Annotated in this window: 41 protein-coding genes and 3 pseudogenes; 11 read left to right on the plus strand and 33 right to left on the minus strand. The window is 59.5% G+C overall.

The genetic code is table 11. The features are described from left to right. Positions 1–202: 202 nt before the first annotated feature. On the minus strand, positions 203–703 hold the full coding sequence (locus IFT67_RS16800) for an RES family NAD+ phosphorylase (protein WP_192239367.1): 501 nt from the start codon (positions 701–703) through the stop codon (positions 203–205). Between the two features lie 84 nt (positions 704–787). Beyond that, on the minus strand, positions 788–1,465 hold the full coding sequence (locus tag IFT67_RS16805; RefSeq protein WP_244647458.1) for an antitoxin Xre/MbcA/ParS-like domain-containing protein: 678 nt from the start codon (positions 1,463–1,465) through the stop codon (positions 788–790). A 647-nt stretch (positions 1,466–2,112) separates the two neighbouring features. On the opposite strand from IFT67_RS16805, the gene IFT67_RS16810 reads away from it, so the two are divergent. The 5 genes from IFT67_RS16810 (at position 2,113) to IFT67_RS16830 (ending at position 6,697) form a co-directional block, all read left to right on the plus strand. Further along, positions 2,113–3,831, plus strand: coding sequence for a pilus assembly protein (locus tag IFT67_RS16810; RefSeq protein WP_274599212.1), 1,719 nt, complete (start codon positions 2,113–2,115; stop codon positions 3,829–3,831). A gap of 57 nt (positions 3,832–3,888) precedes the next feature. After that, positions 3,889–4,227 (plus strand): helix-turn-helix domain-containing protein, encoded by a 339-nt coding sequence (locus IFT67_RS16815; protein WP_206757939.1) that lies wholly within the window; start codon positions 3,889–3,891, stop codon positions 4,225–4,227. Between the two features lie 249 nt (positions 4,228–4,476). Beyond that, on the plus strand, positions 4,477–5,100 hold the full coding sequence (locus IFT67_RS16820; protein WP_192239313.1) for a TadE/TadG family type IV pilus assembly protein: 624 nt from the start codon (positions 4,477–4,479) through the stop codon (positions 5,098–5,100). Further along, positions 5,100–5,855: a TadE/TadG family type IV pilus assembly protein gene (locus IFT67_RS16825; protein ID WP_192239369.1), complete on the plus strand. Its 756-nt coding sequence runs from the start codon at positions 5,100–5,102 to the stop codon at positions 5,853–5,855. Before IFT67_RS16820 ends, IFT67_RS16825 begins: the two co-directional genes overlap by 1 nt. A 398-nt stretch (positions 5,856–6,253) precedes the next feature. Then, a complete protein-coding gene (locus tag IFT67_RS16830) occupies positions 6,254–6,697 on the plus strand; it encodes a hypothetical protein (RefSeq protein ID WP_192239314.1) in 444 nt (147 codons plus the stop codon). 87 nt (positions 6,698–6,784) lie between these two features. On the opposite strand, the gene IFT67_RS16835 is transcribed toward IFT67_RS16830, so the two are convergent. From IFT67_RS16835 to IFT67_RS16845, 3 genes are all read right to left on the minus strand, one after another. After that, positions 6,785–7,276 carry a Ros/MucR family transcriptional regulator gene (locus IFT67_RS16835; protein ID WP_192239315.1) on the minus strand — a complete coding sequence of 164 codons (492 nt, stop codon included), beginning with the start codon at positions 7,274–7,276 and terminating at the stop codon, positions 6,785–6,787. 623 nt (positions 7,277–7,899) lie between these two features. Beyond that, complete coding sequence (locus IFT67_RS16840; RefSeq protein WP_192239316.1) at positions 7,900–8,832, minus strand: GGDEF domain-containing protein; 933 nt, start codon at positions 8,830–8,832, stop codon at positions 7,900–7,902. 72 nt (positions 8,833–8,904) lie between these two features. Further along, positions 8,905–9,669, minus strand: coding sequence for a Crp/Fnr family transcriptional regulator (locus IFT67_RS16845; RefSeq protein ID WP_192239317.1), 765 nt, complete (start codon positions 9,667–9,669; stop codon positions 8,905–8,907). A gap of 619 nt (positions 9,670–10,288) precedes the next feature. Here IFT67_RS16845 and IFT67_RS16850 point away from each other — a divergent pair. Continuing rightward, the gene (locus IFT67_RS16850; protein ID WP_192239318.1) at positions 10,289–10,525 is read left to right on the plus strand and encodes a hypothetical protein; all 237 of its coding nucleotides are present in this window, start codon (positions 10,289–10,291) and stop codon (positions 10,523–10,525) included. Between the two features lie 336 nt (positions 10,526–10,861). Here the strand turns inward: IFT67_RS16850 and IFT67_RS16855 are convergent, their stop codons facing one another. The 6 genes and pseudogenes from IFT67_RS16855 to IFT67_RS16880 all read right to left on the minus strand — a co-directional run bounded on the left by IFT67_RS16855 (position 10,862) and on the right by IFT67_RS16880 (position 16,281). Further along, entirely contained in the window at positions 10,862–11,254 is a 393-nt protein-coding gene (locus IFT67_RS16855) for a hypothetical protein (RefSeq protein WP_192239319.1), read from the minus strand. Positions 11,255–11,647: 393 nt separating this feature from the next. Further along, positions 11,648–11,983, minus strand: a complete 336-nt coding sequence (locus tag IFT67_RS16860; RefSeq protein WP_192239320.1) for a hypothetical protein — start codon at positions 11,981–11,983, stop codon at positions 11,648–11,650. Positions 11,984–12,194: 211 nt separating this feature from the next. Next, positions 12,195–12,272: pseudogene (locus IFT67_RS16865) on the minus strand (IS5 family transposase); the annotation flags it as partial. Positions 12,273–12,552: 280 nt separating this feature from the next. Further along, positions 12,553–13,588, minus strand: a pseudogene (locus IFT67_RS16870) (IS110 family RNA-guided transposase). Between the two features lie 377 nt (positions 13,589–13,965). Next, on the minus strand, positions 13,966–14,802 hold the full coding sequence (locus IFT67_RS16875) for a helix-turn-helix domain-containing protein (RefSeq protein ID WP_192239321.1): 837 nt from the start codon (positions 14,800–14,802) through the stop codon (positions 13,966–13,968). Positions 14,803–15,249: 447 nt separating this feature from the next. Continuing rightward, positions 15,250–16,281 carry a replication initiator protein A gene (locus IFT67_RS16880; protein WP_192239322.1) on the minus strand — a complete coding sequence of 344 codons (1,032 nt, stop codon included), beginning with the start codon at positions 16,279–16,281 and terminating at the stop codon, positions 15,250–15,252. 1,686 nt (positions 16,282–17,967) lie between these two features. Here IFT67_RS16880 and IFT67_RS16885 point away from each other — a divergent pair. From IFT67_RS16885 to IFT67_RS21005, 3 genes and pseudogenes are all read left to right on the plus strand, one after another. Further along, complete coding sequence (locus tag IFT67_RS16885) at positions 17,968–19,878, plus strand: S9 family peptidase (protein WP_192239323.1); 1,911 nt, start codon at positions 17,968–17,970, stop codon at positions 19,876–19,878. 61 nt (positions 19,879–19,939) lie between these two features. After that, positions 19,940–20,703 (plus strand): annotated as a pseudogene (locus IFT67_RS16890) (IS3 family transposase); the annotation flags it as partial. Positions 20,704–20,758: 55 nt separating this feature from the next. After that, on the plus strand, positions 20,759–20,968 hold the full coding sequence (locus IFT67_RS21005) for a DUF4019 domain-containing protein (RefSeq protein WP_192239370.1): 210 nt from the start codon (positions 20,759–20,761) through the stop codon (positions 20,966–20,968). A 184-nt stretch (positions 20,969–21,152) separates the two neighbouring features. Here IFT67_RS21005 and IFT67_RS16900 read toward each other — a convergent pair whose 3' ends face one another. Then, the gene (locus tag IFT67_RS16900; RefSeq protein WP_197983128.1) at positions 21,153–23,123 is read right to left on the minus strand and encodes a polysaccharide biosynthesis protein; all 1,971 of its coding nucleotides are present in this window, start codon (positions 23,121–23,123) and stop codon (positions 21,153–21,155) included. Positions 23,124–23,137: 14 nt separating this feature from the next. Next, positions 23,138–23,776: a sugar transferase gene (locus IFT67_RS16905; protein WP_206757940.1), complete on the minus strand. Its 639-nt coding sequence runs from the start codon at positions 23,774–23,776 to the stop codon at positions 23,138–23,140. Between the two features lie 78 nt (positions 23,777–23,854). Between IFT67_RS16905 and IFT67_RS16910 the strand changes: the two genes are divergently transcribed. After that, positions 23,855–24,748, plus strand: a complete 894-nt coding sequence (locus IFT67_RS16910) for an NAD-dependent epimerase/dehydratase family protein (RefSeq protein WP_192239325.1) — start codon at positions 23,855–23,857, stop codon at positions 24,746–24,748. Positions 24,749–24,767: 19 nt separating this feature from the next. Here the strand turns inward: IFT67_RS16910 and IFT67_RS16915 are convergent, their stop codons facing one another. The 18 genes from IFT67_RS16915 to IFT67_RS17000 form a co-directional block, all read right to left on the minus strand. Beyond that, positions 24,768–25,793: a WaaS/CpsH family glycosyltransferase gene (locus IFT67_RS16915; RefSeq protein ID WP_524539094.1), complete on the minus strand. Its 1,026-nt coding sequence runs from the start codon at positions 25,791–25,793 to the stop codon at positions 24,768–24,770. Next, positions 25,793–26,905: an NAD-dependent epimerase/dehydratase family protein gene (locus tag IFT67_RS16920; protein ID WP_192239327.1), complete on the minus strand. Its 1,113-nt coding sequence runs from the start codon at positions 26,903–26,905 to the stop codon at positions 25,793–25,795. Before IFT67_RS16920 ends, IFT67_RS16915 begins: the two co-directional genes overlap by 1 nt. A gap of 20 nt (positions 26,906–26,925) precedes the next feature. Continuing rightward, positions 26,926–28,065 (minus strand): glycosyltransferase family 4 protein, encoded by a 1,140-nt coding sequence (locus IFT67_RS16925; RefSeq protein ID WP_192239328.1) that lies wholly within the window; start codon positions 28,063–28,065, stop codon positions 26,926–26,928. Further along, entirely contained in the window at positions 28,062–29,147 is a 1,086-nt protein-coding gene (locus IFT67_RS16930; RefSeq protein WP_192239329.1) for an acyltransferase family protein, read from the minus strand. The genes IFT67_RS16925 and IFT67_RS16930 overlap by 4 nt, the downstream gene beginning before the upstream one ends. Before the next feature lie 13 nt (positions 29,148–29,160). Beyond that, on the minus strand, positions 29,161–30,450 hold the full coding sequence (locus tag IFT67_RS16935) for a hypothetical protein (RefSeq protein WP_192239330.1): 1,290 nt from the start codon (positions 30,448–30,450) through the stop codon (positions 29,161–29,163). Beyond that, complete coding sequence (locus IFT67_RS16940) at positions 30,447–31,496, minus strand: glycosyltransferase family protein (RefSeq protein WP_192239331.1); 1,050 nt, start codon at positions 31,494–31,496, stop codon at positions 30,447–30,449. Before IFT67_RS16940 ends, IFT67_RS16935 begins: the two co-directional genes overlap by 4 nt. After that, on the minus strand, positions 31,493–32,275 hold the full coding sequence (locus tag IFT67_RS16945) for a class I SAM-dependent methyltransferase (RefSeq protein ID WP_192239332.1): 783 nt from the start codon (positions 32,273–32,275) through the stop codon (positions 31,493–31,495). Before IFT67_RS16945 ends, IFT67_RS16940 begins: the two co-directional genes overlap by 4 nt. Further along, positions 32,268–33,629, minus strand: a complete 1,362-nt coding sequence (locus IFT67_RS16950; protein ID WP_192239333.1) for a CDP-glycerol glycerophosphotransferase family protein — start codon at positions 33,627–33,629, stop codon at positions 32,268–32,270. The genes IFT67_RS16945 and IFT67_RS16950 overlap by 8 nt, the downstream gene beginning before the upstream one ends. A 52-nt stretch (positions 33,630–33,681) precedes the next feature. Next, positions 33,682–34,929: a hypothetical protein gene (locus IFT67_RS16955; protein ID WP_192239334.1), complete on the minus strand. Its 1,248-nt coding sequence runs from the start codon at positions 34,927–34,929 to the stop codon at positions 33,682–33,684. Next, positions 34,913–35,830, minus strand: a complete 918-nt coding sequence (locus tag IFT67_RS16960) for an NAD(P)-dependent oxidoreductase (protein ID WP_192239335.1) — start codon at positions 35,828–35,830, stop codon at positions 34,913–34,915. Before IFT67_RS16960 ends, IFT67_RS16955 begins: the two co-directional genes overlap by 17 nt. Further along, the gene (locus IFT67_RS16965) at positions 35,827–36,525 is read right to left on the minus strand and encodes an acylneuraminate cytidylyltransferase family protein (RefSeq protein WP_192239336.1); all 699 of its coding nucleotides are present in this window, start codon (positions 36,523–36,525) and stop codon (positions 35,827–35,829) included. Before IFT67_RS16965 ends, IFT67_RS16960 begins: the two co-directional genes overlap by 4 nt. Further along, on the minus strand, positions 36,518–37,681 hold the full coding sequence (gene neuC, locus IFT67_RS16970) for a UDP-N-acetylglucosamine 2-epimerase (protein ID WP_192239337.1): 1,164 nt from the start codon (positions 37,679–37,681) through the stop codon (positions 36,518–36,520). Before neuC ends, IFT67_RS16965 begins: the two co-directional genes overlap by 8 nt. Continuing rightward, positions 37,671–38,708, minus strand: coding sequence for an N-acetylneuraminate synthase family protein (locus tag IFT67_RS16975; RefSeq protein ID WP_192239338.1), 1,038 nt, complete (start codon positions 38,706–38,708; stop codon positions 37,671–37,673). Before IFT67_RS16975 ends, neuC begins: the two co-directional genes overlap by 11 nt. Next, positions 38,708–40,009, minus strand: a complete 1,302-nt coding sequence (gene tviB, locus IFT67_RS16980) for a Vi polysaccharide biosynthesis UDP-N-acetylglucosamine C-6 dehydrogenase TviB (protein ID WP_342450642.1) — start codon at positions 40,007–40,009, stop codon at positions 38,708–38,710. Before tviB ends, IFT67_RS16975 begins: the two co-directional genes overlap by 1 nt. Then, complete coding sequence (locus tag IFT67_RS16985) at positions 40,006–41,019, minus strand: NAD-dependent epimerase/dehydratase family protein (protein WP_192239339.1); 1,014 nt, start codon at positions 41,017–41,019, stop codon at positions 40,006–40,008. The genes tviB and IFT67_RS16985 overlap by 4 nt, the downstream gene beginning before the upstream one ends. 52 nt (positions 41,020–41,071) lie before the next feature. Further along, complete coding sequence (locus tag IFT67_RS16990; protein WP_192239340.1) at positions 41,072–42,304, minus strand: hypothetical protein; 1,233 nt, start codon at positions 42,302–42,304, stop codon at positions 41,072–41,074. After that, entirely contained in the window at positions 42,291–44,408 is a 2,118-nt protein-coding gene (locus IFT67_RS16995) for a GumC family protein (protein WP_192239341.1), read from the minus strand. Before IFT67_RS16995 ends, IFT67_RS16990 begins: the two co-directional genes overlap by 14 nt. A gap of 142 nt (positions 44,409–44,550) precedes the next feature. Continuing rightward, positions 44,551–45,258: a polysaccharide biosynthesis/export family protein gene (locus tag IFT67_RS17000; RefSeq protein ID WP_192239342.1), complete on the minus strand. Its 708-nt coding sequence runs from the start codon at positions 45,256–45,258 to the stop codon at positions 44,551–44,553. A gap of 271 nt (positions 45,259–45,529) precedes the next feature. Here IFT67_RS17000 and IFT67_RS17005 point away from each other — a divergent pair, with 271 nt between their 5' ends. After that, positions 45,530–47,158, plus strand: coding sequence for a glycoside hydrolase family protein (locus IFT67_RS17005; RefSeq protein ID WP_192239343.1), 1,629 nt, complete (start codon positions 45,530–45,532; stop codon positions 47,156–47,158). A gap of 18 nt (positions 47,159–47,176) precedes the next feature. Here the strand turns inward: IFT67_RS17005 and IFT67_RS17010 are convergent, their stop codons facing one another. Both IFT67_RS17010 and IFT67_RS17015 read right to left on the minus strand, forming a co-directional pair. After that, positions 47,177–48,520, minus strand: a complete 1,344-nt coding sequence (locus tag IFT67_RS17010) for an O-antigen ligase family protein (RefSeq protein WP_192239344.1) — start codon at positions 48,518–48,520, stop codon at positions 47,177–47,179. Positions 48,521–49,409: 889 nt separating this feature from the next. Further along, positions 49,410–49,652, minus strand: coding sequence for a hypothetical protein (locus tag IFT67_RS17015; RefSeq protein WP_192239345.1), 243 nt, complete (start codon positions 49,650–49,652; stop codon positions 49,410–49,412). Positions 49,653–50,608: the final 956 nt, after the last annotated feature.

A 50,608-nucleotide genomic window follows, 5' to 3' on the forward strand; every position in this document is an offset into this window, starting at 1 on the left:
GTGGCAACCGCTACCTAAACTGGAAGAGATCGGCGTGGTTGGCTCGATAAGGGGAATATTGCGGCCTATCCCGGTGGCTGCGTGAGACAGGACGAAAGTGGAGCGGCAGCGCCGCCCCGTCGGTGACGCACAGTGAAATAGAGCGATGGTCCCGGCGCAGCCGGGAGACGCTCGGAGGTCCTCAGCCGGAACCTTCAATATGTCAGATCAGGGTGGTCCTCAGGGTCTTGAGGGCAGGGACCAAAGCGGCGAGCCGCTCAAGCTGGACCACAGCCTGCGCACTCAGTCCAGGCGTCACCGCACGGTCGTAGATCGCCATGCAGGTCTTCTTGCGGAGCCGGGAGTGGTAGACGATCCCATCGAGATCGGTCGTTTCATACAGCGCCTGGCTAAGGGCACGCGCCTCATCGTGGCGCTTGGCGCCGACGATGTCGGTCGAGATGCCAAGCTTAAAACAGGCGTCGCCGCGCAGCGTCAGCAGCCGGAGCGGCCGAGTCGCCGAAACCGCACACACGCCCCAATCGGCGATGTCCGACTGCGCCAGCTCGCGGAAGGCCTTTCCCTCGAAACGGTCACGGATGATCGCTTCGGCGAGGCAAGTCGCGAGATCCTCGGCAATATAGAGGATCCTGAAAGCCTTGGTGGGACTGGCAAAGCGGGCTCGCCAAAGCCCATGCCGAGCGGCGTGCTGCGCAGCGACCAGGGCGTGACCCGCAGATAGTCAGCTGGCTCGATCCGGCGGGTCAGCGATGTGAGGATTTTCGGATCGAGCACCACCGCTGCCCTATTAGTCGATGTCTCGGTGGAAGTCCCGCAAGGCGATGACACTGACCTTATCCTGCTGCGTGGCGTGCAAGGCCGCCAGCGGTGTTTCTCCGTCTAGCGCGCTATGCGGCTGCCGCATCCAGAGCCATGCTGATCGCGCGTCCGGCGCGACCGCCAGGACGTCGGCGATGCCCTGGAGGGGACGGCCGTCGATGAACTGCTCGAGTGGATAGGCCAGCTTGCGCTGTCCGCGAAGCAGACCGATGATCGCGCCTTGCTTGTACCAGGTGTTGAGCGTCGTTCGCTTGACGCCGATCTGCGCCTCGATGTCGCTCGCACCACCCACTGGTCCCGCCCAGTCCTCGATCGCTTTTGGGGCCGCATAAGCGGCGACACGGGCGCGCCCTTCGCTAAGGCTGATCACCTCACCAAGACCGCTGCCTCGCGTCTGCTCGACAGGCTCGCCTTTCACCGTAGCAGCCGGCGTGAACTGGAGAGCGACCTGTTCTAGCGCAGCGCGCAGCTTATGCTCGCGCGCGACACCGCGCAGATCGACTGCAGGAAAGCCCGACATGACGTCCACTGCGATCGAGACGATCCGGGCCATGGTCTTGATCTCGGCGGCCGGGGCTTGCGGATTGCGTCCACGTAGGACTGCCTGCATCTCGACCACATCCAACGTCAACGCTGCTTCATTCATGATCGCCTCCCAATTAATTGAATAGATAGTGCAGATTGACCGGATTGTCCAGCCCCCACCGGACTTGAGCAACTAACCTGTACGAGCCCTAAAACGGTACCCATCCTCCGCTCGCACGACGAGCGCTGCGGCTGGCCGCCCTGTTCAACGGGAAGCGCCAGCAATGGCCACGGCCTGAACGGATTGAGCCGGACCAGCCGCTCCGTGAGGAGGTCGGTAGCCTCCTGCGGCAAAGCCGCGCGGGGCGAAGGCCGCTGACGCGACACCAAGCGAAATGCGGTTGCCGGTCGACGGCATCCAGGAACGGCCGGTCTCGCGAATGTAATGCGCCGCTGCAGTGTCACGCATATGTTCGTGGCAGGTGGCGGCTTCCTCTGAAATCGCTCAACTCAATTTTCGGTCGGGCTCTTAGGCTTTTCAATGAAAAATCCCGGGAGTTTTACCGCCTTTGGCTGATGCAACCGGGCGGGTTTCGTATCGTGACGGCTTGAAATTGCGATTTACCGTAGGCTGGTTCAATCAAGTTCCCGCGTGCCGAAACCAACGTCTATCGCTTTTTATCGCGCCTTGCCGTTTACCTAGCTGCAACCATCTTCGCTTATCTGCTCGGGGCGCTGCATTCGTCGGCAAGGGTCTCCTGCTAAGCCATGATCAATCTCCCGCATCTGAACCCGCGCTTATATGCGCTCCGAGTGCTTCGAAGGCTTCACCAGGACGTACGGGGTAACGTCCTCACGCTGACAGCCTTCTATATCATGATCCTGTTGGCCGTTATCGGCTCGGGTGTCGATATGGGGCGTGCATACGCGGCCAGAACGACGCTTCAGAACGCGTGTGATGCAGCAGTTCTTGCAGGCCGTCGTGCTATGACCAGCGGTTCGATCGACAGTGCCGTAACTGCCGAGACGCAGAAGTTCTTTAACTTCAACTTTCCGCAGGGAACATTTGGGACGACCCCCTTCACCCCGGTGATCACCAGTACCAGCGGATCAAGTCAGACCGTTGTGCTGAATGCTGAATCGACTACCCCAGTTACCATCATGAGGATTTTTGGCTTCAACTCCATCCCGATCCGCGTCACATGCAACGCAAAGCAGGACTTCGTGAGTACCGACGTTGTGCTGGTTTTGGACACGACGGGATCGATGCGTGACAAGGCGACATCGACCGATGCGGACACGAAGATCGTCGCGCTTCGGAAGGCCGTTCTGGCACTTTACGATCAACTCGCGACCGTGCAGACAAACCTTCAGGCAGCCGGCATGCGACTTCGCTACGGCGTCGTCCCCTATGCCAGTACAGTAAACGTAGGTGGTGCGATCCGGGCTGCGAACACGTCCTACATGGTTTCGCAGGCAACTTATCAGACCCGCACGCAGACCTATGCCTACACGAGTCAGCAGACGTGCAACGCGCGATACGGAACGTGGGATTATGGCAGCGGCCTCTGCGAATACTTTAGCTACGGCGCCCGCAAGATGGACGTTGGCCCTTACCTGAACGGCCAGATCGTTCGTATTGCGGGACGTGACGGGGACGCCAATGCGAAGGTGGGCACATCCGATGCCAGTAGGTCGAACAGTGGCAGAACGCCCATTGCCGACTACTATACCCCCAGCCGCTACTCCACGGCTTGGGCCGGCTGCACAGAGGAGCGGCAAACATCAGAAATGGCCGCAAATGCGACGAGCATTGATCCGGGTGCGTACGACCTCGACATAGATCTCATACCGAATTCTGACGAGACGCGTTGGCGCCCCTACTGGCCGGAAGTCGAGTATCTTCCCTACGATTGGGGCGGGAGTTCGGAAATTCGCAAGCCTCAGGTTGCTTGTCCCGCTCCCGCGGCCCCGATGACTGCGTGGACGCGAGAAGCGCTTTCAAGCTATCTGAACACGCTGACCCCCGACGGGGGGACGTATCATGACTTCGGTATGATGTGGGGCGCGCGCTGGGCTTCTTCACGAGGTATATTCGGAAGCAACAATCCGGACACATACAATAATATGCCAGTTAAGAAGTACATCATTTTCATGACTGATGGCCTCTTCGATACCGGATATTCAAGCCTCTATTCCGGATACGGTATCGAGCAACTCGATGCACGGGTCACGCCGGGCGGGAGCAGCTCCAACGAGGACGATCAGCTTGCGCGTCACAAGCAGCGGTTCGGTCTGCTGTGCTCCAAGGCGAAGACGATGGGCTACTCGGTCTGGGTGGTAGGCTTTGCGCAGCAACTCGATACGAGTCTAAAAAATTGCGCGAGCAACGTCGGCCAGGCATCGACCTCCGCCAACTCCGATGCGTTGCTGGCTAAGTTCGTCGAGATCGGCAAAAACATTGGCGCCCTTCGATTGACACAATGAAGACGTCGGTACGCGACATGTTTGAGCAAGAGAAAAAAACATCCGTGGGATGAGACGGTGATGAAGATCGTTCACGATGGATCAGAGCCCAGGGCCTCAGGCAACCTCACCCTAGACGCCTCAGGACACTTCCTCCGCTCAAAGACTGCAACAGTAAACTTCACATTGGCGGAGGCCAAGATCGTCATTGCTTTGGTTGATGCCGATGCATCCGGCCTAAGTATTCTAGATATGGTTATATTGCTTAATCACGACGTATCAGAAAGATCTATCCATGTATGTAGAATGCACATATCAAAGATTCGTCAGAAAATACATTTGATAGGTGAGGAGCAGATCTCATTGAGTCTGGACAAAGCTCGACAGCGCTACGCTTTTGTCGCCCCGAAACCTTAGCGGCGTCACCGACCTCGCATCCAGGACCGGCGCAATTTCGGCGGCCTCGTTCCAATGCTATCGTTCGCCGCTGAGCAATCGCTTTGGCTGTTGCAGCAGGCGCTCCACGACGTTCGATGACGAGTTATTAAGGCCTGATTGTTAGGGAGCTAGGATGTCTCTGGTTCTAACCTCATCTTGCCCCCTCCGGCCATGCATTGGTACCAAGACTATCCGCGGCCATGGCGTGATACGCGTACCGTCCATGGCATGGGCCTGGACGTCGGAACGTGCACAGTGATGACGTTCAGAATACGCGGTTTCAAGAATCTACGCCAGGATGAGCGTGGCGCGACCTTGGTGGAATTTGCCATCGTAGCGATGCCGCTCATCATCATGATGATGGCAATGCTTGGTCTCGGCTTTCGCCAATACATCAGCATTCAGCTCGCCGGCGCGATAGATCAGTCTGCGAGGCAAGTTACCGTAGGAACGACGACGACTGTCGCAACGATCAAGGCGTCGATAACATCGCAAATCAGAGCTATTCTACCCGGTGCAACGGTCAACGTCGTACCATCCAGCTATGACGCATTCTCCAAAGTCGGTAAGCCGGAACCAATAACGACCGATACAGCGCCTATCGGCGTTTACAACAAGGGCGACTGCTTCGAAGATGAGAATGGCAACGGTGTTTGGGACGCCGACTCAGGCCTGAACGGAACCGGCGGGTCTGACGACATCGTCTACTACACCGCTACCGTCACATATCCGGAAATTGTTCCGATGCGGAAATTGCTAGGCTGGTCGGCGACCGAGACGGTCACCGCTACCGCTATGATGAAGAACCAGCCTTACGCATCCCAGGCCGATCCTGCAGTGATATGTTCTTAATGTCCGAACTGCCGAGAAACTTAGCTCGTGTCGTTCACGATAATCGCGGGCTTGCGCTCATTGAGTTTGCCATCGTTACCCCGGTCCTGCTTCTCCTAGGGTTGGGCGGACTTGAACTCGCAAACTACGTTAGCGCTAATCTGCGGATTTCACAGATCGCGATGACGGTCGCTGACAACGCTGGGAGAGTCCGAACCTCGATTGACGAGGCCGACATCAACGAACTTATGGTCGGTGCCAAGAAGATCGGCGAGCCTATTGGCTTTGCAGCAAACGGACGGATAATCCTGTCGGACCTTGAGCAGAGAACCAATGTTACCGGTGGAGCAGGAAGCACCTCCTCTACTAACCCGAATGGCTACCGGCAGTGGGTTCGTTGGCAGAGATGCGCAGGCGCACTAAAAGTTGTATCAAGCTACGGATTTCCGCTCGACGTTAATGGGGCGGCGGTTACCGATATTGGCAGCACCGTGAATGACGATCATGGGGCCGTAGAGACTAAGTCACTCATATCGGGCATGGGTCCATCAACAAACTTGATCTCTGCTTCGACCGGTACCGCTGTCATGGTCGCCGAAGTAGTGTACGTATATCAACCGATTGTGCCGATAAATTATCTGGGCAACCTTACGATTAAACGGCTCCAAGCATTCAATGTCCGACAAAGGACTTCATACTCGCTGCGTAACGACGGCGCGCGAAGCGGAACGTCCCGCTCGGACTGTCGGCTAAACCTGACCTCCATTCCAGCCTAACGGGGAAGACCGGACGTTGAAACGCCTTTAACCAAGGTCTGCTGACGGTTCATTGATCGAGCGGGTTTGACTACCTTAGGCCCATCGACGCCAACACCAAGATCCATGCAGAGGCTTCTGCCGGTATCACGCCTGTTGAATACTGTCGCCTGAGCAAGCTCGCACGCCAGTGCGTCCGACAAGCTTAGGTATTCGCGGATGACCGTTTCAACGTTTCAACCGCGGCACCTTCAATTGCAAATAGGCAGCTTGTCATTCCCCAAATCGGCGAATGAACCCATGCTCGCACATGGGAAGATGCCGCGAAGCCGGAGCGTCCGCAACTGATGCCGTGGACGGCACTCCACCCACGGCGGATTCGGAGTTAATCTGCTCAGTTCGAATGGAGGAGAAGTACCATGTCGGATATTCGGATTATCGGGTTGGATATCCTCGACGTTCCGTTCGGCCTGCTTGTGGGCGATCGGCTCGACAACGGCGATTTCGTGCGCCGCGTCCCGTACCGACATGCGTCGATCGAATGGCTCCTGGTCGCGGCCCCGTTCAAGGGAGCGCCGGACGATCTCCTCAAGAGGGTCGGCATACTTGTAGCGCTCGACCTGACTGGCGAGCTTGTACTTGAGTTCCTAATCCTCGCGTGTCGTCGCGGTCATCGCGTCGGCCATGCTGAGGCCGGGGTTGCGGAGCTGGATCACGCCCATGTCGCGCGCGATATAAAGTTCTACCCAAGGCGGGAGAGATGCCCGAAAAGGCCCCGTTTGTTGCCAAGCCGTTTAACAAGCAGGTGGTGCATGGCCATTTGCGCGAAATGCTGCCTGACAGCAAATTACCGGAACCGCTGAAAAGGCGGTTTAGTGCCACCATTGCTTTAAACTGTAATAGCGATCGAGATAGTGAGGGGAGGCGATCGCGCCTCCCCTGGTTTGGGTTCAAGCCTCTTCGGCAACCTTGGGGGCACGCGGCTTCCGCGCAGCCGTGGCCTCGTCAGCGGGCATTTGCACGGTCTGGCCAGGCTTGCGACCAAGGCCGATGGATTTTGCCATGGTCCGACGCGCCTCCGAATAAGACGGCGCTACCATCGGATAATCTGATTTGAGGTTATAGCGCGCGCGGTATTCCTCGGGGGTCAGTCCATTGGTCGAGAGATGGCGACGGAGTGTCTTGTACGGCTTGCCATCGATCATCGATATGATGTGATCTGGCGACGAGAGCGATTTGCGCGCTGTGACGGCAGGCTCGAAGGTTTGCGTCGGCTCTTCGGCTGTTGCCGGAGCCGCTGTACCCGACAATTGCGCTACAGCTGCATGCATCGAAATCAGAAACGCAGGGACGTCATCCGCGCTGGTTCGGGTGTTTGGATTTGCCAGCCACGCGGCGGTCAGTTCGGCAGCCAGCTCAACTGCGCTGATGTCATCGCTCATCAAAATCTCATTTTTTGTCCGGGGAGGGGGCAAGTAGATTCGATCCGGATCATTTTCAATGGTCCAGGCACTGTTGCTGCTTAGCTGATAGCGAATCCAGATGCCCTCAAGGCATTCAGGTGAAGTGGTGACTTTTGATATATACGCGGGCCCCCTTGGCGGTAGGTTTTGGTCGAACGTGATCACCTATTGATCGGATGCGTTCATCGTTCTCGACGACCCAAGCATGAAACTCCAGATCATCGAGAATTCTACCGGCCGCTGTCTCGACGGCCTGCCGCGTCACGACAAGAATGTACCGAACGCCATCCGCGAGAGCAGGTACTGTACAGGTCTCTGATGTGAACATTGGGGTGTACCGATCTGTTGCTGCAACAGATACGCTGATCGATGCAGCAGAGATGCAGACGGTGTTGAGCCTATGCAACGGCGCTGCCAGTATATTGGCCATGCTTTTTGAACCTTCAGGCCATGACATTTGAGGTCTTAGCTGTCCGTCAGAATCCGGGGCAGGACAAGTCTAATTTTTCTGCCGTTAAAAGTCGGTCTGTCGCAGCGATAAGAAGTCTATCTGCAGGGCGTTGCGTTCTGGGCGCGTTCTGACGACGCGCTGGCGCCCGAGTTCACATCTCTCTTAGTGGGCCCACTTCAAAAGCCCATTTGCTCTTTCCGGCGTCTTTGGCGCGGTACATGGTTTGATCGGCTACGCGCAGTGTCTCCGCCACGTCTACGCCTGTCGCCGCTCCCAAACTGCAGGTAGCGCCATAATCTGCCTGACTGAGCGCAGCCATGACGGCGTCGTGGATTTTACGGCTTTTCCTTTCTGCGGATACCGTGTCGCGAACGGCAAGGCAGAATGCAAATTCGTCGCCGCCCAGGCGGGCGGTCACGTCATAGGGCCGGACGGCCGAGAGAAGGGCATCTGCCACGATACTCAGAACATCGTCTCCTGCGGCGTGGCCATAGCGGTCGTTGATCGACTTGAAATCGTCCACATCGATCAGCCCACACAGGAGTATCCGATTATCCCGTGCACTAGCCAGTTCCAGGCTGCTGCACTCCCTTTTGAACGCCCGACGATTACCTAGCCCGGTCAGGGGGTCGATCTGGGCGTTTGCCCGCTCCTGATCGAAGGTTCGGCGGAAAGCTCCGACGAACAGAATGATAAACATCACGCCGAAGACCCTTACGCCAACATTCCAGGCGGCGGTCGACGTTGAAACGGTCGAGGCCTGCGCGGTTAGGCCATCACCAAAGCCGTTGAGCTGCAGGGTTATGGCGACCACGATGAGGCCGAATACGAGACCGGCAATCCTGCCAAGGCACCATACGGTAAAACACAGGGGCACCAGATATACAGCGTTCAGAGAGAGATGTGGTCCTGTCGCATCATCCACGACCAGGACTGCGCTCCACATCAAGGTCAGCCAGACTGCAGCTACAGCCTTGTTCAGATCGGTTGATCTGCGCAGCGCCGCTTCGAGTGGCGACCATTTCGCCGGCGCGTTGCGGCGATCAGGACCGGGAGATGTGCTGAGCTCCGGCGCGGTCTTCAAGGACACCGTGACCTACCCGATGGTACCAGCACGTTTGCTAGAAGCCTTCGTCGACAAGAAACCCTCGATCTCCTACGCATGGTCAGGTGGCCGCACTGTCGCATCCGATGGGTTCATGTGTAGATATCGGCTGTTGAAGCCCCCTTCCGCTACCAACACTTCCCAATCCGGAATAGTCACGCCGCGTCTGCTGTGAACAATCAGGCTATCGTTCACAAGACCTTTCAAGATCCTGTTGACATGTACGGCGGTCAAACCAAGGGTATCGGCGAGTTGCTCCTGCGTCATCGGCAGTTCGTATGCCTGACCGGGCGGCAGGCCGTGTTTGTCGAGCCTGAAAGCGAATTCGCACAGCAAATGGGCCAGGCGCGTGCGCGCGTCGCGACGTCCGATACCAAGCAACCATTCCCGCGACATCGATAACTCCACGATCGTTGTCACAATGAGCGCGTGTGCGACCGAGGGGCGTTCCGCCGCGAGCTGGCGCAGCGCCTTGTGGGGTATTGTCACGACCTCACACCGTGTCAGGGCCTGCACATTATTGTCTGCAGTGGCGAGGTGCAGCTGTTGCAGATCGTAGATCTCGCCGGGGATATGGATCGAGACGATCTGGCGTAGGCCTTCCACGCTGATTTTATGGCGGAAGGCGAGACCCGAAACCAACATGCCGCAATGGTCAGGCGTATCGCCGTCTCGAAGCAAATAACTGCCGGCTTCGAAAAAGCGTGACGCGTACGGTAGTTCGAGCAGGCTGCCCCGATCTTCCACCGAGATAGGTGCGTGGAGCGCAAGTTTGTCGACCATGCAAACGAGCGGACTGATGTTGGCTATGCTCATGATCGATCCCACCAAATGCAAGGCGGGATCGCGTGCACTCTATATGATGATAACGGTATTAAACTTTGCCTTGAATTAATCTACCATAATGCAACAAATTTAAATATTGATTAATAAGCTTCAAACAGTTAATTCAAGCCTCTGTAAACAAGTCGTTCTGATAACATAATTCGATGCAAAAACCTATGTTCTCGATATCAAATTAACATCTGTTGGTAATAATTACGGGTGTTGTTGCCGGCCCCTCTCTTTGACTGACCGTTCTCAGAACTTGAATTCCTGCTTGAGTCGACCGCAGAGTTCCTGTCGCTCGAAGCGCTTGACGGGATTGCTGACCTACGTGCTAAACAGCACCGGATCAGTAGTCTTGCGTACGCCTCCGGTAGACCCGGGGTGGTTCAATATCGCTATGTCTCGGCTTCAGAACCGGAGGATGGCTCAGCACCAACCGACTGCTTAGGGTGTCATTTCGCCCTTAGCCGGAACAGAGTCCAATTATTGCACAATAAGCTTACTTATGCCATAGCAATTAGACCGTCGGCCTGGCCTCACCGACCCTCGTCGATGCGGTGATGATCAAGAGTGAGGCTCAAAGCGGTTCAGGGAAATTAGTCGGCTGATGGATATCGCCAAATTTGATGCACGATATCCGACACCGGGGCACGCTGCCGCAGCGGAACGACGGGAACGATTGCCTGCCTGCGATCGGGCGCGCTTCGACTATCTTCGAGGGTGCCGAGAACGGGCACTGCGGGCCCTGAAAATTGCCGAAAACGATGACGACCGATCTTACAATCGCGAATCCATAGAAATGGTCGATCGCGGAATTGCGAAGCTTGAACGCCGCTGGAGATGAAGCGAACCAATGCTTCTGCTGTGGAGCCATAAGGTCGTTTGATGTTAAAATCGGTAGCCCGCAGGCCTGCAGTGTCGGGCGTAAGCGACGTCCTGAACGACGATCAGGCAGTTGAAACCTGCCGCCAAATTAACCGGGCAGTTAAGGCCATAAAACAAATTGGGTCGTAATAACGATTGGCCACCAACACCCGAACTGGCTGTGGACGGCTTACATGCTTGGCCAAAACGATTTTCTTGCGACAAAATCAACAGTTACGCGTTAATGGAATCAGTCGCGACGGATGGTCCTTTAACGTGCTCATCACACGCATTCGTCGCGACATTGCATATCGTTTTAGTTTAATTTATCGCTTAGTTGTCGCGGCAGGTTGAGCTTTCCCAGGGCGCCTCCCTGCCGCGACGCATCCCAGATCAGCTCCCGGACGTCGCCTTGATTGTGGCTGTTACGGCCTCTGCCTGCTTCAACGCCGCCAGTTGCTCCGCTGCCGTTGCTGCATACCGCGCTGCCAGTAGACCGCGTTCCGCCAGCGACGTCGCCAAGCGCACGCGCGCTGCGTTCCGGAGACAGGAACGGAAGCACGAGTTCGGCCGTCGACGCGATCCGGTCATAAGCGGCCTGAGCTCGATCGATCGCGGATCCGATATGCGCAGCTTGCCCGGTCGAGATCGTCGCGCAGCTAGCGAGCATCGACGGCGCGCATAGCGCCGTGGACAGCAATTTGTTCATAGCGATCTTTTCGAAGATTCTGCCTGATCCTCAGGCGGGGGCGTTTGGGCCGGTCAGGCAAAGGCGCAGTTCGCGCAGTTCGCGCAGTTCGCGACTTCAATGGATGGTAAAGAAACGACAGCGCGATTTGTCGGGCGAAAGCGTAGGGAAAAGTTCTCTGTGGGGGGTGACTATGTTTGGCAGCGATGTGAAAGTTTGGACGCCCCACATAGGGTTATCGTCCGCGTCCCAAGTATATCTCTTCAATGGGAACGGCTTTGAGCCTCTTTCACTGACATCGGCGCCCGTAGCTCATCGGGAGCGGCGGAATGACCGCCCTTCGGTCGATGCCGCGCGCACTGATTCATCGCCAGCCTCCCGCGATTAGCGCCTCCTGAAACGACATCGCCAACCCTACCACTTTTTCGGCGCGATCAATCCCGTTGATGATCCGTCGCGCCGAGGTGAACTGCTGCGAGGTTGCGACGCCCTGGCAGGCACGTAGCGTGCGAACTTATGCCGCCCGACCTTATCGCCAGCGAACCAATTCTCGGGCATCCCCCGGGCCATGATGCGCGCGGAGATCTCGGTCTCGAGCGCACGGTCGAAGTAGGCGAGTAGCGCCCCCTTTAGCCCGAGTTGGGCGTCCGCGATCTCGTAGCTGCCGTCCCACGTCAGCTGGACGTCGCCGCTGTTCGACCGCTCCTGGACGGTCAGCGCGGCGAGCGCCCGGTAAGCATCGCCTCGCACGTCAACACCAGCTAGCCGCCGCTCTCGCCGCGGGCGAGAGCGCGCGAATCCGCCACCCGTCACGCCCCACCGTTTTCAGCGATTGTAGAGCGGCCCTTCGACAGGCTCAGGACAGGCTTTTTGCTGGCCGTAGTGCTGGGTGCATCACGCTAGCGCAGCCATTGCGGTTCACGAAAACGATGCCGCTCAATACCCGCCGGTCGTCAATTCACGGCTTGCCATGGCTCGTTGGGAAATATGGCCGCAGGCGCGCCATCTGCTCCTCCGCCAACCCGTACAGGTCGCTCATCCTCAGTCCCCTCACGGAGCCTGAATCATCTGTGGACGCCTCTTCGGTTGCAAGCGGAGTTTGGAAGTTCTGACACGTAGTCGGATGCTGCCATCTGTCCGGCCTGTAATGCAGCGTAAGCTTCTGGCCCGTATGGGAGTTCGCGGACCGGAACCACATCAGATTAACGTGCTCGAAGCACACTGATTCAGTCTGGTTCTTCCGGCCCCGTCTCGCCGACTGTTGTGCCATACCTTCCTTCGTCCGACTGCGCCCTCCGACGCCTCTAGCCCGCCTTGGCTTACGCCGCAGCCGCGACCGGAGCTCTGTAATCCTCTTGCTTGATCAGCAATGCCCAAACGGTGCGCGTCATCTTGTTGGCGAGCGCGACCGTAACCAGCATACGCGGTTTTCGCGCGAGCATGCTTTCGAGCCATGAGCCCGTCGGTGCTCCGCGCTTGCTCGCCTGAAGCACAACCGCGCCGCTACCGATGATGAGCAGACGCCGCAGCGTTCGTTCTCCCATGCGCGAGATCGCGCCGAGCTTCTGCTTGCCACCGGTCGACATCTGTTTTGGCACTAACCCCAACTAGGCGGCGAAGTCGCGCCCCTTGGCGAAGGTTTCAGCGGGAGGAGCTATCGCCGCAATGGCCGTGGCGGTAATCGGACCATTGCCGGGAATGGTCATCAGCCGGCGCGCTACCTCGTCCTCGCGAGCACGACGCGCAATCTCCTTGTCGAGGACCGCTATTCGCTTGTCGAGTTCGGCCAGCATGTCGACCATCATTGCGAACATCGGTCGCGCCGCCTTGGGCAGCGTTTCCCCGATCTCGCCGTCATCGAGCAGATCCGCCAGCATCGCGAGGTGGGCGGCGCCCTTCGGAGCGACCCAGCCATATTCAGCCAGATGTCCGCGAAGCGCGTTCCCGAGCTGAGTGCGCTGCTTCACTGCGAGATCGCGCGTGCGGAACACCAGCGCGGCCGCCTGCTGTGCCTCGGTCTTCACCGCCACGAACCTCATGCTCCGTCGCTGAGCTGCCTCGCACATCGCCTCAGCATCCACCGCATCGTTTTTATGTCGCTTCACATACGGTTTCACGTACGCTGGCGGGATCAAGTGCACCTCATGGCCCATCGCCGTCAGTTCGCGGGCCCAGTGATGCGCGCCGCCACATGCCTCCAGTGCCACCAGACAGCGTGGCTGCGCCCCAAAAAAGTCGAGCAACTTGCCACAGCGTGATCCTGCGGCTGAACATCGCCCGGCCGGCTGCGTCGGCACCATGCGCGTGAAAAACCTGCTTAGCGATATCAAGACCGATTGTGGTAACCTCTGTCACGTACGCCTCCCTCAGTGGTGCTCAACACCTCCACTATTGCACATCGATGCAGTCGGGGGGCGTCCACCCCATCAGATTGCACGTCTCACACCAATGAGTTCTGACCCTACATAGTGACGAGGCAACAGCCGAGAGAGGCTTGATGGCATGAGACGACATCAAACCAGCCGCCCCGTCCGTTGACGGTTCGACCTGTAGATGTCGCGTCGGATAAAACGCATCGCCGGCCGCTTGCTCCAGTTAGGGAGCATATGACGGCGTAGCCGGCATTCGGAATGCCTTTTTGCGATTTGTTGGATTGTGTTCGTTTGTCACTTCCGGTGTCGTCAGGCTGGTGCGCTGACCGGTTAGGTCGGCTCGATAGTAAAGTAATCATATTAATTTGGTAGTGGTTGCGGATTGTTTTGAGACTCGCGCTCGAGACGATCGATACCCGCGCCCAGCTTGGCAAGCATTTTGCCCAATTGCCCGCCGACCGTCGCTGTGGCGAGCTCGTGGCACGACAGCCCCGCAACCATCGCCGCAACCTCGCCGGTGCGGTCGATCTCTCGCTGTACCACGTCATCGGGCAGGGGGGCCGGACGCATCCAGCGTGGCATGAAGCCCAGCACCCGCTGCGGCAGGGTAGGGCGGTACGCGTTGGAAGTCTGTCGATAGCGCGGTCCCGGCCCGTCCGCATCGACGCGCTTGAACCGGCGCTGACGGACGAGAAAACCGATATCTTCAAGGATATGGAGCGCGCGAGCGATGGTCGCCCGACCAAGGCTCGTCGTCATGGAGAGATGGTCGTAACTGGGGAAGACACGTCCCCGATTGAGACGGGCGAGTGTGAGTATCTCCTCATAGACCCGCACAGCGGCTGCGGTGAGCGTGACGATCCGGCGCTCGGCGGCGGTCAGGACGCGATCGCCGGCGCGGGCCTCGCGGCGCAGCTGGCGGCCTGCATCGAGCGTCCGACGAGCGATCCGCAGCAATTTATCGGTCTCGCCCTTAGCCGGTACCGCGAAGAACAGCTCTTCGAACGTTCCCGCTTCGATGCTGTCGCGCAGCACGAGCGCACCAGTCCGATGCGGCATGCGAGCGCGTCCAGCGCCTGACTGGGCGGTTAGGCGGGTGGTGGCTGCCACACCACGCGAGCCTGTGGGCGCGGCCATGCTCGCGCCCGCCTTGCCGAGCGCCTTCGCGGTCGCCTGGCCCAGGGTAAAAACCGTCATCTTCCATCCCCTTGTCGGGGCTGGGACCAAGGCAAAAAGGGGCGTGGCGCGAAACGCGCATCCTTGAACCGAAGTTCGTGTCCGGCTATATGGAGGGGGTCTGACAGTGACCCCGGATCGACGTTTGGCGACGTCGCTCCATTTAAGCTTGGGATGCCCGGCCTCGTGCCGGGCTTTCCTTTATGGGGTCACAGCCGCTCCATCTTCGGTCGTGCCAGCATCAGCGCCGACATTCCCTATTTTTTGCAGCAAATTCTGGGGAGCGAAAGCACCTACGGTTCGTGCTTTCGAGTATCAAATACGAATTACTTTAAGTTTTTGCGTCGAAAGTTCGTGCTTTCGAGTATCAATTCACCCATTCATTCGTGCTTTCGAGTATGAATTGCTGTGTATGTTCGTGCTTTCGGATATCAATTCCGATGTAAATTCGTGCTTTCGAGTATGAATTCATGGTGCCTCGTTCGAATCGGGCAAATTTGAGTCGCGGCGTGATTCGGAAATCGAGTCGCGCAGGGATTCACGGACGACCTCGCGCGCCGTTTCCGTCGGCGGACCGATCGGCGGGCTCTCGGCAAGCAGCGCCGGACGCCGGGTAATCACGACCTTGACCGGGTTGCTCTTGCGGCCGCGCTTGACGGTGTCGACGACCGCGTCGGGGTCGCTGACGGTCTCGATCAGCTCGAGCCGGTAATCCGGAATCGTGTCGGCACCGGCAATCTGTCGCAATGCCGCACGGAAGTTTGCGAGCGGATTCTGATAGCCGATTTGCAGGCGGAAGGTCGCGAGGTCGATCTCGAACCCGTCGCCATCACCGGTCGAACGGGCGACTTCGTAGATCCGCCGTTCGATCGGACCCAGTTGAAAATATGCCGCGGCATAGTCGAGCACATGCCTATCGAGCAGGATCGCCCGAAACAGCCAGTCGCAGAGCCGTACCTTGACCGCCTTCAACCGCCGTTCGCCGGCACGCGTCTTGTTATAATGCAGCTTTGCCTCTGACAACCATGAGAAAAAGCCTTCCTCGCCTTCGCCACCAGCCTCGATATTGGTCTTGATCTGCGTGCCCTGCAGCCGCTCCAGCGCCTCCGACAGCCGGCCGTAGGAGCGCGCGCTGTGATTGCTACCGGTCACGCTGAACAGATCGTGCGCGGTAAACACGAAATCCTGCGCGACATCTTCGCCCGCCTCGAGCTTGGCGGCCATGAGGCTGGCGATGTAGAGCACGATCTCCTTGTCGTAGATCGTCGCCACGCCACTGGCGCTCGGGCGCACCTCGATCGTCACGGTATCGGTCTGATAGCTGAGCGGTCTCATCCACGCATTCTTGCTGAGTGCGAAGAACGGGAAGGCCATCAGCGATCGCTCGCCGCGGATCTCGCCGTACAAAGGACTGTCGAGCAGGAAGAGCTCGCCCTGGGGGATCCTGGACGGCGTCGTCTTGCCATCCTTGGTGCGCTTTACGGTGGGCGATCGTGTCATTCGCCATTCCTACTCGAAAGCACGAACTTTTGGCATCCCCATCTCCTGTCACACGGGGCAGGGGGGGCGTCTTCACACTCCAGTTCGTGCTTTCGAGTAGAAATTCACCGCGTCCTATGAAGGACATCGACTAAATTCCCGACGTGATCCCTAATCAGCCAGCAACAGGCCGCAAGGTCGACATTTCGAGCTTACGACATGTCGGTATGTCGGTCGTTCGACACGTCACAGTGAAGCAAGGCGGTGTTAGGCCGATTTCGTTGGGGGCGTCCGCCAGATTCCGTACGCCCGATTTTGGTTCCTACCCTGAGCCCGGTTATCGAGCCGAACTTCAACGTCTCCCGTTCACCGACGGTAAGGAACGTCGAGCACCAATCCTGACACTCTAATCAATCGAGATGTAGGGGTGTAGGATTAGCCTATCTGCTGGCTGATCGCTTTTCCAAGGCGTGCGGCACCGCATTACGAACATGCCCGGAACAGGCTGGTAACGAAACGCGAGCATCTTGCTTTTCTTCGAATCTGCAGTGACTCATAGAAGCGGGATGCCGATCCGCCCTGAAAACCGCTGGCCTTATTCGATCGACTGGCCGCAGCTGTCGGACACGATCCGGTTCGGCTGCGCAGGCGCCCGCTGTGAACATTGCGCCCGGCCGCATCGGCGCTTCGTCGTGCACCTCGGTGATGGTCGCTGGTGGGAGGCAGAAACGGGATGCTGGCGCTCGCCGCGGGGCCGACAGGTAGCGGTCATCGATCCCTTCGAACTTGCCAGCGTCTGTACCACCTTATGTCGTCCTTGCCTGCGCGCATCTCGATCATGATTCGGGGCACAATATGCCAGCCAACCTCGCTGCGTTGTGCCAGCGTTGCCACATGCTCCACGATGCGGCCGAGCATCGCTGGCAGCGCTGATGGAACACGTTCCGTCTGCGCGCGCTGCGCGACTTGTATGAAGAACCGCGGCTGACGCACGAGCGCCTCGCGCGCGTGTATCTGTGACCGCCAGGGCAGGGAGGCCACAGTCCAGAAGCTTCAATCCTTCCATCAAAGGGGATCGTTCGAAGCTGACGCCTGCGATCGGCGATACGTCGACGCAGCGCCAGCTTGGTCGGTGCCATACCGTTCCTTCGCGATCCAACCAACGACGCCGAGCTCACGACCCCACGGGATCGCTGGTAGCAGACGGCACGGCAAAGATCTGCTCCGACTGGCCCATACCGCGCGCGCAACTGCCCCGACAGGAGCGCGTCCAGTCGCGTGTCTCGATCGCGTCGACGAGCACGCCTCGCTAATCTGATCAATAATGATCTCTGGTGCGGCGCTGCTCGACATTCCCACCGTCACGCTGCTCGCCGCGCTCGTGGTCTTTGCGCGAATGAGCGGCTGGTCCGGTCGTTGCAGCAAAGCGTGTAGCAGGTGTTTGGCGTATTGCCCGCCTTCACCGCGCTGCGCCAGGAAACGCTTCGCGCCTGCGTCCGTGTGATCATGCTGGAGGTCACGCAGACTGCGGATCTATAGCCGATGGCCCAACTTGACGACATCTCGACAGCTAAAGATCAAGCCATAGTTCGGAGCGCATCGACGGGCACACCGCCCGCCTTCCTGATGGCAATTCCCCGCCTTGGCTTGTGACGACTGGGTAACACGTTAAGCGTCATGGGTATTGCCGCTTTACCGGAGCTTTCGATGCGCCTGACCTTTGCTGCCGCTCTCCTCGTTGCATCCGCGGCGCCGACATCGGCACAGTCGATTCGCCAATATGGCGCCCTCGCGCTTTCGCCTGGGGGCGACCGGATCGCGACGGTCGAGAACAGCGGTGCGCGGGGCGTGGTGACGATCCGCAGCGTCGCCGACGGGCGGGTGCTGCGGACGATCGATCCCTGCGCGACGTGCAGCTATTCGGGGCTGACCTTCACGCCGGGCGGCGATCTGGTCTTTCTGGTGCGCGACGCCACCGCGGGTACCGTGCGACTAACCTATGCCGATGCCAGAACGACGCGCACCGTCGCCACGATCGCTGGCATCGCGCAGACGCCGCGCGTATCGCCCGACGGCAAGCGGATCGCGCTGCTGGTGACGCTGGGCGCCGCCAAGGAATCGGGTGCGACGCAAACGGGCGTACGGATGATCGGCGAGATCGGCGAGAAGAGCGACGAGCAACGCCTCGCGGTGTTCGACATTGCGAAACCGACCACGACGGTGACGCCGCTGTCGCCGGCAGGGCGCTATGTCTACGAATATGCCTGGACGCCGGACGATAGCGGGTTCGTCGCGACGACCGCGCTCGGCAATGGCGACAATAACTGGTGGGTGGCGACGCTCGACGCAATCGATGCGCGGACCGGCGCGGTGCGCTCGATCGCGAAGCCGGCGACGCAGCTCAACCAGCCGCGCGTGTCGCCCGATGGACGGACGGTGGCCTATATCGGCGGGCTGATGAGCGATTTCGGCTCGATTGGCGGCGACGTCTTCACCGTGCCGCTGGCAGGCGGCAGCCCGCGCAATATCACCGCGGGCGCGAAGTCGACCGTGACCACGATCGACTGGACCAAGGCCGGTCTGCGGACGGTGACGCTAGCGGGCGACCAGGTCCAGCTTGGTACGCTGACGCCCGGTCAACCGGTCGTGCCCGGTTTCGCCAAGCCGGCAAGCTTGAGCGCAGGTGACGGTCGCGCGGTATTCTCCGCCGATGGCCGCATCGCCGCGGCCGTGATGCAGGATTATGAGCATGCCCCCGCGATCTATGCGGGACCGATTGGTGCGGTGCGTCAGGTGACGCACGACAACGACGCGGCGCCCGCCCTCGTGAGCGCGCGCAGCGTCAACTGGAAGAACGAGGGATACGACGTGCAGGGCTGGCTGCTCGCGCCTCGGACCCCACCTGCGGGCCCATCTGCGAGCAAGGCGCCGATGATCACGCTCGTTCATGGTGGTCCCTCCGCGGCGTCGATGCCTGGCTATCTGTCCGAGACATCGCTGAACGCTACGCTGCTCAAGGCCGGCTATTACGTCTTTCTTCCCAATCCTCGCGGCAGCTACGGGCAGGGCGAAGCGTTCACCGCCGCCAACAAGCGCGATTTCGGGGGTGGCGACCTGCGCGATATCCTCGCCGGCATTGATGCGGTCGAGCGGATCGCACCGATCGACGACAAACGTCTGGGGCTGGGCGGGTGCAGCTATGGCGGCTTCATGGCGATGTGGGCGAATACGCAGACCGATCGCTTCAAGGGCATCGTCGCGGGCGCCGGTCTGTCGAACTGGGTGAGCTATTACGGCACCAACGGTATCGACCAATGGATGCTGCCGTTCTTCGGCAAGTCGATGTACGACGACATGAAGGCGTATGAGGACGTGTCCGCGATCTACCAGGCCAAGCGCGCAAAGACGCCGACCTTCATCTATGTCGGCGAGCGCGATATCGAGGTGCCACCCACCCAGTCGATCGAATGGTGGCATGCGCTGAAGGACCGCAACGTGCCGGTGAGCCTGGTGATCTACCCCGACGCCGGCCACTGCGTAACGGGACCGGAACAGTCTGCGGACGTGCGCCAACGCGCGATCGCCTGGTATGATCGGTACGTGAAGACCGTGCGCTGAGCAGCACACGCGCGCCGCTCGCTCATCCCCAGCGCCGTCTGGAGATGCCCGACCGCTTCCCGCTTCGCGGCGGGCGTGTGCTGTCGTCGGGGCGCATTGCAAGAGCATGCGGTATCGCTCGAGCCGAGCAGATGATGGCGACCTTCGGTCGCGTCTGCGTGAGTTGGCGCAGCAGCGCCGACGGTTCGGCTATCTGCGGTTGCACATTCTGCTTCGGCGGGAGGGCATCACGATCAACCGCAAGAAGACACAGCGGCTTATCGTGAGGGAGGTCTGACAGTCCGTCGCCAGAAGGGACGAAAGCGCGCCGTCCGCGCGCGGGCACCTGCGCCAGTGCTAGCGCTACCCAACCAGCGCTGAATCCTAGACTTCGTTCGTGACCAGATAGACACAGGGCGGCGGTTCCGTATCCTCAACATCGTCGACGACGTGACACGCCAGCGTTTGCGGACGATGCTCGACACGTCGATATCGGGTAAGCGGGTGGTGCGCGATCTGGGTGACCTGATCGCCGAGCGTGGCGCGCCCAAGATGATCGTCAGCGACCATGGCACCGAGATGACCTCAAACGCTATGCTCGCGTGGTCGGGCGATGTCGGCGTCGAGCGGCACTATATCACTTCGGGCAAACCAACTCAGAACAGGTTCGTCGAGAGCTTCAATGGTCGCATGCGCGACAAGCTGCTCAATGAGACGCTGTTCTTCACGGTCCGCCAGGCGCGCACGATCCTCGCCCGCTGGGTCGAGGACTACAACACCGAGCGGCCACACTCCTCGCTCGGCTACGCCACACCGGCCGCCTTTGCCACCGAACTCAAGAAGCAACGGTCGGTCTCTGGTTGACGCTGGATGAAAGGCGGGGGTCACGTCAACCACGACGATCCAGCCTGTCCGACAGCCGCTCGGGCCGGCTTCGTCACGCACCTTGCAAAGTGCGGTGCAGACGAAAACGCTGCCCGGCGCGCCAGCAGGTGACTACCAAGTACTTCAGTTCCAGACGTGCTTTGCCGACAAGCCTAACGCGGTCAAAACCATCGTGTTCGCTCACGAACAGGCAGGGTTGCGCGTCATCGGGTACTCTCTCCGTTGACTTCCGAGCCCCTTACCGTTGTTTAGCGTCAAACCAGCTTTGCCCTCCCATCAAACAAAATCGAGCATGTCTTGGGCGAAGGCATGCAGGTGCGGCTGAAATGATGGGGCTTGTTGTCATGGCGTCGCCGCTAAAGTTTGCGGCGGCACCCACCATGCAGGAAACGCCGATCCTGCCAGGCCGGTTAATGCACGCCTTCTCTTAGAACCCCTAGCGGTGATACCCGAGGGGAGGCCAGCGTTAACGACAGAACCACGTGGTCGACCAAGGGCGAATTTGGGACGTATTCTAGAACGATCTTTGTTAGCATGTCACGCACCGATGCCGCGTCACCCTTGTCCAGCCGTTCGCACAATGTGCGAATAAGGCCTTTGAGCGTGACGAGATCGTAGAAATCCTCGTGCGATCGCAAAATGCGCGGATGCGCGGTCGGCGTCGGTTCACCGGCGATCAGTAATTCCTCGAACAGCTTCTCACCAGGGCGAAGGCCGTCAACTCGGATTTCTATATCGCCCTCCGGATGGGTTTCGTCCCTTACCGTCAGGCCGGACAGTTCGATGATGTTGCGAGCAAGATCAATCACCCGCACCGGATCGCCCATGTCGAGCACGAAGACGTCGCCACCTCGCGCCATCGCTCCTGCCTGAACGACAAGCTGCGCGGCCTCTGTAATTGTCATAAAATATCGAGTAATATCCTTGTGCGTGACGGTCAGAGGTCCGCCTGCGGCGAGCTGGCGACGGAACAACGGCACGACCGATCCGCTCGACCCTAGGACGTTGCCGAATCGGACCATCGAAAAGCATGTCGAAGAGTTATCCTGCTGGAGTGCCTGCAAGATCATCTCTGCCATCCGCTTGGTCGCGCCCATGACATTGGTTGGTCGCACTGCCTTGTCGGTACTGACGAGCAGAAAATTGGCGACGCTGTGACGTCTTGCAGCATGGGCCAAGACCCAAGTCCCCAGCACGTTGTTGCGCACGCCGTCGATGACGTTGTGCTCTACGAGCGGGACGTGCTTGTAAGCAGCGGCATGGAACACGGTATTGGGCTGCCACGTCGCCATCACCTCTTCCACGCGACGTTCGTCGCCAACCGATCCCAATAAGGGTACGATTATGCCGGGCGCCAGATCCATGGCGATCGCGGCCGCAGTCAGTTCTTGATGCAAAGTATAGAGATTAAATTCGCTCGATTCGAATAGCAAGAGCAGGGCAGGCCTAGCCTGCAAAATCTGTCGACACAATTCGCTGCCAATTGATCCGCCGGCGCCGGTCACAAGCACAACTTCCTGCGCAATGTTACGCCGCAGTAGAATTTCGTCGGGCGGCACTGCGGGGCGACCGAGCAGATCTTCGATATCAAGTTCCCTAAGGTCGCTGACAGTGATGTTACCGCGGGCAAGTTCCACGAAGCTTGGGACGGTGCGAACCTTGAGGTTCAGTTCGTGGAGTTGGTGCATGATTTCCGTCCGACGTGCGCGGGTAGCGGAGGGAATGGCCAGCAGAAGGTGCGAAACGGAGCGCCTTGTTACCAACTGCCCTAGCTCGTTGGGACCATGGATCGCCACGCCGGACATTGTCGCCCGTCGCAGTGAGGGATTGTCGTCTATGAAGCCGACCAGACGCATCTCGTTCGATGACAGGATGGCGCTGGCGAGCTGTCGGCCGGCCGACCCCGCACCATATATCACGACGCGAGGAACATCGATCGCCCGCCAGCGGGCAAGATAGCTGTCGTGCAACAGTATCCGGCCTAGCGCCCGCGACCCACCGATCATGACCAGCAGCAGGATCGGCTGGATCAGGCCGATCGTGCGCGGAATACTAGCTACGCCGACAAAGGTGTAGATGAAGGAGAACGGTACTGAATAAAGCACCACCGCTCGCGCGACAGCCACTGCGGATTCGTTGCCCGCATAGCGGAATATCGCACGGTATAGACCAAAACTAACGAAGATCGGCAGCGCCAGCGCGATAGATACAAGCACCGGATAGGATGGTTCCGCCGTCAGCGGCGGCCATTCTCCCAACCGTAGATAGAAGGCGGTCCATACGCTGGCAACGCAAATTAGGCTGTCTATACCAAGCGCGATCAAGCGCTTGGCAGGACGCGGCAGTTCGAGCAAGCGGTCCGTCAGCATCAACGATTTCATGGTACAGAGCGCGATCACTTGTTTTGCAGCGCGGCGTCACCACGGCCGCCGCCAGACGCGGTTTGCACGATTAGCGATAGATCGCGCATCGGTGTTGCGACATGGAAATAATCCGCTTCTGTTCGCGCAAGCAGGATTGGGTCCGACATGTCGATGCCGACCAGTTGAGCTGGGCCAGTGACGCCAGGTGCGAATGCGTACAAGCCCAACCGTTCCCGCTCCGCGATCAAGACGTGCTGGCTCGGAAGGCAAGGCCTCGGACCTACTAGGCTCATCGAGCCACTGATTACGTTAAGTAACTGAGGCAGTTCGTCTAACTTACTGCGGCGCAGGAACGCTCCGACGCGAGTGATCTGCATCGGATCTATCTCATGCGATGGTAAATCACCCGAACGGGCGGCCATAGTGCGCAGCTTCAAAAGCCGAAAGACATGGCGATTCCGGCCAACACGTCGCTGGACGAACAGCGGCGACCCCGCGCTGTCGTAACGAATCGCGATCATCGCGGCAACGCATATCGGTAGTGCGATCGGCACAAGGCATAAACAGATCGCTAGATCGAGGAACCGTTTGATAGCTCGCCTTTCGGTAATTGTACGCAGAGTGCGCATAATGCAGTCCTCATAAGAAGAACCGTTGCTTTGTGCAATCATGGCGGAAGGTGCCCAGGATTGTCCTGCTCGCCGCAATATGACACCGCATGTTTATGCCATAGTTAAGGGACGCGCAGAATGAATAAACGGGCATCGGATCCGTCTGAAGATGAGGGCCCGACCCTCGTGCTGGTCGGGGCGCAAAGTCGGGCCGGCCGGGCGATTCGGCAGGCATGGCCGGGCCGCATTGTCGCAGTCCATCGCGGCAAGGAACCGGGTCTCACCCTTGCCGATTACACGCAAGTGCCCGACGGCGTGATCCCGTCAGGCAGCGTCGTCGTGAACTGTGTCGGCACGCCGATAGGTACGGATGCGGTACTGCACCGGATCAACCACGACGTCGCACTGCGCTGGGCCAAGGCCGCGAAAGCGGCAGGTGCCACGCGCTTCATCCAGATGTCCAGTTTTGCTGTCTATGGCTCGGCCATGCTGATCGATGCCGATACGCCCGAATTGCCGGAAACCGCGTATGGTCGATCCAAGCTGGGGGCCGATCAGGATCTGTGTTTATGTGCCGCACCGGGGTTCGGAGTCACAATAGTCCGCATTCCAATGTTGTTCGGCGACGGCTCCGACAAGCTGACCCGACTAGTTGGTTTCGTTCGTACGATCGGGATGGTGCCGCGTGTAATGCCGCCGATCGCACGGGCGATGCTGGGCTATGACGCACTTGCCGCTGCCATCCGCGCCTTAACGCTGGCCCCGGTGGACGGCGTCGTCCATATCGCCGATCCGACCGCCTTCAGTTATGAGCTTTTGCGTGAGCGGATAGAGCGTGTGACGGGACGGCTGCTTCGTTCCTTCCCGGTTTCGGCTGCCGCTGGCGCAATCGCCCACCGGATCGCGCCAGCAGTACATTCCCGCTTGCTGGCATCCAGTCGGTTGGCCCCGGAAGTGGCGTATCGCTTCGCCATGCCCATGGGTGGATCGCTGGTGGATGCGCTCGACCGGATTGCCGCCGGCACCGCATGACAGCCGCCGTGGCAGAGGGCTATGCCGGCAGGCGCATCATCGCCGATAACTGGTCTAGGAAACGGTCAAGCGACAGGAAATAGGTCTGTTCGTGGGTCAGCGGTGGCAACGGTCCGACGGCATCGAAATCGATTGATGCGAGATCGGCGATGTCGCCGATCACGGTCACGCGATTGGCGAAGGATGAGGGCAGAAGCGCCTCCGCGGACGCGTTGAGCGTCAGCAACCGGGCACCGGCTAACAGCGTCTCAAACGTGCGCGCAGTCATACCGCTCTGGCCGGGATGTGGGACGTCAAGGATGTAGCGGCTGCGGACGAACATATCGGCGATGGCGGATTTTGAAAAGGGCGTGTCGGAGATCAGCGGCGCGACGCGCCTGGCGCTGCGTGACACCAACGCCTTAATTCCGAACAGGCGGCGCGAGTGGTAGTACAGCATCAGCCCAAGCCGTAAGGGCCGCGGTCGATCAATACTCATCAGCGCCGCGATAATGCCGGCGCGGGAGGAATGGACGGTGCCGCAGAAGCCAATGTCCTGGTCTCGCGCCGGTGCCATGCCTATCAGGCGTTCATCGAACAGGGCTTCGGCGAACAGCGGGATATAGGCCATCCGGTGATCGCGGCTGTCGTTCGGATCGAAGGTTGCCTTGCTGTCGAGCAGGTCGAGATAGGTCAGAAATCGGTCTTTATTAGCGGTCCCGTCCCAGGTGTAGAAATGGACACGGATCCCCTGCTTCACCAGCCGCTCGACGAAGGGTCGGTCGATCACTTCGACTCCGACCAGTAGCACGTCGGTGCAGCAGGCTTCTACGATTTGGTCGGTGACCTGCCGAAGGTGGCGGGGCAAGGGCGACAGCCGGTGATGGCCCATTCCCAGCCGGTACAGGATTTTATCACGGACGCGATTAGAGTGCTTCTCGTCGAAGGTCAGTACAGCCACACCGCGCCGTTCAAACGCCTTCACGATACCCTGAATGTACGAGAAAAAGGTTGGCCCAACGACCGCTAGCCTGACTAGGTTCCCGACGCTGGCGACCCCATCCATCAGTTCGCCAGTCCTTTAGCCTTGAGTTCCTCAGTGGCCTTGTCGAGTCGATCGGCATAAACTGGTTCGCCTGACGCCCAAGCGCAAAACCCCGCAAGCCCGTCAGTCAGCGCCACCTGCGGCGCGTAGCCAAGTAGCGTGCGGGCGCGGTTAATATCGGCAAAATTGTGCCGGATGTCGCCGACGCGGAACTGGCCTGTAACCTCTACAGGTACATCAAGCCCGCCGGCGCGAAGCAGTTCCGCAGCCAGTTCGTTAACGGACGTGGCGATTCCGGAACCGATGTTGCACACAGTGCCGCTGGGCACGTCGTGCGTCATCGCAGCAACGAGCCCGGCAACTACGTCGTCTACATGGACGAAGTCGCGGGTTTCCCTGCCGTCCTCGTAGATCGGCAGCATCATGCCTTGGCGGGCACGATTAAAGAAGATCGAAATGATCCCTGTATAGGGGTTTTGCAGCGACTGGCCCGCGCCGTAGACGTTTTGGAGGCGAAGCGTCACAGCAGTGAAGCCCAGCGCTTCAGACGCCGCACTCATCAGCAATTCTTGGGATGCCTTGGTCGCAGCATATATTGATCCGGGCGCGAACGGAAGCGTCTCTGGCGTACCCATCATGTGGAGCGGTGCGCCGTCGTCGTCGCAGGGCTCCCAAGCGCCGGATTCGAGCTGCCCGCGCGTCCGCGGGTTGGGTTGAACGATTCGGCCGCTATTGTCGCGATAGGCGCCCTCGCCATAGACGCTGCGGCTGGACGTTAAGACGACCTTGCGCGGCCGCGTTGAGCATTGTGCGATTGCCTCGAGTAGCGCCGCGGTCCCACGATCATTAACGTCAACGTACCGTTGGATCTGGTACATCGATTGCCCTGTCCCGGTTTCTGCAGCGAGATGGAAGACAACGTCCACGCCCTCGAGCACATCATACCTCAGGGGCAGGTCGCGTACGTCGAGCCGGACTAGGCTGGCGCCAGCCGGCAGGTCGAAAACCGGTGTTTCTCCATGCACTTGGGTCGTGACGCTATCGACGATCACAGTTTCATGGCCCAGCCTACCGAGCGTGCGGCACAATTCGGTGCCAATGAAGCCTAGGCCCCCTGTTACGAGTACGCGCATCTTGTCGTTCCTTCGCGGAGTTACGTTGTTGATGAGGCGGCAACGACGCCGAGCAGCGCGAACGTGCGCCGGGCCGTCGTCTGCCAAGAATAGTCCGCTGCATAGCAGATGCCGAGCCGGGCGCGCTCTAGCATCGCTTTGCCGTCGCCCAGCGCTCGGACAAAGCTGTCGGCGATCAAAGACGGTACGGCAGGATCAAAGAACAGGCAGGCGTCACGCGCGATTTCCGGCATCGGCGAGCGATCCGAACAGCAGATTGGGATACCGCAAGCCATCGCTTCAATCAGGATATTAGGCATATTCTCGCACGAGGAGGCGAATACCAGCAGATCGCTGTCGGCATATAGCGCGGGCAGCGAGGCGTTCGGCACCTCACCTATATAGTGGATGCGCGTGTTTGTCGGATCAGCCGCCTGTATCGCATCTTCGACCTTGCTGCGATAAGCTGGATTGGCAGGGCCGCATAGCGTCAGCGTCGCATTAGGCATGTCGCGCATGATGGCGGCGAACGCAACAATGACCTCGACTTGATGCTTGTAGGGTTCGAGGCGGCTCGGATAGACGATCCGGATCGGCGTTTCCGGTCCGGCAATCGCTATGCGTGGAGCGGGCGAGAAGCGCTGCTGGTCGACCCCATGGGGGATGATCGCGACGTGGGTTGGCTGGCGCGACAGGCGAGGGGCAATGGTCTGTTCGGCGGTCCGAGACAGATAGATCATTCCGTCCGCCCGCGCGAAGGTGGCCGCGTTGAGCTGGCGCAACAGGCGCAGGCGCAACCGCTCGGCACTAAACCTGGGGTACATGCTCCAGAATTCCGGCCGGAAGGGCATCATGTTGCGGCTGATCGTTGCATAGGGACGGAAATTGCCGAAGGCGAGACCGCCGGGAGCGTAAAGCACGTCGCATCCGGCAGCGCGCAGCGCGGTTGGCAGCCGATGTGCGACGAAGCGCAACCGTGAGAGCAATCCCCTGCCGAGTTCGGCAACGGCGTGCTTCGTGATCCAAGCCCGATCGGGGAGCAGCGCTACTACGTCCGCAGATCCGAACAGGTGAATGTGTTCGAACCCGTCCAGCGCGGGATCAGCTACTTCCAGCAGGTTTCGAATATAATTGGGTCCGCCTCCGTCGCGGATATTGTGCAGGTCGATTCCGACGATCATAGGTTTTCCCTTCTGGGCTTCCGCCTGATCGCGAGCACCGGTCGTTCGATCAGGTTCCAACTCAGCAGGCCATAGCCGATGGCGAGCACGCATACCGTCGCCAGATAGAGCGCGAATGGCCATTTTGCTGCGCCTCCGGCCAGCAGCATCTGGATTATTGGGAAGTGGCACAGATAAATACCGAACGAGATATCCTGTTTCCCAAACATGTCACGCACCTGCGGCAGGCGGGAGATGCCCCCCACCAGCGTCACTAAGGCCAGAACGTGGACGGCATCCTCGGTCTGCGCGACCAACATCAGTAGGCCGATCCCGACCGCGCAAACCAGCGTTAACCCGCCCCGCGTAATGCTCCCGTCCGCATTTGCGAACAACGCGATGCCAAGCCCGAAGAAGTGGATTTGGCCGGGTAGCTGGAACTTCAGTGACAGCGGCGGGGTATAGCCGAACCAGTCGCCCACGACCCGGAGAAGCGGCCACCACAGGACGCCAGCAACCACCAGCGCCATCGACACGGTTAGGAACGTCCATCGCCGCGCCAGCGCGTACACCACCGGCAGGATGGCGTAGAACATTATCTCGACCTTGATAGACCACAGCGCGCCGTTAACCGCCTGAAAGGCGTTGTCCGCAAACATCCCATCGATTGTCGGCTTGAAAAAGTTAAGGGTCAGCAGGTTGGCAACGAAGTAGCGTGGCAATTCAGACCAAGCGACTGAGACGTCCTGCATCCTGCTCTGCAACAGCGACGCGGCGGTCAGGATCACCACTGCCGCGGCATAGGCAGGATAGATGCGTAGGAAGCGGCGCCGGTAAAAGGCGGCGGGATGCTGAATGCGGGCATAGCTGCCGCATACCAAATACCCACTCAGGATAAAGAAGCCTTGCACTGCGGCCTCGGAGTTCAACACCGTCCGCAGTAACCGATAACCCTCGTCGCCAAGCAGCGTCGCGGCGTGCGACAGCACCACTGATGCGGCGAACAGCAGGCGCAACTCGGCGATGTTGTTCAGCCTTCGGCCAGTGATACAGGTCGGCATCGTAGCGATGGTAGTCGCACCGGCCGCGCTTTCCAGCGTCATATGCCGCGCCTCGTCACGGGTAGGGAGCCCGGCGCTGGCGTTGCTGCAGCGAGAGAGTGCCGCGCTGGACCTGTATCGCGGCCTGTCGGGGCATTGTCAGTCGCATCGCCGTACAGGCGACAACGGCGATTATCAGGATGATTGGCGTAAGTGGATCGAAGATGACGTCGGTCGCAGCCGATATTGCGACGGCACGAATGGCGATCGCCCCGAACACCATGCCCAGCAAACTGCCAGCAAACGCGAAACGCAGGAAGATCATGACGACCGCCCCGGTCAGCAGCGGTGTGATTACGAATCCCAACCAGCGAAAATCAGCCCAGCCATACAGGAGATAGGTACCTGTATTGACCCCGCCGAAATAACGGGTGGCTTTGAACAGGTCGCGATCTACCACGTGCCATAGGATAGGCCGACCTATATAGGCTCCGTAAAGCTTCGGTTCCGACGGCAGATACCCGTCGACGGTGACGGAAAGGTTCATGATCGCCGACGCACCTGAATATATATAAATCTGTTCCATCGCAGGACCCGACGCGCCGGTCATCTGCGTCTCGCCGAGCCCACGCGCTTGATTCATCGCGAAAAAGCCAGCGACTAAGGTGATGGCGAAGCCGACGACCAGCAACCGTCGCGGCAGCGTACCTAACAGCATACGATAGCTTTCGCGGGGATGCAGGAAAGCGACGACACCATACGCGATGGCCAGCCAAGCCACCGGGCTTTTCTGGAGTGTTGCTGCATAGCACATGATCGCGATCGTCGGAGGCAAGAGATAGGCCCACCGCCCCGTCCGCAGGAACCGGGCGAACATGGCAATGGCCACGATATCCATCAGGATCGTGACGAAGCTAAGCAAGCCGAGGTGCAGGTTCAATCGGCTTTCAGCGACCTGCTGGGCGTCGAGATTGGCGAAATCCGCAAGCCCCGAGGAAGTGTAGCTGTACAGGAACACAGCCAGCCCCAGTGAGAATAATCCGGTCGCGACGACCGGATTGATGTCCATCCGTCTCGCCTCCGACAGCTGGAACGCCCCGGTCGGTGAAAGCGTCTTCACCAGTGCGCAGCCCGCCCAGAACGATAGGAACCCCATCGCCATCGCGATATAGATATACTGGCTAACTGGTCGGTTAAGGTAAATGTAAATTGGCGACAGAAAATAGGGTGGCCAGTTTAACATTACCAGCGCCGGCATCCAAGCCAATATCCCAAGGCTCACCGGATTTAGATAGCTGCGCCACCATGCCTGCGACAGAATAAAAAGGCTGCCGCATACGATCAGGGTTAGCAAGGTTCCGATCATGTCGCGTTCCTTCTACCGGGGGCAGCCAAGGCCGCCATCAGCGTCGCGCGATACGCTTCGTAGGAAAGCATCGCGGCGCGATCGAGCGACGCCGTCGCCATCCGATCTCGGGCATCACGGTTTGCAACGGCGTTGCGCAGCACCGTTTCCCAATCGGCACCGCCAGCGACACGAAAGCCTACTCCGGCCTCTGCCATCAGGTCGCGCGCGATACCACGGTCGTTAGCTAAGAATGGCACGCCCGCTGCCATGTAAATGAACAGTTTGCCGGCCCCCCGCCACAAGGCATCCTCGCTATCGTCGAGGCGGAACAACCCAAGGTCAAACGTTGGCACGGTCGCGAACTCGGTCGTCTCGTCCCAGGCAACGAGCCGCAGCGTCGCATGGCGGAAATCATAGTCGATCGCCGCGACGCCAATCAACATCACCTCGATCGGATGATCGCGTGCGATCACATCGATCACCGGCATTAGCGGCGCGATGAAGCGATACGTCCCGGGACTGCCAGTCCAGCCAATCCGCACTGGGGCGTCATGACGGCGGGGCAGCAGCGCAGCGCGGGTCCCGCCGTAGCGAGTGGCGTCAACCGGGCCGTAAAAATGCATGCAGGTCCGGGCACGACCTCGCAGTAAATCGAGATAAGAGCGGTTCTCCACCATCACAATGTCTGCCCGGCGCACGATTAGCTCGAATGCCGCGCGACGGATATATCCCTTCCATCCAGATCCGTGCCGGTCGACCGGATCTGAAAAATCAAACACTACCCGTCGGTCCTTGCCCAAGTTCTTTATCAGCAACAGCGGCGACAGCAGCAGCACTTCTTGTAGTACGATGGCATCGGCCCATAAGAACGCCGCAATCCAACGCGGCACCCGCGCAATGATTCGCGCAACTAGCTGTATCGATATGACCTTTGCGCCTAACGGAACAAGGCTGTCAGCGCGAACGCTTTTGTCTTGGCCACGCAGCCAGTCGACATGATCCCATATTCGCAGCCGCGAACTTGCCCGGTCGCGCGCACCGATCGCGAGTAGAAAAATTTTCACTCAGTAGTTCTCGTACCCAATACGAACGTCCATGGCATATAGATGTCGCCCTTGAAAATCATATCACCGACCGGCCGCGAGACGCGATTGCTGTAAAAGTGATCGGTAGCCTGCATTGGCACCGAATGGCCAGCGAGGCGGTCGATGTCATAAAGGTCGGGCAGCCGATCCAGCGACCATGTCTCGCCCAGCAGCGACTGCAGATAGGGCAGGGAATAAATGTTGTTGTGCTGATAGCCGCGTTCGAACAGGTCCTCGAAGGAAGTGTCACTGAGGTGCTTCTTAATCTGCACGCATTCCTCCCCGATCAGCATCCGGAACAGAAAGAAGCGAACGCTGGGCGCCGCCGTGATTGCGGTCAGCAGGGGCTCTATAGTCGGGATGTGAGGCAGAGTGTTGGCAGATATTACGCAGTTGCGGTCCACTAGAAACTCTGCAGGATCAAGCGCGGAGCCGACCGAAAAACGGGCATGAGCATTATGCCCGAAATGGCAGGTGCCGAAAGCGATGTTGTCAGCATCTATGTCGACGCTGTGATAATCGACCGAACCGTGTTCGTAGCGGTCGGCGATGACGGGATAGTAATGGCCGGGTCCGCCGCCGAAATCTACGATAGCAAGATCGCCAGTCGCGTTCTCGTTCAAATAGCGGCCCATGGTGCTCGCGGAGTCCATCTTGACCCCGTCATTCAATCGCTGCTTGAGGAGGTCGGAATACTGTCGGTCCTGTGTGAAGTAGTTCCAGTGCTCGTCGTCTCGGGTATTCATAGCGTCAAACATCAGATAAAAGCTCCTCGACGGCGCGTCGGACGACGGCCGGATAGGCACGCGATGCGCGTGGCACGTACAAGCGTTCAAAGGCGTCATAGTCTATCGTCATCGGTTGATCACCGGACAGGCATAGATTGACGAAGGTTACCACGTCATCCACGCTACGGGCGAGCGGCGGACGGACAGCGGCGATGAGGTCGCGGAAGTGATTGCGCCGGTAGAAGTTGCAGATCATCCCTTCGCTCGCGCCATCCGGTTCGAACGCCACGTTGATAATCGGGCGGTCCAGCGCGAGCGCGTCGATGGTCATCGTCGAGGCCATCGAGACGATGGCGACGGCGAACCGCAGTTGGGCTGCAAGGTGAACCTCGTCGGCGATGCTCATAACCCGTTCCACATAGCGGTCGCCGCGGCCAGGAACGAAGACACGCAGGTTGGCAATGTCGGCGAAGTACACCTCGTCCGCCGCCTCGCTGAAGGGGTGCAGCCGCACCAGAATGCACGTGTCGTCTGGCAGGGTCGCCGCAAGTCGTTCCGCCACGGCATGGATTAACTGGTACTCGCGCGGCACCCCCTCGCCGGGTATTCGCGTTAGCTCGGCATAAGAGGCGCTGTACAGCACGAACCTGCGATAATTTGAAAGGCCAATTCTCGAGAGATAATCCGGCGCGTCGCGTACCGTGCCGCTGTCCTCGATCAGGCGAAGGCGGGGATAGCCGGCGATGGTGATAGTATCGGCGGGAACGTGGAAGATCTGCTCGAGTTCGTCAGCCATCTTGCGGTTCCACACTACGGTGCGCATGACTGGAAAGGGAAAGAAGCCCTTGGTTGTGAAATTGTCCCAGCTGCTCGCGGCAGTAAGCTGCCGTAGCCCTCGGCGGGCGGCCTCGAGCAACAGGCCGTAGTCCAACGAATTAATCGTCGATCGCGTGGCGATGACCAGATCGGGTTCGCCAACAATCCGGTTCGTGCTGTCCTTGCGCGCGACAGCCAGCAACAACCGAGCGTAGAGGCGCAGCGTGCGTCGCGTGCCGATCAGCTGTCGCAGGCCAACCATCGCCTGCGCTATTATCCGCTTGGCCGGTGACGCAGCTAGTGACTGGTGAACATTGTAAAACGTGTCGTAGAACAGTAGCGGATATAGCGTCTTTAACAGCCGCTCGATCCGCGATACCCCCGGTTCCGACATCTGCAGTATGCTTACTTTGTCTGACCGAATGGCGTCGAATTCGGGCAAATCGGGATTTTGGGTGTAGATCTGCATTCGAACGCCTGGGATCGCCAGAAGCTGTTCAAGCGTGCCGGTATGGACGAAGTCGCGGATAGAGACTGCATAAGGTAAAATGACGGCAATGTTGGACATAACAAAAGATCCGCAGAATCGACGAGCCGCACGCTTGGGCGCAGGCGGGCGTTCAGGATAATAGTGGTGCCGCCTTTACAGACAGAAACCACACCCGGGCAACAGCCGACGCGATCAGCGCAGTCAGAAAGATCGAGATCGTTGGTACCGCCAGCAACGTCAGCGAGAGCGTGCATAGGAGGCCTACCGACAAGATATATGCCGCATTTACCGTTCGGTGTGCGCCTTCCTGCAGCAGGAGGATCATATACCCTTGCTGCGCAGCGGCTGGGATAAAGGCGACGAACGCAGCTAGAGTCACGAATTGGAAGGTTACAAGGCCGATATCAGGCTTGTGGAGCGCATAGGCGAGCGCGAAGGTAGCCGACACAGGATACAGTGCGACGCATAGCCGGATCGACTTCCGCCGGAGATGTTGAACAGCTGCTAGCCGTGCCATGTGCGTGTCCGCCCGAGCCAATGCGGAATAGCTGCGCTGATATTCTACGTTGATGGCAGCGCTGGCCGCGCCCTGCGTCGACTTGGCCAACCGGTACATCGCAACCGCGGTCGGCGGGCAGAAGGCCGCAAGGATCATGGTCTCTATCGAAACGCTACCGTTCTTCAAAAAATTTGTAAGCTGCGCCCCGCCCAAGAAACGAATGATCGCACCTCGATCAGCCCAGCCCGATGCCAGCGGCGCTGAGTCAAGAACGCCGCGATGACGTCGGACCCCTGCCAGCAAAGCGACCGTGCGCAGCGCATTTGGCACCGTGCCGACGGTCAGCAGCGTCAGCAGCGAGGCATTGCGCAGCGCCAGCGCAGTCAGCCCTGCTGCGATCCAGCCGACCATGCAGGCCGCATCGGCCAGCATGACGCTGCGCCCCCGGACCAAGTAGCGCAGCTTTGCGACGGCCGCACCCTGCGCGCCGCCGATCCCGGCGACCAACGCGAGCAGCGCCGCTCCCGTCGGGGTTGCTCCGGGCATGGGCCAGACAGTTGCTGCTACCGCAGCGCAGACTAGCGTCGCAACGACCGCCGCGACCGCCTCAATTGCGAAGCCAATCCGAAAGGCTTGATCGATGCCTTGGCCACGGTTCCTGACTAGAAAGAAGACGAGGTCGTGCGTTCTGAACGTAAGCGCCGTTACGATCAGGAAGACCGCTGCCTGTAACGTCATCATCTGGCCGTAGCGCGCCGCTGGGATCAGGAAGGCGAGCGCCAGCCAGAATATGCTGGAAGCACCAAAATTGGCGATGGCGAAGAGCGTCTCAATGTTGCCGCGAATTAGCCGCAGGCCCCTATCAATTGTCAGCGACATCGAGGAACAGGTCAGTGATGTAGGTTTCGACCGCCGCGAGCGATTCATGGGTGAAGCCGCCGATATGCGGGGTGACGAGGAGCCGGTCGCCCAGCGCGGCGACATGGTCGCGCATTGCAGTATTGATCGGATCGGGTTCGCCCCACAGAACGTCCAGCGCCGCCCCCGCCAGCATCCCGTCCGTCAGCGCCGCGAACAGCGCGGGCTGGTCGACAATCTCGCCGCGCGCCGTGTTTACGACGATCGCATGATGCGGCAGCCGGCCGATCATGTCGGCATCGATTATCCCGATCGTTGTCGCGTCGAGCGGCAGGTGGATCGACAAGATGTCGACCTGCGACAGTACGGTTTCGCGATCACAGCGCATGCAATCGGGCACGCGATCGGGTACGATGTCTAACGCGAGCACCCGGCAGCCGAAGGCATGATATAACGGTGCAACCATCCGACCGATCCGACCATAGCCGTAGAGCAGGACAGTCTTGCCCCGCAGTTCGCGACCCTTAAAGGGATAGCGGTTCCACCGGCCCGACGCGACGTCGCCGGCTGCGGGTGCGAGGCGGCGGATCAGGCCGAGTGCCAGCGCCAGGGTATGCTCGGCCGTCGCATGAATATTATCAAGAAAATCAACCCGGCCTTGCAGCGAGAGAACGTTCACCCCCTGCGCGGCGAAATAGTCGAGATCTATATGGTTAAGGCCAGTGGTAGGCGACACGATCCAGCGTAGCGAGGGATAGCGGGAATGGAAGGCCGCATCAATTACGGTTGCGAGCCGCACGAAAACCGTGTGTGCATCGCTCGCAGCCGGCATGTCGGGGCCGAGTACGACGACACCGCGCGCGCGCAACCGCTCCAGCGCCACGGCCGGAAAGCCATCAGGTTCGAGGACAAGGACAGTCATTTCGCTGCTTCAGCCCGTTCTTCCAGTATGGCGTTGACCAGCAGTAGGTCGATCTCCGTATCGACGTTTACCGACGAGGTGACAGGCATGACATAAGGGATCATGTGGTCGCTGATGATCCGACCGGACGCTACCTCTGCCGGCCCAAATACGTATATCGACCCATTGCGATGATAGACGGGGGGGAGGTCCTGCCTGCGTACCGACGCCAGTTCCGGCATTAGTGATTCTAGGTGTCCGTCCACGATCCGGTACATACGCGCCGGATGCGCGTCCTCTGTTTGATAAACGCTGCAGATGGGGGTCCGCCCGCTGGCGAGAAATAAGGCGATAGCCGCGTCGATATCGCCGGGCTCGCGAAAGGGCGATGTCGGTTGAAGCAACACGATGACGTCCGCCCGACTCGCACCTTGCTCGGCTCGAGTCGCCAAGACGTGGCGGACGGCATCGATCACCGGACTGTGATCGGCCGCATAGGCGCCTGGGCGCACGATCGCTTCCACCCCCTCGTCGCGGGCGATTGCCACGATCTCTGAATCATCGGTCGACACAACAATTGCCGATGGCGTTGTTGCGGCGCGCGCGGCTCGGATTGTGTGGCTGATGAGTGGAATGCCGCCAGCGTCACGCCGGTTCTTGCGCGGAACGCCCTTAGAGCCCGCGCGCGCGGGGATGAGGCAGAGGATTTCAGGCATCGTGGAATCGCTTGCGTGTATCGGGCTTCGCCGTGGCTATCAGCTCTGCGATCCGCTGGCCAGCATGGCCATTGCCGTAAAGCGTGCTGGACGCATAACGGCCATGGCCGATCTGCTCTTGCACGGCGCGGCCAATCGCGTCGACATTGCAAGCGACATCGACGACGTTCGCGCACCGCTCGCGTCCGACTTGGCGATCGCCGATGTTAACAACTGGTACGCCCAAAAACGCAGACTCGCGGATACCGACGCTTGAATTGCCTACTAGGCAGCACGAACGGCGCAGCAGTGCCAAGAACTGGCGCCCCTCTAGGTTCTTGATGAACCGCATAACTTGACCGCCAGCGCGCTCGCGGAAGACCCTGATTGCCTTCGATGTGCCGTCGGACCCGGCATCGACATTTGGCCAGAACAGGATCGCCGGCATTGACAGTGCATCAACCGCCTCCAGTACCTGCGACATCTGGTTAAAGCTGTCGGAATGTGTGTCGGTCTCGGGATGCTGCATCACGACGACAAAATCACGATCGAGATCGACATGCGCGCCGGTACCGAGCGAATCGAGCACGGCCTGTAAGTCGGGTGTCGTTACTGTATCGGATTCGCGCGCCAAATCGACTGAGGGACAGCCGGTGACATGGATCGCGCTTGGTGCCTCGCCCATGCGAGCCACGCGGCGACCCGCCATGTCGGTTGCGACCAGGTGCAGATCGGCCAGCTTAGTGATCGCGTGACGGACCTTCTCGTCGATATTGCCGGTGATCTCTCCGCCTTGGACGTGAATCAGTGGAATGCCTAGATAGGCTGCCGCCACCGCGGTCCCCAACGTCTCGTAGCGATCAGCGATCGTCACCACGATGTCGGGTGTGCCACGGCGCAGGGCGGCCGCCGTATGATTGATGGTCGCCGCCGTCGTCAGCGCCATGTTCACCAAGTCGTCTCCCTCAACAAAGGTGTAGAGTTCGTCAACCACTACAAAGCCGTCCGCACGAATTAGGTCGACGACGCGGCCATAGCGATCGAGCAGCGCCGATCCCGAACATATTACGCTCAGTTCGACGTCGTCGCGCGCTTGCAGTGCTTCTAGTGCGGCGCGGATGCGCGAGTAGCTCGGACGCGCAGTGATCGCGACCCAAACCCGTTTCTTACACGACATCGCTAATATCCAGCAGGTGATGGACGGGAAGGTCGCCAACGGCGGTGCGGCCGATCAGCGCGTTCCGATCTGCATAGGACAACCCCCCGCCGGGCTTCTTGTAAACCAGCATGTCCGTGCTGATCCGCGTACCATTGGGCACTGCGACGGCTGTGTACAGGCTGCGCCCGAAGATACTGAGCTCCTTGCCCAAGCCACCTAGCTGGCGATCCTTGTCAACCGGATGCTGGCGCATTCGCCACGCCATGTCGATGCCATCGACCAGACGCCGCAAATCATCCGGGGTTAGAGAGGAGGAAATGTCGGGACCGAACAGGCCCTTGTGCAGTGTAAGGTGAACCTCGATGATTGCAGCGCCAAGATAGGTTGCGATTACCGCCGGGTGTGGTGTTCCGGAATGGTCTGACAGGCCGATCGGCACGTCGGGTAGAGCCGCGCGGAAATCCGACACGATGTTTAACCCGACTTCCTCAGCGGGGGTAGGATAGCGTGTTGTGCAATGCAGCAGCGCAACGGCATTGCCATTAGCCTGGACGCGGCGGGTAGTCGCGATCGCCTGATCGGGCGTAGCCAGCCCGGTCGACAGGATGACCGGTTGCCCAGTCGCCATGATCCGGCCGAGAAGTTCGTCATTGTTGATCTCGCCTGAGGCAACCTTCCACGCCGGCATGCCAAACCGCTCCAGCCAGTCGCAGGCCTTTAGCGAGAAGGGCGAACTGAGAAAGGTAATGCCGCGAGCGTCGCAATGCGACTTTAAAGTCGCCCATTGATCGAAGCTAAACTCCATCCGCTTCCAATAGTCGTAGCGGCTGGCGTCTTGCCGACTGAAGGCTACGCGCCACGGTTCATGCGGCGTGCTCTCCTCGTCCGCGATATGAGTTTGGAACTTAACCGCATCGGCGCCTGCCGCCTCGGCCGCATCGACGAACGCCATGGCGTTGCCTAGACTGCCTTCGTGCGCCTGCGCTACCTCAGCGATGACATAGGGCCGGTGTTCGGGCCCAATTACGCGGTCGCCAATCTGCATCACAGCCGCAGGTCCGACTGGCCACGCGGCAGGATGTTCTTTAGATCATACAGGACGTGGCCTGACTTCCCCAGCCGGCGTAGTGCCGCCTCTCCCATGGCCACGATCTCGTCATGGCGAACTGCCAAAACAATCGCGTCGTACGTGCCGGCCTGAGGATCGGCGACCATTGGCAGGCTGTAATGATCCTCAACGTCCTGCGCCGCCACCCAAGGATCGTGGACATCAACCGAGCAATTGTAATCACGTAACTCCCGGACGATGTCAATTATCCGCGTGTTGCGGATGTCTGGGCAGTTTTCTTTGAAGGCAAAGCCCATGATAAGCACGCGGCTACCGTCGACCTGTAGGCGCTGCTGAAGCATCTTCTTGATCAGTTGCGAGGTAATGTAGCTGCCCATGCCATCGTTCAGCCGCCGTCCGGCTAAGATAATTTGCGGATGGTAGCCGATCGATTCAGCCTTATGCGTAAGGTAATAGGGATCGACGCCGATGCAGTGACCGCCGACCAGTCCTGGGCGGAAGGGTAGGAAGTTCCACTTGGTCCCGGCAGCCTCCAATACGGCCTCAGTATCAATGCCCAGCTTGTTGAAGATGATCGCCAGTTCATTGATGAGCGCGATGTTAAGATCACGCTGCGTGTTTTCGATCACTTTGGCTGCCTCAGCAACGCGGATGCTCTCGGCTTGGAAGGTGCCGGCAGTTATAATCTCGTTATACAACGCACTAACCAGCGATGCGATTGCCTCGGTCGAACCGCTGGTCACCTTGCGGATATCAGGCAGGCGATGGCTCTTATCCCCGGGGTTGATCCGTTCCGGGCTGTAGCCAGTAAAGAAGTCGAGGTTGAAGACTAGACCGGACACTTCTTCCAAGATCGGCACGCACACTTCTTCGGTAGCACCGGGATAGACGGTCGACTCATAGATGACGATGTCGCCGCGCTTTAGTACACGGCCGATTGTTTCGGATGCTCTGACCAGTGGGGTCATATCGGGACGCTTGTGCGCGTCGATAGGCGTCGGAACGGTGACGATATAGCAATTGCAGTCTGCAATATCTTCTACCGACGCAGTGAAACGCAGGTGCGTGGCAGCCGCCAGCTCGTCCGCCTCGGTCTCGAGCGTATGATCGATACCGTTGTGCAACGCGGTAATCCGCGCGACGTCTATGTCAAACCCCACGACCGGACGCTGCCGGCCGAATTCGACCGCCAGTGGTAAGCCCACATAGCCCAATCCGACGATGGCCAAGTTGAGATTGGCCAGTACGGGCACCGGCGTCTGCACAGGATCGCTCACTTCTGATAATACTCCCGAAACCAGCGGACGAAATCTTCGATGCCCTGCCGATAATGTGTTTGTGGACGATAGCCGGTCAAGCGCTGGAGCAGAGATGCGTCGGCCCAAGTGGCGGGAACGTCGCCCGGCTGAATCGGCATGTAGTTGCGTATCGCCTTAACACCGAGACTGTCCTCGATCGCCTCGATAAAGTCTAGCAGCCGTACCTTGTCTGAATTGCCGATGTTGACAATTCGCCAAGGCGCAACCGGGCTTAGCGAATCTCCCGGGGGCACCGCAGCTGCGTCAGCCGGACGCACCGGCACTACATCGATCAACAGACGGATGGCGCGGACTAGATCATCGACATAGGTGAAGTCGCGGTACATCTCGCCGTGATTGTAGATGTCGATCGGCCGCCCCTTGAGCATGGCGTCGACAAACTTGTACAGAGCCAGATCGGGACGGCCCCAAGGGCCATACACCGTGAAGAACCGGAACATCGTCGTGGGCAGGTCCCACAGATGCGCATAGGCATGGCTCATCGATTCCGTCGCCTTCTTCGTGGCGGCGTAGATCGTGAGCTGGGTGTCGGCCTTCTCGGTTTCGGTGAAGGGCATTTCCTCGTTGGCGCCGTAGACCGACGAAGTGGATGCCATAAGCAGGTGGTCTATCCGATTGCGCCGCGCGGCCTCCATAACGTTAAACGTGCCGATCACGTTCGCGTCGAGATAAGCGCGAGGATTCTCCAAACTGTACCGCACCCCTGCTTGGGCTGCGAGGTGAACGATGACGTTCGGCGCGAAGGCGTCGATCGCGGCATCCAGCTGCTCGCGATCCTCCAGCATCGCCTCAATAGCCGAGAAGCGCGGGTCCTGCGCCAAAATAGCATGGCGCCCTTTTTTAATGCGGATGTCGTAATAGTCGGTCATGCCGTCATAGCCGTATACGACGTACCCCTCCGCCAATAGTAGGCGGCAAAGGTGGAAGCCGATGAAGCCCGCGCTTCCGGTGACAAATATGCGTCTCATCGATTATACGCTTTCCTGGTAGCGGACGTTCATGGCGAAGTAGATACTGGTCCTAGCCGATCGGGACGAGCGAAACTCCGGAAAGAGTGAGGACAGCGGACGCACTGTCCATGTCGGCGCTGGCGAGAATACGCAACTCGATCGTCCGGCATCCTTCGGGAATTGCGATATCGGTTTGCACGTCTGTGGTATGTTGCGGCATTTCCTGTGACCAGAAGGCGCTCTGGCCGGAATGGTCCAAGCAATAGCCTTCCCAGTACACGTCGAGCCCGGATTCGTCTGCCCCCGGTGTAACGGTCTGGCGCAAGCGCCATGTGCCGGGCTGCTTAAAGACAATACGCCGCGCCACGATGCCTCGCGTGCCACTGCGAGCGCTGATCCGCAATCGGTCGCCCTCGTCGTAGCTGGCACCGAGGTCGGCATCGTCGGTCAGTTCCCAGGTAAGTGGTCGCAGCCGCCGGTCGGTCGTCGCGCCGGAAAAGCCGATCACACGAATCGATGCTTGGTCGGCCGGTGGCAACGTTGCGGCGTAACTGTCCAAGCCTGAAAAATCTTTGTGGACGACGAACGCGCCGATCAGGCTTGCTTTCGCAGCGCGAAACGGAAGATCGTTACGCGCGGGAGCGACTTCGGCAATGAGAGCGGCAAGGTCGCGTGGCTGGCCGGTCGCGACCGCCTGCCTCAAAAACGCGTCACTCCAAGGGCGATGCGAGCGCAGATAGCGCGCAAGGGCAGCATTAATTCGGGGTTCGGCGATCGCGCTCGTGAGCACAGGAAATAGCAGAGCAGGCGCCTGCTTTGATGTCGTCAGCGCTATATCATAGTGCGACAATGCACGATTAATCTTGCCCTCTGACACTGCAGCTTCAATCATCCATATCTGCGTCGGCAGGTCACGGCGCGAGGCCCGCTCGGCTAGCGCCATCAGCGCGCGCGAATTGGGGGTATTCCCCTTTAGGCTGCGCATTATCGCGAGTTGGCGGATCAGGTCAGCGCTAAGCGGCTCGCGCCGCAGCGCAGCCGAGAGCATTTCCTGCAACTTTTGGGCGCTCACAGTATCCGTCGCGACCATGGCATCGTCGACCTGGTGTGCCAACGCAACGGAATGATAAGGCACTGCGAGTAGTGCAAGGTCGGGGCGGCTGCGCGCGAACGCATTTCCAGCCGCGTCCTGTGCGACGACGACGGCACCCGCCAGAGCCGCAAGGCCGCCGAAACCAATTGCCAACGACCGGGAAAGAGAAGGGAAGCGCATAGCGAGGGCTTGACGGTCAGGTTCGATCATCGCCGTAGCGGTCGCCGCCATAGCCATAGCCGTACCCGTATCCATAACCGCCACGCCGCTGTTCGAGCTTGGTCAGGATTACGCCGAAGATCTGCGCATTTACCATTTCCAGCCGAGCGATTGACGAACGGATACCCCGGACCGGCACACCACTAGCCTCCACGACGAGGATGCATCCTTCAACCGCCTCACTAAGGATAGGTGCGTCTGCCAGGCCAAGGATCGGGGGGGAGTCAATCACAACATGGTCGTATTGGCTGGCGATGCTGGCGATAAAGCGCGGTAACCGCTCGCCGGTAAGTAGCTCAGCGGGACTAGGCGGGATCGGCCCCGCGGGGATGAGTGAAACACCTTTGTATGATGTCACTTGAAGATTGCTCTGCCAGTCGTCGTCTCCGGCTAGATAGTTGCTCAGGCCGGCAGTGTTGGGGCATCCGACCAGATAGTGCTGCGTCGGCGAGCGCATGTCGGCATCAATCAACAAGACGTTTTTACCGGTGCGTCCGATTACCATCGCCAGCGCCAAGGCGGTCGAGCTCTTTCCCTCTTTTGGGCGCGTGCTGGTGACAGACATCGTGCGGGGAAGGCCGTGGCTGGTCGTGAACGCCAAGTTCGACCGGACGCTGAAATACGCCTCGTAGAGGTGCGACTTAACGTCGCCCAGTTCGTTGACGACTTCACCTTCCACGTTCGGCGTATTGCCCAGAAATGGCAGGCCGAGCAATGTCTGCACCTCGGCCGGTTCGCGCACGCCGTCGTCGAGCTGTTCTCGAGCGACAACAACGACGCCGGCGACTATAAGCCCGCCGACCAAAGCCAACGCTAGGTTAAGGAATAGTTTAGGCGACGACGGTAGGCCCGGAATCTGCGCGGGCTCAACTACGCTTATATTGTCCGCGCCGACATTAGCCGCGATGCCGATCTCCTTGTAGCGCTGAAGAAGCGCATCATAGAGCTGCCGATTGGTGTCTGCGTCGCGTTGATATACGTTCCACTGAATACTAGCGCGCTGCTGCTTGGTCAGGCCACTGCGCAGGCGCTCAACTTCCGTACGCAGTTCCATCTCTCGTGCCAGCGACTGACGGTATTCCTGCATCCGCCCGCCGGCGATTCGATCAGTTTCCTGGCGGATCGCTGTATCTAGCGAGTCACGTTGCCGCGCCAGCGCCTCGACTGTGGGATAGCCAGCCTCGTACTGGACGAGCATCTTTGCGTATTCGGCCGCGACCTGCGCACGCTGCTGACGCAGCCCGGCCAGCGCCGGACTGGACAGCGCTTCGCTAGTAGTACTGCCCGCCGCGCGTAAGCGGCTTTCGGCCAGCACCCGTGCGTCGATCGCGACGTTGAGTGCGGTGTTCAGTGCGTCGAGATTGTTCGCCGCCAGCGTGCGAGTGCCCTGGGTCTTACCCTCCGCATCGCGCGTCTGTTCGAGCGTGACGATGCCTTCATCCGAGGCGTAAGAAACTACCATGCGCTCGGATTTCTCGAGCCTCTCCCGCAGGTTGGACAGCCGTCGTTCCAGAATGCGCCGCGCCTCGGCTGTGGAATCGATTTGGCGCTCCATGCTCTTGGCAATGAAAGCCGCGGTCCAAGCATTGGCGACGCGCGCCGAGAAGTCCGGCGACCGACTGGTATAGTTGATGTTAACCAGCCGCGACGTGCGCACCGGCACGATGTCGACATTGGCCAGCAGCAGGTCCACAGCTAGCTTCTCGCGCTTGCTGTTACGCTCACGACTGCCAACTGCCAGATCGCCACCGGCGTTCTGGACTCCGTGTGCAGCAAAGAATTCGTCGTTGCCGGCCAGCCGCAGGTCACTGGACACTCGCTCGGCGACCGGCCGGGTCTTTAGCAATGCATATTGCGTCGCATAGAACTCCATGTCGCGCCCGGCTTCCTCGGACTCGATGCTCTGGACGTTGGTGATTCGCTTCTGCTCACGGCTTATCTCGAGCTGGGCGCTGGCAGTGTAGCGCGGTGCGGTCAGCAGCGTCGCGATCAGCGCCGCTACGACGAACACGGAGACCATACCGACGATCGTCCAGCGTCGCCGCAGGACCGCGTTCCAATACTGCAGTAGCAGCGGTGAAATAGTTGAACTCATGGGTTGGGATGTGGGCGGGGGGGGGCCATCGGGATCACTTACCCGATGAGGTGAGGCGAAAGCCGGGTCGCGAAGCATATTCATAGGATATCCAGACGATTACCCCGGGCGGAGTACGGCGCGGCGTAAATCCGTCTCATAGCTATTGGAGCGCCACGATCAACGGCGTCGTCAGCAGCGGGGCTACTGACACCAGATCGCGGAACAGACGGCGTCCGCGCGATTCTCCAACCATCACTACGTCGTTGGCAAACACTTCGGGGTCTGCGTAGGCGCCGTTGCGGATCGCGCGAAGGTTGTAAAGCGCGGCGTACTTGCGGCCGCCGGACGTACGAAAGACCACAATGTCATCCAGCTTTGTGAACTCAGTTGTACCCTTGGCGGTTGCGACTGCCCGCAGCAGCGTCATGCGTCCGATGACTGGGTAGAGCCCCGGCTCCCGTACCTCGCCTTCGATCGTGATCACTTGACTAACGGTTTCCTTTAGGTTGACAGTGACCTGTGGATTGCGGATGAACTTGCCGCGCAGTTGCTGCTCGATTAGAATGCCGACTTCTCCCGGCGTCTTGCCGGCAATCTCCAGCGTACCGACCAGCGGAAAGGACATCCGTCCGCTTGCATCGACCTGAACCTCCTTGCCACTAAGTGCGTCAATCCCAAACACGTCGATCGACAGCTTATCGAACGGGCCCACATAATAGGGACGCGCGGCGTTATCGGTCCGGTCAGGTGCTGGCAGTTCGCTGCTTTCTACGATGTTCAGCCCGGCCGCACCGCCGAGTTTCGGCTGGTGTGCGCACCCGGTCGCTACAAGGCAGGCAGGTAGCAGCAATGGCACCAATTTTCGCATAGGTTAGGTCAAATCCTGAACAGGAAGAACCGATAGGTCGCCGGCGTCTGGTCGCCAACGTCGCACCAATCTCATCTCGACGGCCCCAGCTAGGACTTGTAGAGCGTTTGGGTACAACCTTTGGCTTGTATAGCTGCCGGTTAGTAAATTGCGCATCAACATGCAAGTAGATGACGTCAGCGCGCACCGTAGCCCGTTGTTCGCATGCTGTCGGGAGGACGTCTTGGCAAAGATACAATCTCCGGGTGGCCATCGCATGATCTCACGTCGCATGACGCTCGCCGCTGCGCTGGGGACTGCTGCCGCGACTGCTGCGGGTTGGACGCTGGACGCATGGCCGGCCATGCCGAAACCCGACCATCCCCGGCCCGCCGGTCCAGTTCGAACTGTCTACGTACGCGAGTACGGGGCTAGGGGAGATGGCCGGGCGGACGACACGGCAGTATTCCAAGCAGCGCATGACAGCTTGCCCGACGGCGGCGTCATCGTGGTAGATGCCGGCCTGTACGACCTGCGCTCGGTCGCAATCAAGCACCGCTACGTCACAATCCGGCTAGCACCGAACGCGGTGCTGCGCCGCATCGGCCCGATCGACTTGGCCAGCCGAGGCATGTTCATGCTGGAATTGGTCGGCGCGCATTTCACACTGGAAGGTGGCACAATTGACTTAAACGGTGAAGGTCCGATGGGAATCGGCATCCCCGGGCGCCTACCGAACCGCTACGGTGAGCGGAACATTGCTGAAATTCGCGCGATCGCGGGGCCGGCGAACGCGGCGATTTATGCCGTCCGCTCGTCGTTCGTCGTCGTGTCCGGCGTGACCATCAGGAATTCGGGGGAGACCGCGCTGCTCTGGCGCAATTGTGGCCACGTCTTGGTAAAGGCGTGCCGTTTCGCCAACCTCGGCAATTTCGGAGTCGAATATTCTTTGGTCGCCGCTGATCATGACGGTGGCACGGGACCCATGCCGGCGCGGGGCGATTGCATCGTCACGCACTGCGCTTTTGAGGATATCGACGATTACGGCCTAGGCACGGGCAACGGCGTCGGCGTCGGCGGTGGCGGAGGCAGCGATTTGGGGACTTTCGGAGGGTTCGAGATCGCGGACTGTACGTTCGCTCGCTGCCAGCGCGATATTCATTTTGAGTTTCTATCCGGCAGCCGCATCGAACGGCTTAGCATCGCCCACGTCCGCTCGCGCGATGCGCGGCAAGGCAGCTTTGGGCTGATCGGCGTGCGCGATGCGACGATCGATGATTACATCGCAATCAATCCTGGATCCGCGCCGACTGCCGCGCTGGCCGGTCAATATCCTAGCATCTATGGTGGTATTCTGTCGGGCGATTTTGATCGTGTCCGCCTGAACAACGTGCAGATTCTGGATCGCCGCGACCACGGCGTCCGATCCGGGCGACAGGCAGCGATCGCGAAAGGAAGCCAGGAGTGCGTAGTGCGTGATGCGACGTTCGGTGCCAGCGATGTCGGGGCTTTCCTAGGGATTCGCGGCGCTAATCCGAACGGAGTCTGGTATGTGGGCAGGATCGCTGCTGTCTTGGCACACGATCGCGTCAAGGTAAATTTGCCGGCGGGCGCTACGGTTCGGGCCGCTGCCTATGCCTATGGCGGAGCGACGCGAGAGGGGCTGGTGTTGACGCATGGCGGTCGCGTCACAATGCAGGCTGTGCAGATCGCCGCGGGCAGGAGCAGCGGGCTACCGGGTGAGCCGCCCGCGGCTGGCCTCCGTGTTGAAGAGCTGGCCGTGCCGCTCCAAGCCTCTGCAACGACGATCGCGGCGCCCCCCGGCGACGTCGGCGGAGCGGTGGGCATCCGGTCGGGCGCGGCCTCTAACCTGCCAGGGATAGCGGTGCGTGGTTTCGCCGTTTCTGGACCAATATCTTGATAGTGTGTATTTCCTAGATCAGCGCCTCCGGCATCGTCTGCGGTGCTCATCGCCGTCGCTGGCCTGCTCGGGCGCTGGCCGTGCTTCCAACCAAAGGAAAGCGATGACGAAGAACGCCATCATTGACGGAACGCGCAGCGGATAGTCGCCGATGCTGGCCAGTCCCAGCAATAAGAGAACAATCGTGGCAGTCCGCGCCAACAGCGGATTAGGTTGCCCGCCGCGCCGCCATGCCCTCCATCCCAGAATGACGACTGCGGTAACCGTGGCCAGCAGGATCGCTAGTCCGGGTAGCCCAGCCGTCATCCCCACTTCCAGCCAGTCGTTATGAGCATGGTTCGAATAGTTCAACGTCAGCACGTCGCGCGGCTCGTTTGCCTGAAAGACCTTGATATAGCTGCCGATGCCTGATCCGAACGGAAAATACTGGCGGGTCATCGCTATCACCGGCTCCCAAACCTGCAACCTCCGGTCCCCGGTCGCATCGGACGCCAGCAGGCGCCGCAGCGATTCAGCGCGGGCTGCAAGAACGAAGATCAGGCCGAGCAGGACTAAGCAGGCGCATCCGCCCGCATATACCAGCATCGCTAGCCTTCGCGTGGCGCGGGGCGCTCCCACCAGGCGATCCAGCGCAAGAAACGGAGACAGTAGGATCGCGAGCAGCGTGCACAGCAGCCCTGCACGCGAACCGATTACCAGGACAAGCGCCACTAGAAAGATCGTGATGGCGCACACCAGCCATAGCGTCCGTTGCCCGTCGCGTGAGTTCGATCGACCGATTGCATAGGCGGCCAGCAGCGGAAGCATGCACGCCAGTAGTACGCCGCCATGATTGCGGTTCGCGAACAGCCCGTTGGCTGTCCCCATAGTGGTCTGAGCGTACAGGAACGGGAGGCCGGTATTACCGGCGACCTGCACTAGGCCGAGCAGTCCGGATGCCACGCCAAAGAGGATGAATACCGGTACCAGCATGGCTCGTTCGCGATCATCCAGACGAACAGCTAGTAGCAGAACCGCCATCGGCACAGTCAGCGAGTACAGGGCGTTTCGCGTCATCGCGGGCACCATCGTCAGAGGCCGCCAGATAGCGCCGATGCCGCTGGCGCGATCGATCTCCGCGATCAAGTCGCGACCGGGTAGCGCTGTCCAGAGCGCGGGCGGCAGCGGCACGAGATGAAGGACAGTTAGAAGCACTGCGGAACCGAGCAGGGCAAAGGCCACCGGAAAGCGGCGAACATCGTCTAAGCGCATCTTGAACAGGCTATACGCCATGACGAGCAGAGCCAGCGGCCGTAGTAAAGCGAGCGATTGTACATCAGTTCGCGAGGCGCCGCCGCCGAGGAAGACGACGATCAGAAACACATTGAGTATCCGGAACGTCGGACTGGTCCGCACAACACGGCCTTCGGATGACGCGAACGATGGCATCGCAAGAACATTCCTGCCATATAATGAAGGAGTCGCGCTTATGCAGATGACCTAGTCAAATGAAAAGCTATACCGTTAGGCTTACGGCCACTGAAACCCGATTGCCGGCATTTTATGTCCCAATAGGCGCCATTCTCGAGCAAATCTTTGGCGCACGCGGAGTGAATTTGCGGCCAATGCGTTAAATTTTCGCGACCGAGGCCATTTTCTATTTGGTGCGAAACGACGCAAGCGTCCAGCCGATGCGAAATTGTGGTGATCCTAGTCGATCACGTCGCGCTCGTCTCCAAAACGTGCGGTTGACCATCGTGCGATCAAAGACCGATCGGTCGGTCAGGCGCAGTCATCGCCATAGCCCGACGTTCGCGAATTCGTTTTCAGGCGTTAGTGTCCGAGTGGATCAGGGCTTTGGACCGAACAAGCCGCCACGTAGCCTGATCGGTCCGATGTGTTAACCCCCAAACTACGCTCCATCGGACAATTCACGGCTGTGCAACAGTATGCCACCGCTGCTGGCTATGACCCCGCACAGTTCGCGAGGCATTTGCTACGCACTGAGTTCCTAACCATAGGCATCGCCCTAGATGCAACAATCTCCAAGCCCCAAGAGGTCTGCCGGCACTGCCCATGTGGAATTGTTGTGTTGTGTCCAAAACGCTGAGTTACTCAAAAGTTATTTGAAAAATAGTTTGTATAGAATTAAGATTATGTAACAAGATCGAACACGTTAAGGCACGCTAGACAAAGCAAAGGGGACCGAAATCCCCTTTGAAATATACAAACGCTTATGGCCCGCCCAACATGGGTGAGAGAAATTGTAAAATCAGTTACTGTCGGCATCGCTATCGTTGCTAGCAGCGACCACGACACCAGCAACCACGGCAACACCCGCGATAAGGGCGATAATCAAGCCGCCGCCAGCAAGATCGTTATTCTTTGTCGACTTGGCACCGATGCGAACCGACTTTGCAACCGAAAGGCTTGCCGCCGGGTTGTTAGGAGCAGCTACTAAGGGAGTCGCCACAAGCGTAGTAGCAGCAAGTGCTGCAAGATACTTTGAAATCATGGAAGGCCTTCCATCTAAATGAACGTTAGACCATTGCATCGCAGTGAATATATGTCAATATAAAATATTGTCGGTAATGGACGCATCCGCGACAACCATATGCAGCGCAGTTGTTTCGAGCGACGGTCGGGCGCTGCGTGGCATGTCGGTAGCCAAGGCCCCGCTGTCAAATGAAGCCTGATCCAAGCCGACTCCGACTGCCAAACCGGCGCCCTTGGTAGCGGGAGCTTGCCGCCTGAGGTCGGCAATTGTGCCGTTTGCGAGTATCTTGCGGTCCTTTACGATGCTGCATCCGGGGCGGCGACACCGGGCATACCAAAGTTTCGCCGGTCGATCCGGTGCCGCGCTTGATCTGTGTGCATGGCGGGCAGGCCTATTATGCTCACTAGACCAACTACCTCATCGATCTCGGCCATCGAACGCTTGCGGAACCGCTTTAGCGTCTGGCCTAATGGTTGAAGGCGGACACGCGGTATGGCTCGCCCGAGATGGTGGCTTGGCTGGTAACGAGCGCTACATTCAGCTTCATATCACAATGTTCGGTAAGTCGGTTCGCCGTGACTGCCTTTTCGGGCGCGCCAAATTCAACTATAGCAACAAGCGAGATGCTTACAGGTGCCCGGCTGGAGAGAAGCTACGTCGTTACTGGCATGAAGGCCGTGCCGCGAAGGAGCAACAGCCATTTGATGGACTTTACAGATACTGCCTCGCTAAGCGGCGTGCGATCTACGCTGCAGGTGTTACCGGAACGATCCATTGGAAGATCCTCCGCTCCGTCCTTAAAGGCGTTCGCGATCTTGCTCGCCATATCACCGCTACCGACACCTATGTAACGTCTCGGTGAGAGCCAGAAAGTCGAAATGCTGTTCGCGCACTCAAATGCATCCCTAGGGTCAGGACTCATTGGTCATAGCCAGAAGATGACGGTGGCCGCGAGCGCGACGGCAGAGAAGAAG

Origin of the sequence: Sphingomonas sp. CFBP 13728 (assembly GCF_014841895.1) — a bacterium.
Lineage (GTDB): Bacteria > Pseudomonadota > Alphaproteobacteria > Sphingomonadales > Sphingomonadaceae > Sphingomonas.

Coding starts and splice junctions, on each gene's coding strand:
- IFT67_RS16975 (WP_192239338.1), bottom strand. CDS start 38,708: ATGCAGATTGGCGACCGCGTAATTGGGCCCGAACACCGGCCCTATGTC.
- IFT67_RS16985 (WP_192239339.1), bottom strand. CDS start 41,019: ATGAGACGCATATTTGTCACCGGAAGCGCGGGCTTCATCGGCTTCCAC.
- IFT67_RS16995 (WP_192239341.1), bottom strand. CDS start 44,408: ATGAGTTCAACTATTTCACCGCTGCTACTGCAGTATTGGAACGCGGTC.
- IFT67_RS16910 (WP_192239325.1), top strand. CDS start 23,855: ATGAATAAACGGGCATCGGATCCGTCTGAAGATGAGGGCCCGACCCTC.
- IFT67_RS16880 (WP_192239322.1), bottom strand. CDS start 16,281: ATGACACGATCGCCCACCGTAAAGCGCACCAAGGATGGCAAGACGACG.
- IFT67_RS16950 (WP_192239333.1), bottom strand. CDS start 33,629: ATGTCCAACATTGCCGTCATTTTACCTTATGCAGTCTCTATCCGCGAC.
- IFT67_RS16920 (WP_192239327.1), bottom strand. CDS start 26,905: ATGCGCGTACTCGTAACAGGGGGCCTAGGCTTCATTGGCACCGAATTG.
- IFT67_RS16900 (WP_197983128.1), bottom strand. CDS start 23,123: ATGAAATCGTTGATGCTGACGGACCGCTTGCTCGAACTGCCGCGTCCT.
- IFT67_RS16960 (WP_192239335.1), bottom strand. CDS start 35,830: ATGACTGTCCTTGTCCTCGAACCTGATGGCTTTCCGGCCGTGGCGCTG.
- IFT67_RS16810 (WP_274599212.1), top strand. CDS start 2,113: ATGATCAATCTCCCGCATCTGAACCCGCGCTTATATGCGCTCCGAGTG.
- IFT67_RS16835 (WP_192239315.1), bottom strand. CDS start 7,276: ATGAGCGATGACATCAGCGCAGTTGAGCTGGCTGCCGAACTGACCGCC.
- IFT67_RS16945 (WP_192239332.1), bottom strand. CDS start 32,275: ATGTTTGACGCTATGAATACCCGAGACGACGAGCACTGGAACTACTTC.
- IFT67_RS16825 (WP_192239369.1), top strand. CDS start 5,100: ATGTCCGAACTGCCGAGAAACTTAGCTCGTGTCGTTCACGATAATCGC.
- IFT67_RS16990 (WP_192239340.1), bottom strand. CDS start 42,304: ATGATCGAACCTGACCGTCAAGCCCTCGCTATGCGCTTCCCTTCTCTT.
- neuC (WP_192239337.1), bottom strand. CDS start 37,681: ATGTCGTGTAAGAAACGGGTTTGGGTCGCGATCACTGCGCGTCCGAGC.
- IFT67_RS16850 (WP_192239318.1), top strand. CDS start 10,289: ATGGATATCGCCAAATTTGATGCACGATATCCGACACCGGGGCACGCT.
- IFT67_RS16925 (WP_192239328.1), bottom strand. CDS start 28,065: ATGATCGTCGGAATCGACCTGCACAATATCCGCGACGGAGGCGGACCC.
- IFT67_RS16875 (WP_192239321.1), bottom strand. CDS start 14,802: ATGACGGTTTTTACCCTGGGCCAGGCGACCGCGAAGGCGCTCGGCAAG.
- IFT67_RS16805 (WP_244647458.1), bottom strand. CDS start 1,465: ATGAATGAAGCAGCGTTGACGTTGGATGTGGTCGAGATGCAGGCAGTC.
- IFT67_RS17005 (WP_192239343.1), top strand. CDS start 45,530: ATGACGCTCGCCGCTGCGCTGGGGACTGCTGCCGCGACTGCTGCGGGT.
- IFT67_RS16915 (WP_524539094.1), bottom strand. CDS start 25,793: ATGGATGGGGTCGCCAGCGTCGGGAACCTAGTCAGGCTAGCGGTCGTT.
- IFT67_RS16830 (WP_192239314.1), top strand. CDS start 6,254: ATGTCGGATATTCGGATTATCGGGTTGGATATCCTCGACGTTCCGTTC.
- IFT67_RS16905 (WP_206757940.1), bottom strand. CDS start 23,776: ATGATTGCACAAAGCAACGGTTCTTCTTATGAGGACTGCATTATGCGC.
- IFT67_RS16935 (WP_192239330.1), bottom strand. CDS start 30,450: ATGATCGGAACCTTGCTAACCCTGATCGTATGCGGCAGCCTTTTTATT.
- IFT67_RS17000 (WP_192239342.1), bottom strand. CDS start 45,258: ATGCGAAAATTGGTGCCATTGCTGCTACCTGCCTGCCTTGTAGCGACC.
- IFT67_RS16885 (WP_192239323.1), top strand. CDS start 17,968: ATGCGCCTGACCTTTGCTGCCGCTCTCCTCGTTGCATCCGCGGCGCCG.
- IFT67_RS16855 (WP_192239319.1), bottom strand. CDS start 11,254: ATGAACAAATTGCTGTCCACGGCGCTATGCGCGCCGTCGATGCTCGCT.
- IFT67_RS16930 (WP_192239329.1), bottom strand. CDS start 29,147: ATGACGCTGGAAAGCGCGGCCGGTGCGACTACCATCGCTACGATGCCG.
- IFT67_RS16820 (WP_192239313.1), top strand. CDS start 4,477: ATGGGCCTGGACGTCGGAACGTGCACAGTGATGACGTTCAGAATACGC.
- IFT67_RS17015 (WP_192239345.1), bottom strand. CDS start 49,652: ATGATTTCAAAGTATCTTGCAGCACTTGCTGCTACTACGCTTGTGGCG.
- IFT67_RS16955 (WP_192239334.1), bottom strand. CDS start 34,929: ATGTCGCTGACAATTGATAGGGGCCTGCGGCTAATTCGCGGCAACATT.
- IFT67_RS16845 (WP_192239317.1), bottom strand. CDS start 9,669: ATGAGCATAGCCAACATCAGTCCGCTCGTTTGCATGGTCGACAAACTT.
- IFT67_RS16965 (WP_192239336.1), bottom strand. CDS start 36,525: ATGCCTGAAATCCTCTGCCTCATCCCCGCGCGCGCGGGCTCTAAGGGC.